At 63.6% G+C, this 53,557-nt stretch carries 60 protein-coding genes and 3 pseudogenes (2 of these 63 cut by a window edge); 28 read left to right on the forward strand and 35 right to left on the reverse strand.

Annotation, left to right across the window (positions count from 1 at the left end; genetic code table 11):
• The 3 genes from ACQKLX_RS01820 to ACQKLX_RS01830 form a co-directional block, all read left to right on the forward strand.
• Window positions 1-62, forward strand: the 3' portion of a protein-coding gene (locus ACQKLX_RS01820) for a DUF1028 domain-containing protein (RefSeq protein ID WP_427358953.1). The gene continues 640 nt to the left of window position 1, outside the view; 62 of the gene's 702 nt are visible here — the last part of the coding sequence; the start codon falls outside the window, past its left edge; its stop codon occupies window positions 60-62.
• A gap of 22 nt (window positions 63-84) precedes the next feature.
• Complete coding sequence (locus ACQKLX_RS01825; RefSeq protein WP_427358955.1) at window positions 85-819, forward strand: DUF1028 domain-containing protein; 735 nt, start codon at window positions 85-87, stop codon at window positions 817-819.
• Between the two features lie 61 nt (window positions 820-880).
• On the forward strand, window positions 881-2,575 hold the full coding sequence (locus ACQKLX_RS01830; RefSeq protein ID WP_427358957.1) for a dihydroxyacetone kinase family protein: 1,695 nt from the start codon (window positions 881-883) through the stop codon (window positions 2,573-2,575).
• A 233-nt stretch (window positions 2,576-2,808) separates the two neighbouring features.
• Here ACQKLX_RS01830 and ACQKLX_RS01835 read toward each other — a convergent pair whose 3' ends face one another.
• From ACQKLX_RS01835 to ACQKLX_RS01850, 4 genes are all read right to left on the reverse strand, one after another.
• Entirely contained in the window at window positions 2,809-3,498 is a 690-nt protein-coding gene (locus tag ACQKLX_RS01835) for a LysR substrate-binding domain-containing protein (RefSeq protein WP_427359269.1), read from the reverse strand.
• A gap of 8 nt (window positions 3,499-3,506) precedes the next feature.
• A complete protein-coding gene (locus ACQKLX_RS01840; protein WP_427359271.1) occupies window positions 3,507-4,022 on the reverse strand; it encodes a hypothetical protein in 516 nt (171 codons plus the stop codon).
• Window positions 4,023-4,164: 142 nt separating this feature from the next.
• Window positions 4,165-5,658 (reverse strand): MFS transporter, encoded by a 1,494-nt coding sequence (locus ACQKLX_RS01845; RefSeq protein WP_427358959.1) that lies wholly within the window; start codon window positions 5,656-5,658, stop codon window positions 4,165-4,167.
• On the reverse strand, window positions 5,655-6,539 hold the full coding sequence (locus ACQKLX_RS01850; RefSeq protein WP_427358960.1) for an oxidoreductase: 885 nt from the start codon (window positions 6,537-6,539) through the stop codon (window positions 5,655-5,657). Before ACQKLX_RS01850 ends, ACQKLX_RS01845 begins: the two co-directional genes overlap by 4 nt.
• A 161-nt stretch (window positions 6,540-6,700) precedes the next feature.
• On the opposite strand from ACQKLX_RS01850, the gene ACQKLX_RS01855 reads away from it, so the two are divergent.
• Entirely contained in the window at window positions 6,701-7,567 is an 867-nt protein-coding gene (locus tag ACQKLX_RS01855; RefSeq protein ID WP_427358961.1) for a LysR family transcriptional regulator, read from the forward strand.
• A 212-nt stretch (window positions 7,568-7,779) separates the two neighbouring features.
• On the opposite strand, the gene ACQKLX_RS01860 is transcribed toward ACQKLX_RS01855, so the two are convergent.
• Window positions 7,780-8,586 (reverse strand): IclR family transcriptional regulator, encoded by an 807-nt coding sequence (locus ACQKLX_RS01860; protein WP_427358962.1) that lies wholly within the window; start codon window positions 8,584-8,586, stop codon window positions 7,780-7,782.
• Window positions 8,587-8,793: 207 nt separating this feature from the next.
• On the opposite strand from ACQKLX_RS01860, the gene ACQKLX_RS01865 reads away from it, so the two are divergent.
• The 3 genes from ACQKLX_RS01865 (at window position 8,794) to ACQKLX_RS01875 (ending at window position 11,099) form a co-directional block, all read left to right on the forward strand.
• Window positions 8,794-9,084: a DUF1330 domain-containing protein gene (locus tag ACQKLX_RS01865; RefSeq protein WP_427358963.1), complete on the forward strand. Its 291-nt coding sequence runs from the start codon at window positions 8,794-8,796 to the stop codon at window positions 9,082-9,084.
• Between the two features lie 195 nt (window positions 9,085-9,279).
• Complete coding sequence (locus tag ACQKLX_RS01870) at window positions 9,280-9,825, forward strand: TRAP transporter small permease (protein WP_427358965.1); 546 nt, start codon at window positions 9,280-9,282, stop codon at window positions 9,823-9,825.
• A complete protein-coding gene (locus tag ACQKLX_RS01875) occupies window positions 9,822-11,099 on the forward strand; it encodes a TRAP transporter large permease (RefSeq protein WP_427358967.1) in 1,278 nt (425 codons plus the stop codon). The genes ACQKLX_RS01870 and ACQKLX_RS01875 overlap by 4 nt, the downstream gene beginning before the upstream one ends.
• A 212-nt stretch (window positions 11,100-11,311) precedes the next feature.
• Here ACQKLX_RS01875 and ACQKLX_RS01880 read toward each other — a convergent pair whose 3' ends face one another.
• Both ACQKLX_RS01880 and ACQKLX_RS01885 read right to left on the reverse strand, forming a co-directional pair.
• Window positions 11,312-12,058 carry an SDR family oxidoreductase gene (locus tag ACQKLX_RS01880; protein ID WP_427358969.1) on the reverse strand — a complete coding sequence of 249 codons (747 nt, stop codon included), beginning with the start codon at window positions 12,056-12,058 and terminating at the stop codon, window positions 11,312-11,314.
• A 40-nt stretch (window positions 12,059-12,098) separates the two neighbouring features.
• Window positions 12,099-13,226, reverse strand: coding sequence for an iron-containing alcohol dehydrogenase (locus tag ACQKLX_RS01885; protein WP_427359273.1), 1,128 nt, complete (start codon window positions 13,224-13,226; stop codon window positions 12,099-12,101).
• A 271-nt stretch (window positions 13,227-13,497) separates the two neighbouring features.
• Here ACQKLX_RS01885 and ACQKLX_RS01890 point away from each other — a divergent pair, with 271 nt between their 5' ends.
• From ACQKLX_RS01890 to ACQKLX_RS01900, 3 genes are all read left to right on the forward strand, one after another.
• The gene (locus ACQKLX_RS01890; RefSeq protein WP_427358970.1) at window positions 13,498-13,791 is read left to right on the forward strand and encodes a transposase; all 294 of its coding nucleotides are present in this window, start codon (window positions 13,498-13,500) and stop codon (window positions 13,789-13,791) included.
• A gap of 549 nt (window positions 13,792-14,340) precedes the next feature.
• Window positions 14,341-15,333, forward strand: a complete 993-nt coding sequence (locus ACQKLX_RS01895; protein ID WP_427358972.1) for a TRAP transporter substrate-binding protein — start codon at window positions 14,341-14,343, stop codon at window positions 15,331-15,333.
• Between the two features lie 171 nt (window positions 15,334-15,504).
• Window positions 15,505-16,494 (forward strand): Bug family tripartite tricarboxylate transporter substrate binding protein, encoded by a 990-nt coding sequence (locus tag ACQKLX_RS01900; protein WP_427359275.1) that lies wholly within the window; start codon window positions 15,505-15,507, stop codon window positions 16,492-16,494.
• Window positions 16,495-16,772: 278 nt separating this feature from the next.
• Here ACQKLX_RS01900 and ACQKLX_RS01905 read toward each other — a convergent pair whose 3' ends face one another.
• Entirely contained in the window at window positions 16,773-17,063 is a 291-nt protein-coding gene (locus tag ACQKLX_RS01905) for a hypothetical protein (RefSeq protein WP_427358974.1), read from the reverse strand.
• A gap of 546 nt (window positions 17,064-17,609) precedes the next feature.
• Between ACQKLX_RS01905 and ACQKLX_RS01910 the strand changes: the two are divergent.
• The 3 genes and pseudogenes from ACQKLX_RS01910 (at window position 17,610) to ACQKLX_RS01920 (ending at window position 21,235) form a co-directional block, all read left to right on the forward strand.
• Window positions 17,610-19,207, forward strand: a pseudogene (locus tag ACQKLX_RS01910) (ABC transporter substrate-binding protein).
• Window positions 19,208-19,341: 134 nt separating this feature from the next.
• Window positions 19,342-20,262: an N-carbamoyl-D-amino-acid hydrolase gene (locus tag ACQKLX_RS01915; protein ID WP_427358975.1), complete on the forward strand. Its 921-nt coding sequence runs from the start codon at window positions 19,342-19,344 to the stop codon at window positions 20,260-20,262.
• A 61-nt stretch (window positions 20,263-20,323) separates the two neighbouring features.
• Entirely contained in the window at window positions 20,324-21,235 is a 912-nt protein-coding gene (locus ACQKLX_RS01920) for a LysR substrate-binding domain-containing protein (protein WP_427358977.1), read from the forward strand.
• A 383-nt stretch (window positions 21,236-21,618) separates the two neighbouring features.
• On the opposite strand, the gene ACQKLX_RS01925 is transcribed toward ACQKLX_RS01920, so the two are convergent.
• The 3 genes from ACQKLX_RS01925 to xth all read right to left on the reverse strand — a co-directional run bounded on the left by ACQKLX_RS01925 (window position 21,619) and on the right by xth (window position 25,276).
• A complete protein-coding gene (locus ACQKLX_RS01925; RefSeq protein WP_427358979.1) occupies window positions 21,619-23,067 on the reverse strand; it encodes a UdgX family uracil-DNA binding protein in 1,449 nt (482 codons plus the stop codon).
• Window positions 23,067-24,314: a putative DNA modification/repair radical SAM protein gene (locus ACQKLX_RS01930; RefSeq protein ID WP_427359276.1), complete on the reverse strand. Its 1,248-nt coding sequence runs from the start codon at window positions 24,312-24,314 to the stop codon at window positions 23,067-23,069. Before ACQKLX_RS01930 ends, ACQKLX_RS01925 begins: the two co-directional genes overlap by 1 nt.
• 152 nt (window positions 24,315-24,466) lie before the next feature.
• On the reverse strand, window positions 24,467-25,276 hold the full coding sequence (xth, locus tag ACQKLX_RS01935; RefSeq protein WP_427358981.1) for an exodeoxyribonuclease III: 810 nt from the start codon (window positions 25,274-25,276) through the stop codon (window positions 24,467-24,469).
• 118 nt (window positions 25,277-25,394) lie between these two features.
• On the opposite strand from xth, the gene ACQKLX_RS01940 reads away from it, so the two are divergent.
• Complete coding sequence (locus ACQKLX_RS01940) at window positions 25,395-27,455, forward strand: ATP-dependent helicase (protein ID WP_427358983.1); 2,061 nt, start codon at window positions 25,395-25,397, stop codon at window positions 27,453-27,455.
• A 22-nt stretch (window positions 27,456-27,477) separates the two neighbouring features.
• Here ACQKLX_RS01940 and ACQKLX_RS01945 read toward each other — a convergent pair whose 3' ends face one another.
• The 3 genes from ACQKLX_RS01945 to ACQKLX_RS01955 form a co-directional block, all read right to left on the reverse strand.
• Window positions 27,478-27,762, reverse strand: coding sequence for a hypothetical protein (locus tag ACQKLX_RS01945; RefSeq protein WP_427358985.1), 285 nt, complete (start codon window positions 27,760-27,762; stop codon window positions 27,478-27,480).
• A gap of 164 nt (window positions 27,763-27,926) precedes the next feature.
• Entirely contained in the window at window positions 27,927-28,187 is a 261-nt protein-coding gene (locus ACQKLX_RS01950; protein WP_427358987.1) for a hypothetical protein, read from the reverse strand.
• Window positions 28,188-28,582: 395 nt separating this feature from the next.
• A complete protein-coding gene (locus ACQKLX_RS01955) occupies window positions 28,583-28,882 on the reverse strand; it encodes a PRC-barrel domain-containing protein (RefSeq protein WP_427358989.1) in 300 nt (99 codons plus the stop codon).
• Between the two features lie 134 nt (window positions 28,883-29,016).
• Here ACQKLX_RS01955 and ACQKLX_RS01960 point away from each other — a divergent pair, with 134 nt between their 5' ends.
• The gene (locus ACQKLX_RS01960; RefSeq protein WP_427358991.1) at window positions 29,017-30,126 is read left to right on the forward strand and encodes a flavodoxin family protein; all 1,110 of its coding nucleotides are present in this window, start codon (window positions 29,017-29,019) and stop codon (window positions 30,124-30,126) included.
• A gap of 13 nt (window positions 30,127-30,139) precedes the next feature.
• On the opposite strand, the gene ACQKLX_RS01965 is transcribed toward ACQKLX_RS01960, so the two are convergent.
• A complete protein-coding gene (locus ACQKLX_RS01965; RefSeq protein ID WP_427358993.1) occupies window positions 30,140-30,724 on the reverse strand; it encodes a phosphatase PAP2 family protein in 585 nt (194 codons plus the stop codon).
• The gene (locus tag ACQKLX_RS01970; RefSeq protein ID WP_427358995.1) at window positions 30,690-31,049 is read right to left on the reverse strand and encodes a hypothetical protein; all 360 of its coding nucleotides are present in this window, start codon (window positions 31,047-31,049) and stop codon (window positions 30,690-30,692) included. The genes ACQKLX_RS01965 and ACQKLX_RS01970 overlap by 35 nt, the downstream gene beginning before the upstream one ends.
• A 227-nt stretch (window positions 31,050-31,276) precedes the next feature.
• Here ACQKLX_RS01970 and ACQKLX_RS01975 point away from each other — a divergent pair, with 227 nt between their 5' ends.
• The gene (locus ACQKLX_RS01975) at window positions 31,277-32,170 is read left to right on the forward strand and encodes an NmrA family NAD(P)-binding protein (RefSeq protein WP_427358997.1); all 894 of its coding nucleotides are present in this window, start codon (window positions 31,277-31,279) and stop codon (window positions 32,168-32,170) included.
• Between the two features lie 21 nt (window positions 32,171-32,191).
• Window positions 32,192-32,332: pseudogene (locus ACQKLX_RS01980) on the forward strand (arginase family protein); the annotation flags it as partial.
• A gap of 303 nt (window positions 32,333-32,635) precedes the next feature.
• On the opposite strand, the gene ACQKLX_RS01985 reads toward ACQKLX_RS01980, so the two are convergent.
• The 8 genes from ACQKLX_RS01985 to ACQKLX_RS02020 all read right to left on the reverse strand — a co-directional run bounded on the left by ACQKLX_RS01985 (window position 32,636) and on the right by ACQKLX_RS02020 (window position 38,280).
• Window positions 32,636-33,169 (reverse strand): hypothetical protein, encoded by a 534-nt coding sequence (locus tag ACQKLX_RS01985; RefSeq protein WP_427359278.1) that lies wholly within the window; start codon window positions 33,167-33,169, stop codon window positions 32,636-32,638.
• A gap of 36 nt (window positions 33,170-33,205) precedes the next feature.
• On the reverse strand, window positions 33,206-33,505 hold the full coding sequence (locus tag ACQKLX_RS01990; RefSeq protein ID WP_427358999.1) for a PepSY domain-containing protein: 300 nt from the start codon (window positions 33,503-33,505) through the stop codon (window positions 33,206-33,208).
• Between the two features lie 152 nt (window positions 33,506-33,657).
• Complete coding sequence (locus ACQKLX_RS01995; protein WP_427359001.1) at window positions 33,658-33,921, reverse strand: DUF6894 family protein; 264 nt, start codon at window positions 33,919-33,921, stop codon at window positions 33,658-33,660.
• 7 nt (window positions 33,922-33,928) lie between these two features.
• Window positions 33,929-34,669 carry a Crp/Fnr family transcriptional regulator gene (locus ACQKLX_RS02000; protein WP_427359002.1) on the reverse strand — a complete coding sequence of 247 codons (741 nt, stop codon included), beginning with the start codon at window positions 34,667-34,669 and terminating at the stop codon, window positions 33,929-33,931.
• Between the two features lie 12 nt (window positions 34,670-34,681).
• Window positions 34,682-35,140 (reverse strand): SemiSWEET family sugar transporter, encoded by a 459-nt coding sequence (locus tag ACQKLX_RS02005; protein ID WP_427359004.1) that lies wholly within the window; start codon window positions 35,138-35,140, stop codon window positions 34,682-34,684.
• A 140-nt stretch (window positions 35,141-35,280) separates the two neighbouring features.
• Window positions 35,281-36,324 carry a sensor histidine kinase gene (locus tag ACQKLX_RS02010; protein ID WP_427359006.1) on the reverse strand — a complete coding sequence of 348 codons (1,044 nt, stop codon included), beginning with the start codon at window positions 36,322-36,324 and terminating at the stop codon, window positions 35,281-35,283.
• A gap of 22 nt (window positions 36,325-36,346) precedes the next feature.
• Window positions 36,347-36,760 carry a response regulator gene (locus ACQKLX_RS02015; protein ID WP_427359280.1) on the reverse strand — a complete coding sequence of 138 codons (414 nt, stop codon included), beginning with the start codon at window positions 36,758-36,760 and terminating at the stop codon, window positions 36,347-36,349.
• A 26-nt stretch (window positions 36,761-36,786) separates the two neighbouring features.
• Complete coding sequence (locus ACQKLX_RS02020; protein ID WP_427359008.1) at window positions 36,787-38,280, reverse strand: sensor histidine kinase; 1,494 nt, start codon at window positions 38,278-38,280, stop codon at window positions 36,787-36,789.
• Between the two features lie 150 nt (window positions 38,281-38,430).
• Between ACQKLX_RS02020 and ACQKLX_RS02025 the strand changes: the two genes are divergently transcribed.
• Window positions 38,431-38,640: a cold-shock protein gene (locus ACQKLX_RS02025; protein WP_427359010.1), complete on the forward strand. Its 210-nt coding sequence runs from the start codon at window positions 38,431-38,433 to the stop codon at window positions 38,638-38,640.
• A 111-nt stretch (window positions 38,641-38,751) separates the two neighbouring features.
• Window positions 38,752-38,988, forward strand: coding sequence for a hypothetical protein (locus ACQKLX_RS02030; RefSeq protein ID WP_427359012.1), 237 nt, complete (start codon window positions 38,752-38,754; stop codon window positions 38,986-38,988).
• 24 nt (window positions 38,989-39,012) lie between these two features.
• Here ACQKLX_RS02030 and ACQKLX_RS02035 read toward each other — a convergent pair whose 3' ends face one another.
• Window positions 39,013-39,297, reverse strand: coding sequence for a hypothetical protein (locus tag ACQKLX_RS02035; protein ID WP_427359014.1), 285 nt, complete (start codon window positions 39,295-39,297; stop codon window positions 39,013-39,015).
• 40 nt (window positions 39,298-39,337) lie between these two features.
• A complete protein-coding gene (locus ACQKLX_RS02040) occupies window positions 39,338-39,829 on the reverse strand; it encodes a pyridoxamine 5'-phosphate oxidase family protein (RefSeq protein ID WP_427359016.1) in 492 nt (163 codons plus the stop codon).
• A gap of 166 nt (window positions 39,830-39,995) precedes the next feature.
• On the opposite strand from ACQKLX_RS02040, the gene ACQKLX_RS02045 reads away from it, so the two are divergent.
• From ACQKLX_RS02045 to ACQKLX_RS02060, 4 genes and pseudogenes are all read left to right on the forward strand, one after another.
• The gene (locus tag ACQKLX_RS02045) at window positions 39,996-40,214 is read left to right on the forward strand and encodes a hypothetical protein (RefSeq protein WP_427359017.1); all 219 of its coding nucleotides are present in this window, start codon (window positions 39,996-39,998) and stop codon (window positions 40,212-40,214) included.
• 74 nt (window positions 40,215-40,288) lie between these two features.
• On the forward strand, window positions 40,289-40,474 hold the full coding sequence (locus ACQKLX_RS02050) for a hypothetical protein (RefSeq protein ID WP_427359019.1): 186 nt from the start codon (window positions 40,289-40,291) through the stop codon (window positions 40,472-40,474).
• A gap of 102 nt (window positions 40,475-40,576) precedes the next feature.
• A pseudogene (locus tag ACQKLX_RS02055) lies at window positions 40,577-41,256 on the forward strand (alpha/beta fold hydrolase).
• A 67-nt stretch (window positions 41,257-41,323) separates the two neighbouring features.
• Entirely contained in the window at window positions 41,324-41,629 is a 306-nt protein-coding gene (locus ACQKLX_RS02060; protein ID WP_427359021.1) for a hypothetical protein, read from the forward strand.
• A gap of 18 nt (window positions 41,630-41,647) precedes the next feature.
• On the opposite strand, the gene ACQKLX_RS02065 is transcribed toward ACQKLX_RS02060, so the two are convergent.
• The 5 genes from ACQKLX_RS02065 to ACQKLX_RS02085 form a co-directional block, all read right to left on the reverse strand.
• The gene (locus ACQKLX_RS02065; protein WP_427359022.1) at window positions 41,648-42,163 is read right to left on the reverse strand and encodes a cupin; all 516 of its coding nucleotides are present in this window, start codon (window positions 42,161-42,163) and stop codon (window positions 41,648-41,650) included.
• Between the two features lie 264 nt (window positions 42,164-42,427).
• On the reverse strand, window positions 42,428-43,309 hold the full coding sequence (locus tag ACQKLX_RS02070) for a hypothetical protein (RefSeq protein WP_427359023.1): 882 nt from the start codon (window positions 43,307-43,309) through the stop codon (window positions 42,428-42,430).
• Window positions 43,310-43,602: 293 nt separating this feature from the next.
• Window positions 43,603-44,115, reverse strand: coding sequence for a hypothetical protein (locus ACQKLX_RS02075; RefSeq protein WP_427359025.1), 513 nt, complete (start codon window positions 44,113-44,115; stop codon window positions 43,603-43,605).
• A gap of 11 nt (window positions 44,116-44,126) precedes the next feature.
• Window positions 44,127-44,447 carry a plasmid stabilization protein gene (locus ACQKLX_RS02080; protein ID WP_427359026.1) on the reverse strand — a complete coding sequence of 107 codons (321 nt, stop codon included), beginning with the start codon at window positions 44,445-44,447 and terminating at the stop codon, window positions 44,127-44,129.
• A gap of 167 nt (window positions 44,448-44,614) precedes the next feature.
• Window positions 44,615-45,940: a PQQ-dependent sugar dehydrogenase gene (locus ACQKLX_RS02085; protein ID WP_427359282.1), complete on the reverse strand. Its 1,326-nt coding sequence runs from the start codon at window positions 45,938-45,940 to the stop codon at window positions 44,615-44,617.
• Window positions 45,941-46,197: 257 nt separating this feature from the next.
• On the opposite strand from ACQKLX_RS02085, the gene ACQKLX_RS02090 reads away from it, so the two are divergent.
• The 5 genes from ACQKLX_RS02090 to ACQKLX_RS02110 are packed head-to-tail and all read left to right on the forward strand — an operon-like array spanning window position 46,198 to window position 51,706.
• Window positions 46,198-46,728 carry a cytochrome c oxidase assembly protein gene (locus tag ACQKLX_RS02090; RefSeq protein WP_427359028.1) on the forward strand — a complete coding sequence of 177 codons (531 nt, stop codon included), beginning with the start codon at window positions 46,198-46,200 and terminating at the stop codon, window positions 46,726-46,728.
• Window positions 46,706-47,854, forward strand: a complete 1,149-nt coding sequence (locus ACQKLX_RS02095) for a c-type cytochrome (protein WP_427359030.1) — start codon at window positions 46,706-46,708, stop codon at window positions 47,852-47,854. The genes ACQKLX_RS02090 and ACQKLX_RS02095 overlap by 23 nt, the downstream gene beginning before the upstream one ends.
• A complete protein-coding gene (gene coxB / locus ACQKLX_RS02100; RefSeq protein ID WP_427359032.1) occupies window positions 47,851-48,834 on the forward strand; it encodes a cytochrome c oxidase subunit II in 984 nt (327 codons plus the stop codon). Before ACQKLX_RS02095 ends, coxB begins: the two co-directional genes overlap by 4 nt.
• Entirely contained in the window at window positions 48,831-51,374 is a 2,544-nt protein-coding gene (gene ctaD, locus ACQKLX_RS02105) for a cytochrome c oxidase subunit I (RefSeq protein WP_427359033.1), read from the forward strand. Before coxB ends, ctaD begins: the two co-directional genes overlap by 4 nt.
• The gene (locus ACQKLX_RS02110; protein WP_427359034.1) at window positions 51,371-51,706 is read left to right on the forward strand and encodes a hypothetical protein; all 336 of its coding nucleotides are present in this window, start codon (window positions 51,371-51,373) and stop codon (window positions 51,704-51,706) included. Before ctaD ends, ACQKLX_RS02110 begins: the two co-directional genes overlap by 4 nt.
• A 58-nt stretch (window positions 51,707-51,764) precedes the next feature.
• On the opposite strand, the gene ACQKLX_RS02115 is transcribed toward ACQKLX_RS02110, so the two are convergent.
• From ACQKLX_RS02115 to ACQKLX_RS02130, 4 genes are all read right to left on the reverse strand, one after another.
• Entirely contained in the window at window positions 51,765-51,995 is a 231-nt protein-coding gene (locus ACQKLX_RS02115; protein ID WP_427359036.1) for a DUF2171 domain-containing protein, read from the reverse strand.
• 99 nt (window positions 51,996-52,094) lie between these two features.
• Window positions 52,095-52,505, reverse strand: coding sequence for a DUF6766 family protein (locus ACQKLX_RS02120; RefSeq protein WP_427359038.1), 411 nt, complete (start codon window positions 52,503-52,505; stop codon window positions 52,095-52,097).
• A 41-nt stretch (window positions 52,506-52,546) separates the two neighbouring features.
• Window positions 52,547-53,299 carry an alpha/beta hydrolase gene (locus tag ACQKLX_RS02125; protein WP_427359039.1) on the reverse strand — a complete coding sequence of 251 codons (753 nt, stop codon included), beginning with the start codon at window positions 53,297-53,299 and terminating at the stop codon, window positions 52,547-52,549.
• On the reverse strand, window positions 53,269-53,557 hold the 3' end of the coding sequence (locus ACQKLX_RS02130; RefSeq protein ID WP_427359041.1) for an AtzE family amidohydrolase. 1,106 nt of this gene lie beyond the right edge of the window; 289 of the gene's 1,395 nt are visible here — the last part of the coding sequence; its start codon lies off the right edge, out of view; its stop codon occupies window positions 53,269-53,271. The genes ACQKLX_RS02125 and ACQKLX_RS02130 overlap by 31 nt, the downstream gene beginning before the upstream one ends.

The following is a 53,557-nucleotide window of genomic DNA, read 5'->3' on the forward strand; positions in this document are numbered from 1 at the left end:
ACGAATATCTGCCGCTGGTCGACATCTACGCCGCCCGCTCGGTGGCACCGCGCGCCTTCTGACCTCAGCCGGGAGACTGACAGCATGACCTTCACCATCGTTGCCCGTTGCCCGCAGACCCAACTGCTCGGGGTCTGCCTCGCCACCAGCCCGCTCGGCGTCGCCTCGCGCTGCCCGCATGTGCGCGGCGGCGTCGCGGCGATCTCCTCGCAATGCCATTCGGACTGGCGTCACGGGCTCGTAGGCCTCGAGCTCGCCGCCAAGAGCTGGTCTCCCGAGGAGATCCTCGGCGCGCTGAAGCAGAAGGATCCCTTCTTCGACTATCGCCAGATCGGTATCGTCACGGCCGATGGCCGGGCCGCCGCGCACAGCCCATCGAAGGGAAAGGTCTATACCGGCCATCTCGTCGGGGAAGGTTTCGTCGCGATGGGCAACGGCCTTGCCGGATCCCAGGTGGTCGACGCGATCCACGATACCTTCATCGCGAACGCGACGGTACCGTTCTTCGAGCGGCTGGTGCGGGCGATCGAAGCCGGCGCGGCCGCAGGCGGCGAGTTGATCGGGCACAAATCCGCCGGCCTGATTGTCTGCGCGCCCGAGGTCGAGCGGCCGCTGATCGACCTGCGGATCGACATGGCCAACCCGCTACCCGAGGAGGGCCGCGATGCGGTGCGCGACCTGCGCCGCGTCTTCGACGCCTACCAGCCGCTCGTGCCGTACTACGCCGACTACTGGCTCGATCATCCCGATGTCTCCCACGCGCAGTATCTCGACATGACGGCTTCCCGCGGCGCGGAGGCCGCGGCAGGATCGCCGTGACATCCGGAATCGCTGCCGGCGACGGCAGCTGATGGCCGGGCCGGCCGCACGGGAGGACATCGTGAAGAAGCTGATCAACGATCCCTGCAAGGTCGTCAGGGAGATGCTCGAAGGGCTCGTCGCGCTGCATCCGGGGCTTGCCTTGCTGGCGAACCACGACGTCGTGCTGCGCAGCGACCTGCCCGAGCCCGCCAGCCGCCAGGTCGCGGTGATCTCCGGCGGCGGCGCCGGTCATGAGCCGGCCCATGCCGGCTATGTCGGGGCAGGCATGCTGCACGCCGCCGTCTCGGGCGACGTCTTCACCTCGCCGTCGGTCGATGCGGTGCTGGCCGCCATCCGCGCCGCCGCGGGGCCGGCGGGCGCGCTCCTCATCGTCAAGAACTATACGGGCGACCGGCTCAATTTCGGTCTGGCGGCGGAGATCGCGCGGGCCAGCGGCATCCCGACCGAGATCGCCGTCGTCGCGGACGATGTCGCGCTGCGCGACACCGTGCCGAGGGAACGGCGGCGCGGCATCGCCGGCACAGTGCTGGTCCACAAGATCGCCGGGGCGCTCGCGGAGCAAGGACAGTCGTTGGCGGCAGTCGCAGCGGCGGCGCGGGCCGCTGCCGCCGCCACGGGCACCATGGGCGTGGCGCTCGGGGCCTGCACCATCCCGGCGGTCGGCGTCCCCGGCTTCACGCTCGGCGAGGACGAGATCGAGTTCGGCCTCGGCATCCATGGCGAGGCCGGTGTCTCCAGGCAGCAGATCGCCTCAGCCGACGCGATCACCGACCGGATGCTGGAGATCATCCTGCGCGAAGGTGGCCATGGCGCCGGAACGCGCATCGCGCTGCTCGTCAACAATCTCGGCGGGACGACGCAGATGGAGCTCGCCGTCATCGCAGGGCGCGCCCTCGCCCGCCTGCGCGAACAGGGGCTGGTCGTCGAGCGCGCCTGGGCCGGCACCTTGCTGAGCGCGCTCGAAATGCCGGGCTTCTCGCTGTCGGTGACGGCGGTCGATGACGACAGGCTCGCCCTCCTCGACCGGGCGGCGGCGGCTCCGGCCTGGCCCGGCGCCGGCATCGTTCCGCACGCGCCGAGCCTTGTGGGCGCCGGGGAGGTCGAAGCTGCGGACGAGACGATGACCTCGGCCGACAGGCTGGGCGCCGCGGTGCGAAACGCCGCCCTCGCCTGCGCGACGGCGCTGGAAGCGGCAGAGCCCCATCTGACGGAGCTCGACAGCAGGGCCGGCGACGGCGATCTCGGCGTCAGCATGAGCCGTGCCGCAGCCGCCATCCGGGCCGGTTGCGCAGCGGACCGATCGGACAGCGCCGCTGCGGTCCTCGCTCTTCTCGCCGGGCAATTGCGGCGCGCCATCGGCGGCAGCTCGGGGCCGTTCTACGCGGTCGGCCTGCTGCGCGCCGCCCGCCGCCTCGCCCAGGGGCCGAGCGGCGGGCTCGCAGACTGGGCCGATGCGTTCGCAGCAGGTGCCGACGCCGTCTCCGAGCTGGGAGGCGCCCATGCCGGCGACCGGACGATGCTCGACGCCCTGCTGCCCGCGGCACGAGCCCTGGCGGAAGCGGCGCAATACGGCCTGCCTCCGGCCCAGGCCTGGAGCCTGGCGGCGGACGCCGCAAAGGCCGGCGCGGAAGCCACCGCCACGATGAAGCCGCGGCTCGGCCGGGCGAGCTATCTCGGCGAGCGTGTCATCGGTACGCCGGACGGTGGCGCCGTCGCGGTGTCGATTTGGCTGGGAACGCTCGCGCATCGCTAGCCTGATGGACGCGGACGGGCTCTCCCCTTGGCGGGCAGGATGCTGTGATTCAAGTCTGCTGGGCAGGCTTGCCGACGCTAATTTCCCTCTCACGTCAGCCGTAGAAGCCCAATAGCAGCCTCAAGGTAGCAGAGCGCCACAAGCCGACTCTAGCACATTGCCCGAAAGCGGACCCAACCGAGCTTGGGTCTTTCGCATGACGGAGTGTGGCGTCTCGCCGCCGAACGTCTGCCTCACATCGTCGCCTTTGTGGCTAACTCTTTCTGAAATCCAGCGGCGAGATGATCGATCAGGCCGCGGACCGCTGGAGGCAGCCCGCGCCGGGTCGTGAAGACCAAATGCACGATGCCTTTGAGCCCGTGCCACGCTGGCAGCACGCGGACGAGGCGCCCGTCTGAAAGCGCGTCACGGCAGACATGATCAGGCAGGATCGCGACGCCCAGTCCGTCGATAGCGGCCTGGCGAACGGCCATCATGTCGGCGCAGCCCATCCGTGGCACGACGCGCACGGAACGGCTGCGGCCATCCTCTGCCTCCAGCTGCCATTCGAGACCTTCGGCGTCATCGCTAGTCGAGAGGGTCGGAAGCCCTGCCAGTTGCTCGACATCTGCGACCTCGCTCGCAAGCCGGGGCGCGGCCAGGAGAATGCGCGTGGACAGCCCGAGCGTGCGCATCGTCAAGGCGGCATCGCTTGTCAGCGCCGCACGGACCCATAGCGCCAGATCGATCCGCTCCGCGATCAGATCGACCGGCCGGTCGGTCGCGACGAGTTGCAGGCGCACCTTGGGATATTTAGCCAGGAACGAAGCCGAAGCGAATATTGCTCTGCGATTGCCGCCAACGGTTATCGCAAAGTTAGAGGCTCTCCTAGCCCGCGCCAGCCAAGAGCAAGCGAAACGGCTACCGAAGCAATGATATCGAATAGGCCCCTTTACTCTGCGGCCATCCTGCTTTGTGGGGAGTCTGTCCCGAGTGAGCTCTGTCTGCGCAAATGGGCGATCTGAGCGGTCAGTCCGACGATTAGCATGACGAAAAGGCCGGCCAGGGCTGCCAGGAGGACCGGAGACTTCGGATCGGTGACCAGGGGATGGCCATCCGGGACGCGACGAAGCGTTTCGCTGACGCTCGGCACCATCAACAGAAATGCCGTCAGAGTGAGGCAAATCGTTTCGAAGTAGGTGCCGCCACGGCCGAAACGCGCGATGGGCCCGACGCCGTAGCCGGCGACCAGCAGCAGGATCGTCGCCGCGCCGATGCCGTAACTGATTGGCTCACGTGCAACGAGAAACACCGTTATCGCGCCGATCAGCATTGAAACAAAATAAAGGGCGCCAGGCACAGATCGCGGCACGATCCTGCCGTGTCGGGCAAACATGTAGATGGCGAGCGGAATGGCTGGCAGGCTGCCGAGCGTATGCACCCAGCCCAGTGGCGAAATTCCAAACATGAAGTTGTCCTGTTTTTCCGATCTGGTGCGATTGATGATCCCGATCGACCGGCATCGCGGCTGTGGAGGAGCGGCGGTTCTCGGCTCAAATGGAGCCTTCATCGTTGGCGACAGGCGCCTCTGGGTATGTCGTGGACGGTTCTCAAACCTGCCGCTGCGCCTCGTCATGCGAAGGAGGCGCCTGCCGGACGAGCGTGATGCTCAGGGCTACGCCTCCGACGAGACAGAAGGCGATGCAAAGGACGGCGACGATAAGCGCCTGCGTGATGGCGGCGGGATCGGTCCGGGTGCCCAGCACCCCATAGAAGATCCCACCGATCACGGCGACGCTGAGCGCGGTGCTGACCTGGAGAGTCGAACTGGCGATGCCGGCGATCATCCCGGACAAGGCCGGCGCGACCCGGCCTGTCACCATCCGCATCAGGGTCGGCAGTGCCAGCCCCTGCCCGAAGCCGATGACGAACAGGAGGGCGGCAAGCGGTATCGGTGCGGGATGCACGCCGGTGAATGTCGCCGCGATGAGGCCGGCGAGGCCCAGAAACCCGACAACCTCGAGTCCCATGCCGATTGGATTGACATAGGCACCGCAGAACCGCCGGAGAAAGGGTGTAGACAGCGGCCCGAGCAGGAACCCGGCACCGAACGGCAGGAAGACGAGGCCCGCCTGCAGCGCGGTCATATGCAGAGCGTCCTGCAGATAGACGGAGAGCAGCTGGAAAAAGCTGCCGATCGAATAGAACAACAGCGCGATCAAGAGCGCACGGCCCAGTCCCGGTGCCCGCAAGACGACCGGGTCGAGCAAGGGCGCACCGCCTGCTCGTGACAACCTGGTCTCGTAACGCCAGGAGAGCCGCGCCAGCAGCGGTACCCCGACGAGCGACAGCCAGGACCAGAGGGGCCACCCAGCTTCGCGCCCCTCGATCAGCGGAACAAGCAGCGCACCGAGCGTCAGCATCGAGAGCGCCATGCCGCCGAGATCCAGCCGGCGTGCGTCGCGGGCGCGCGTCTCCTTCAGCAGAGGAATGCCGAACAGCAGCACGAGCATCGCCACCGGCAGGTTGACCAGGAAGATCGCCCTCCACCCCAGTCCCATGATATCCAGCGAGATCAGGACGCCGCCCAAGGCCTGCCCGACCACCGCGGCCAAACCGAAGATCGCACCATAGATGCCAAGCGCGAGCGGCTTCTCCTTCTCCGGGAAAATCGCCTGCACCGAAGCGAGCGCCTGGGGCGCGATCAAGGCAGCCGTTACGCCCTGCAATGCGCGCCCGGTGACCAGCGCCCAGGGCGACCAGGCAAAGCCGCAAAGCGTGGAGGCGGCGGCAAAGCCAATCAGGCCGAGAAAGAACACACGGCCGCGACCGAACAGATCGCCGAGCCGCCCGCCGGTCGTCAGCGTCACGGCATAGAGCGCGGCATAGGACGAAATGACGAGCTGCTCGGCGGAGGAGGAGGCACCCAATTCCCCCCGGATCGAGGGAAGCGCCACATTGACGATGAAGAAGTCGAGCGGCGGCAGGAACGTCCCGACCAGCAGGATCACGAACATGGTCCAGCGCCGCGGTTCGAGCAGGGCGTCACCGTCCCGAGCCGCAGCGGCCGTTAGGGCCGCTGCTTCACACGTCGTCGCGCTCATGAACGCATGTCCTGAACTTCGCTGCCGCCGATCGATTCAGTCCGCCCTCGTTGGATATCGAAGTCGGTCGCGATGGAGATGTCGCGCCAGGCGGTGATGTCGGCGCGGAAGGCCGCCAGCTTTTGCTCCGCTATCGCGTGGGCGCGCGGCCCGATCGGGAGGTGCAGCGGCGGATGCTCGGCATCGACGGCCTGCAGCATCACGGCGACGGCTTTGGCCGGGTCGCCTGCCTGCCTGCCGTTATTGGTGTGACGGTAATGACGTCTCGCAGGCACCGTCTCGGCATAGGCGGCGATCTCCCGCGCCGCGGTGATCATCGAGCGACCGAGAAATTCGGTGCGGAAAGGGCCGGGCTCGACGATGATCACGTGTACGCCGAGCGGGCGAAGTTCCTGTGCGAGCGCTTCGGACAGGCCTTCGACGGCAAACTTGCTCGCATTGTAGAAGCCGAAACCCGCGGAGCCGGCGATCCCGGCACCGGAGGAGAGATTGACGATGCGGGCCCCGGCACGTTTGCGCAGCGCCGGCAGTGCGGCGCGGGTCATCTCGATCAGGCCGAAAAGATTGACCTCGAACATCGGCCGATATTCGTCAGGCTCTCCCTCTTCGATCGCGCCGATGAGACCGAAGCCGGCATTGTTGACGAGGACGTCGAGACCGCCAAACGCGCTTTCGGCCAACACCACGGCCCTTGCAGCGTCACCGTCGCGGGTGACGTCCAGCGAAATGCTACGCACAGTCTCGGGATAGCGTTCGCCCAGCGATTTCAGGCTATCCGTCGAACGGGCCGTCGCGACGAGGCGATCACCTCGCGCGGCTACGGCCTCGGCAAGCTGCCAGCCCAGGCCCGACGAGCATCCTGTGATCAGCCAGGTTTTCATCATGTTCTCCTTCAGCGCTCAGACCAAGCGCCACACAAACCTGCCGCGACAAGCGGCCGGCGCGCTTTTCGTCTTCAGTGGATGCGGAGAAGATAGGCGGTTGGATTTGTTCGATAACTGACAATACCGTTCGATCTCGGTTCAGTTTTGTGGGTGTGGCGATGGAGTGGAGCGACGTCAGGATCTTTCTGGCCATAGCCCGTACCGGCACGCTCGGTGCTGCCGCCCGCGTGCTCCATCTGAGCCATCCCACGGTCGGACGCCGCCTTCGGGCACTCGAACAGGCAACCGGCCACACGCTGTTTCAAAGAACGGCCGAGGGTTTCATTCCGACGGAAGAAGGCAATGCCGTCATCGCTTTGGCCGAGCAGATGGAGGAAGGCGCGCTGGCCATCGAGCGGCGGCTCGCCGGACAGGAGCAAGCCCTTCAGGGCACCTTGCGCATATCGTCTGCCGACTGGTTCGGCGCCTATGTCCTGCCGCCGATCATCGACGACTATGCGAAGGCCTATCCGGACGTTGATCTGGAAATCCTCACGGGTACCCGCCTGTTCAGCCTCGCGCAGCGGGAGGCCGACATCGCTTTCCGGATCGTCCCGTTCGACAACCCCGATGTCGTGCAGCGGCGACTGGTCAGTCTGCCCTACGGCGTCTACGTCGCTGCAGGCTCGCCCGAGCCTGTGTATGGTGATGGAGCCGGCTTCCGGCTGATCACCCACGACACGTCGACCGGCCAGTTCCCGGATATTGCCTGGCTCATCGAGAGCTTTCCGAACGCGAAGCCTCTCCTCCGATCGAATAATCGGAACGTGCAGGGGCGGATGAGCCGCCAAGGCATTGGCATCGCCGTCCTGCCCCAAGTGGTCGGAAGTCAGATCGTGGGTCTTCGCAAGCTCGATCTGCCGGCAGAGCCACCCTCACGGGAGATCTGGATGGGTTATCACCGGGACATCCGGCGCCTTCAGCGGCTGCGGGCCTTCATAACCGTCGTGACCGATCATATTGCGAAGGCACCACTCCAACTGTGAACGCTGCAGTCGACAACTTCAGCCAGAAGGTCCGGGCGGTTCCCTTCGTGTTGCGCCACAAACCGACCTTGGCAGTTCATAGGAAGCGGACGAGCAGACGGGAACCTGCTGAGCACGTGGGCAATTCGTTGCTGCAGGGTCAGCCATCTTTCTCGGTCGAATGGTCGTGATGTGGTAGATTGGTTGGTCAATCGTGGTAGCGCCTCCCGACGCTATAGCATCCTGGACAATTCTGCGCTGATCAGCTGGGCCGTTTCACGCACCAGCCTTCCGCAGAGTTCGTGGCGCCGCTCGTCGTGCCGGTACACCGGCATGCTGATGCTGACCGCTCCGATCGGCTCCCGCGAACGATTGAAGATCGGGCTGCCGAAACAGCGGATGTCCGGCTCGTTTTCCTCGTCGTCGAAAGCGAAGCCCTGCTCACGCGTCCGCTTCAGTTCATCTAACAGCGCTGCGGGTGTTGTGAACGTCTTGGCCGTGTAGCGCTTCAGATCCAAGCCCTTTATAACGTCCAAGAGTCGTTGGTCCGGCAGACCTGACAGCCACGCCTTCCCTACGGACGTGGAGTGAAGTTCGACCTGGCCGCCAATGCTGGTTTTCATCTGTACCCTGTTGGAGCCTACCAGCTTGTCTATGTAGACCATCCGGTTGTTGCTCGGCACTGCAAGATGAACGGTCTCGTCCGTTGCGTCGCGAAGCGACACCAGAAAATCCCTTGCGATCGTCCGCAGGTCGGAATCCTCCCAGGTCTTTGCGGCCAACTGGAGAAGGCGTGGCCCCAGCCGAAACGTTCCATTCTCTCCTGCCTGCGTGACAAGCCCCTCCGCCATGAGCGCCGAAACGAGGCGGTAGATCGTACCCCGGGGAAACGGTGCGCGCTTTGTCAGCTGGGCGATGTTTAGCGTTCCGGGAGTGTCGGCGATAATCTGCAGCACCGTCATGAACTTCGAGAACGAAGCCGCTCCTTGTACGTGATGAAGCGCTCCACCATCGCCCTCATCCTGCTCATTCTTGGTCACGGGCATACCTCGCAAGCTTGACAACGAAACACCCCGGCTCTACAAAATTTGGGCAGATTGTCCACATTGTAGTCAATTCTCTTCGCCGGTTCTAGCCGCGTGATCGAGGGGGATCAACGGCAAACTCTCGAACGCCGAATGTGAACGAATCGAATCCCCACGCCTTCCGCAAGAGAAGGCTCGGGAGGTCATGCTGGGAGGAAGCAGATGTCCAAAAAAGGCTACTGGGTTGCTTTGGTCGATATCGCAGACCATGAGGGATACAAAGACTACATCGCGTTGAACAAGGCGGCTTTCGATAAATACGGGGCCGCCTTTGTCGTTCGCGCTGGACAAAGCCAGGTTATGGAAGGCCCCGCCGCGAACCGACTGGCCGTCATCGAGTTCAAGGATTACGAGACCGCGCTCGCCTGCTACAACTCTCCTGAGTATCAGCTTGCTATCAAGGCTCGCGAGAAGCACGCCAAAGTGCATCTGGCCGTGGTGGAAGGTGTCTGACACCGGACGAATTGCCTGAGGCCTCCCGTCATTCCGACGGGAGGAATCGTCGCCTTTATCTTGCGTGCAGTTCGATCGGATACGTAGACAGGGCCACCAGCCCAGCTCGCTGGCAGGGCCCACCTCAAAGTCTCCGGAGCTTCGTCAGAATGCGGCGAAAGCCGCTGCATGCGCGCACAACCTTCGTGAGCGGTCATGTCCTCAGCGTTGCAGTGGCTATTCAAGGCGTTCGACGTCTTCGTCGTCATCGGAATGGCCGTCATCAGCCTCCTCATCTTTACGAATGTCGTGCTGCGCTATGGCTTCAGCTCAGGCATTCCGTTTGCCGTCGAAGTCTCCCGCGTCGTCCTCGTCTGGGTCATCTTCATGGGATCCGTGGTGGCCCTCGCCAAGGGCGCGCATCTTGGCGTCGAGTCTCTGGTCGTCCGGCTGCCCCCAAGGGCGCGCCTGGTCTGCTTTCTCGTTTCATATGGTTTGATGCTGTGGTGCTGCTGGCTCCTGGGAGAAGGCAGCTGGGCGCTCACCGTCATCGAGTGGAGCAACGTCCAGGCACTTTCGGGAATTCCCGTCGGCGCCATCTACGCCGCAGGGCTCGTCGCTGCGGTCCTGATGGCCGTCGTTCTCCTTCTCGATCTGTGGCGCTCGCTGCGCGGCATCCTGCCTGCCCCGTGGTCGGGAGTGGAACATGTCGAGCCGCTGCCGGTCGTGCCCTCCGCGCTGACTTCGGAGAAAACACCGTGAGCGGCCTGGTATTTATCGGTTCTCTCCTCGGTGCCATGGCCATCGGGGTTCCCATCGCCTTCGCCCTGATGCTGTCGGGGATTGCGATGATGCTGCTGATGGGAAATCTGGATGCCAACATCTTGGCCCAGCGCTTGGTCAATGGCGCGGACAGCTATCCGCTGATGGCGATCCCCTTCTTTCTCATCGCGGGCGAGCTCATGAACGCCGGCGGCCTATCCCGTCGCATCGTGAACGTGGCCTTGGCACTCGTCGGTCACATCAGGGGCGGCCTCGGTTATGTGGTCATCGGCACGGGGCTGATCCTTGCCAGCGTTTCCGGCTCCGCCATCGCGGACACGGCGACGCTCGCGGTCATGCTGGTCCCATTGATGCGGGATGCCGGCTACCATATGGGCCGCGCCTCGGGCTTGATGGCGGCAACGGGCATTATCGCACCGGTCATCCCGCCATCCGTCGGCTTCATCATTCTGGGCGTCACCGCGAATATTTCCATCGTCGGCCTGTTCTTCGCCGGAATCGTGCCCGGCATCATGATGGGGGTGAGCCTCATGATTGCCTGGTGGTTCCTGTCCAAGAAGGAGATGGCGACGGTCCGGCTCAAGACGCCGCGCAAGGATCTCCCGAAAACCATCGTGGCCGCCGGTTGGGCGCTGATGATGCCGGTGATCATCCTCGCAGGACTGCGGTTCGGCATCTTCACGCCGACCGAGGCCGGCGTCGTGGCTGCCGCCTATGCGCTGTTTGTGGGATTGTTTGTCTATCGCGAGCTTACACCGCGCTTGCTCTATGACGCGCTGCTCTCGGCCGGTCGTTTGACGGCCGTGATCATGTTGCTGGTGGCAGCCTCCATGATCTCAGGCTTCATGCTGACGATCTCCAATATGCCCGCCCAGCTCGTCAGCCTCCTCGGCCCATTCATCAAATCTCCGATCCTGCTGATGGGCATGATCGTTCTGGTGGTGTTCATCGTCGGCACGGCGCTCGACTTCGCACCCTGCATCACCATTCTGGTGCCCATTCTCATGCCGGTCGTCAAAGCGGCCGGTATCGACCCGGTTTATTTCGGGGTCGTCTTCATGATGGTCAACGCGGTCGGCCTGATCACACCTCCTGTCGGGACGGTCCTCAACACGGTATCCGGAATCAGCGGCGTTTCATTGGAGACGGCGACGAAGGGAGCCATGCCCTATCTCGTGGCCCAGATGCTCCTCATTATGCTGCTGGTCCTGTTCCCGGCATTGGTGACCGTGCCCGCGCGCTGGCTCCATTGAAGCTCGGACTGTCGAGGAGCTGACCTGGACAGGGCCGACGGCTTTTCCAGGGATACGACAAAAGGCCCGCCAGGGCGCTGGCGGGCCCTGACGCGTGACCAGGCATTGCGGCGATCGAGCGAGACTGAAAGTCGGTGACGGGACGCGACACGGTCTTGGCAGCAGTACCGGGACCAGCCCGGCACTGCTTTACGAATTGCCCGACCGGACGATCAAAGCCCTCCCGCGACCGTGATTAGCGTGCCTGTCATGAATCCGGAGCCGGGAGAGGCAAGCATCAGGGCAGCGCGCGCGATATCGTCGGGCTCCGCGATGCGCCCCATCGGCGTCGCCGCGGCAATCCTGGCGGGGCGCTCGGGATTTCCGCCTTGCGTATGTATGCGCGTGTTGGTGGTCCCGACACGGATGGCATTCACGCGGATGCCCTCCGGTGCCAGCTCCTTGCCCGCGCCAAAGGTGATGGATTCAACCGCTCCTTTGGTTGCGGCGTAGTGGACATATTCGTTGGGGCTGCCGAGGAAGGCGGCCAGCGACGACATGTTGACGATGGTCCCGCCTCGGCCGCCCTTGCGGGTCGACATGCGTTTCGCGGCCTCCTGGATGCAGTACATGACGCCGAAGACGTTTATCCTGAAGGCGGTTTCCAGCACCGCAGGCTGCAACTCCTCTATCCTACCTGCTTTCCCGATGATCCCGGCATTGTTGACCAGGCAGGTCAGTCTCCCCAGTTCATCGTCGCAGGCGCTGAACAGAGCCTGTATGTCCTCCCTCTTGCCCACATCTCCCTGGACCGCGATGGCCCGTGCGCCCGTGGCCCTGCAAGCCTCGACGACCTCGGACGCTGCGGCGCTGTCCGAGAGATAGTTGATGCAAACATCGTAGCCTTCAGCGGCGAACAGCCTGGCTGTTGCTGCACCGATGCCGTGGCTTGCGCCCGTCACGATCACGATCGGCCTCACGGAACGTCCTCCTCGGTCCTTGTCTGGGAGTGTTCGGAGCTTAAAAGACGGCCTCGAGGATGGCGGCGTAGTCTTCCTTGCTCAAGGGACGTGGATTGGTCGGGTGACTGTGGTCCGCAATGGCTCTTTCACACACCCAATCGATGGCGTGGCGGGGCACTCCAAGTTCTGACAATTTCGGTGTGATGCCCAATCGACCGTTCAACGCGTCCAGTGCGTCTGCGAGGGTTGTTCCATCAAGTCCCGCCAGGCTTTCGAGGTGGCTGACCTTCTTGGCAACTGCTGCAACTTCCACGTTCCACCGAAGGACGGTCGGCATCAGGATGGCGTTGAGCGTTCCATGATGAAGCTTTGCCTCCTTGAGCCCGCCCAGCGCATGGCTCAGCGCATGGACGGCTCCGAGGCCCTTCTGGAATGTCAAACCGCCTTCCAGGGCGCCCATCATGAGTTCGGTCCGCGCCTCGGCGTTCGCGCCATCCGCGTGCGCAACAGGCAAAGCCTTCCAGATGCGCTTGAAGCCGTCGGTAGCGATCGCCTCTGCGGGCGGGTTGAAGCGGGGAGACAGGTACGTTTCGATACAATGCGACAGGGCGTCGAGACCTGTCGAGGCCGTCAGACCCGGAGGAAGCCCCATTGTCAGGGACGGGTCACAGACCGCTCTGCGCGGGATCAGGAACGGGCTGATGAAGCCGAGCTTTCGGCCGTCATCCAGCGTGATCAGTGCCGCGCGTCCGACTTCGGATCCCGTGCCAGCCGTCGTCGGGATGGCCACGAGCGGCGCCACGGCGTTCGTGATGCGAGCCACGCCGCCCAGGATCGCCGCGTACCGCTCCAGTTCGCCATCGTGCGTGGCAAGCAGCGCCACGCCCTTGGCCAGGTCGATCGGAGATCCCCCGCCAATTGCCACCACGCCGTCGCAGCCACCTTGCCTGTACAGTGCGAGACCAGCAGCGACCGCGCTTTCCGTGGGGTTGGTGGGAACGTCCAGGAAGACCGGAGCCGACTTCAGGAACACGAAGCCCGGGCGGTCGAGCAGACCAGCAGCTTTGATGCCATGATCGCTGATCACCAAGGGGCGCGACACGCCGAGTTCGCGGAGAGTTTCCGCCAGCGAATCGGACGCTCCGAGCCCGAAGCTAATGTTTGTCAGATAGGTTATCGTATGCACCTGCCGTCCTCCCTTGACGTTGCGCACCTTTATCGCTGCAGCGGCGCGGCATACGGCATGTCATTGTTTAGCCGGCGCATACACACGCATGACGACAAGCGCCGACTGTCCATTATATGGACATAGTGTCCATCTAGGTGTAGGCGGAAGTCTCGCCTTGTCAAGCACCTCTCTGGGTTGCGGCGATACCGCCGCCGCTCGGCGCCTTGGGTCGCGCCCTTCGCCTGCGCCACAAACGGGAACGTATTCCTGGCTTGAGTTGAGCAAATCCTTGGCTCTCACCCTTGCTCAAGGCGTCGTCGTCATGCACAACGTGCAGGCCGCGAAGGCTGCCGGCGTTCAAGCAGCGATCGAGGCGACCGGCGCGAGCTTGCTCTACCAGCCGCCCTACAGTCTCGACTTCAAGCCCACCGAGAAAGCATTCTCAAAATTCAAGGCTTCGCTGCGCGCAGAGGCCGAAGGAACAATCGATCACCTCCGAGGCAACGTCGGCTCTCTCATCGACATCCCTAACCCGATCGAACGCACAAACCAGTTCAAAGCCCCGGGATACGATCCAGAATAAACGGGACGTCTTCAAGACTCCTTCCGATCGGAGCCGCGGCCCGCCGATAACTATCAGCAGCCACGATCTTAATCCAACTGACAAGCAGCCGATCGCGTGCCCCAGAGAGCGGTGATGAAGCGTTGACAATTGGTTTTTTGTCTGCCCATCATAACTTATTGGACATATAGTCCATATTATGGACATTCCCTCAGGTTGAAGGTTTGGGTCGGATCCGGGGGCTACGTGGAGAGTGATCTTGCCAGTGGCCCGCTCCCTGCGGTCGGGCCATGGATCTTGTCTACCTTGGCGGCGGAGGGAGGGCGTCGGCCAATTTGTTCTGGGATTGCGCCCATCGCAAATCCAGCAATTTGAGGGTTACACTGCCATCGGCACCGAATTCAACGTGGAGGGCACTAAAGATAGGGCACTCTTCGCTTCACGGCAGAAGGCGGGACGCAGTTCTTCTTGGCTGAACTGGCCATATTCGAGTGCCAACCCCGCTCCCTTCTTGACGACAGTTTCTGCAGTCTTGGTTCCAATAACAAAATTCTAGTGGGAGGTTAAACCATGAAAATGAGGTTTCTGACTGCTGCACTTCTGGGAGTTCTTCTGGCCGCTCCGGCCATGGCCCAGAATCCGCGCTTGGGATATGTGCCTGTAGATGATCATCCGGTTGGACAAGCTTCGCGTCATTTTGCGAAGCTGGTTGGAGAGAAGACCGGTGGCCGCATCAAGATCGAAACATTCGGCAACGGCGTGCTCGGAAGCGAGCCCGAGATGCAGGCGTCGGTTCAGGCGGGCTTCATCGACATCATGGTTGGCCCTACGCCGAACCTGGTCGGCGTAGTCCCGCAATTCATGATCTTCGACCTTCCGTTCTTCTATAAGGACTTCGCGGCGGTCGATGCCGTCATGGACGGTCCGGTCGGCGAAAAGCTCTTTGCACAGCTCAGAGAAAAGACCGGCATTGTGGGGTTGGCCTGGTGGGACAACGGCTTCCGTCACATGACCAACGCAAAACGCCCCGTCAACACGGTGCAGGATATGGCCGGACTCAATATTCGGGTCATACCGAACCCGCTGTTCATCGCGACGTGGACAGCCCTGGGAACCAATCCGACGCCTCTTCCTTGGCCCGAGCTTTACAGCGCACTCGAAAATCGTGCCGTGGACGCTCAGGAGACGCCGTACGCTCTGATCTATACCGCAAGATTCTATGAGGTGCAGAGCCATCTGGCCAAGACGGGGCACGTCTATACGCCGTTCGTTCTCCTTGCCAGCCGCAAATGGTTCGGCAGCCTTTCGGACAAGGACAAGGCTGTGGTCATGGAGGCGGCGAAGGAATCGGCAGCCTTCCAGCGGGATCTTTCCCGCAAGGCGGCTGAGCAGCTGGAAGGCGAGCTGCAGGCGAAGGGCTTCAAGATTACCCAACCGACGCCTGAAGCGATGGCAGCCATGAACGCACGCGTTGCGCCTGTCGTAGCAGAATACAGCAAGAAGATCGGCGTCGACCTCGTTGAGGAGGCGCGCGCCGCCATGGCAGCGAGTGCCAAGCCGTAAGGGGCGCTAATGGCGCCGGAGCCTGCTCCGGAGCCATTTGGCAGGCGGAAGCTCGAACTTTGGCCCGCGCCGCCTGTCCGCCCACCGCGGCTTCTACGCTTGAAGGCGCCCAAGCTCGTCGCGCACGAGGAGCGCCCGGACACCAAAATCGATTTTGCGGAGGACACCCGAATGACTTTCATCGACAGACGCAGTGTGCTCAAAGGCACGGCTGCCGGCGCGGTCGGCCTCATCGCCGCGCCTGCCATGGCCCAGGCCAAGTTCCCGTCCCGGCCCGTCACGCTGGTTTGCCCCTGGGGCGCCGGCGGTGGCACGGACGCGGTCGTCCGCATCATCGGCGCGCTGCTGGAAAAGAGCCTCGGCCAGCCCTTTAATGTGGTAAACCGCACCGGCGGCTCCGGCGTGGTCGGCCATTCGGCGATCGCGACGGCTGCGCCCGACGGCTATACGCTCGGCATCATCACCTCCGAGATCGCGATGATGCACCATCAGGGGCTGACGCAGCTGACCTATGCCAGCTACACGCCGCTGGCGCTGATGAACGATGACCCGCCGGGCGTGCAGGTGCGGTCGGATTCGCCCTACAAGGACGTCAAGCAGTTGGCGGACGCGATCAAGGCCGCTCCTCCAGGCAAGTTCAAGGCGTCCGGCACCGGCCAGGGCGGCATCTGGCATCTGGCTCTGGTCGGCTGGATGCAGGCGATGGGGCTGAAGCCCGACCATGTCGCGTGGGTTCCGTCCAACGGCGCGGCCCCCGCGATGCAGGATCTGGCCGCCGGCGGTATCGACCTCGTGACGTGCTCGGTGCCGGAAGCACGCGCTATGATCGACGCCGGAAAGGCGAGATCGCTCGCGATCATGGCAGCGCAGCGCAACCCGCAGTTCAAGGACGTACCGACCCTCAAGGAGGCCATGGGGTTGGAAGTGCCGCTCGGCTCCTGGCGAGGCATTGGCGGGCCGAAGAACCTGCCGCCGGATGTCTCCAAGCTGCTCTCGGCCGAGCTCAAGAAGATTTACGACTCGCAGGAGTACAAGGACTTCATGAATTCGCGCGGCCTGACAATGAAGTACGCCGATGCGGACGCCTTCGGCTCCTTTATGGCCGACAGCGACAAGGCGATGGGCGCCTTCATGAAGGCCGGCGGGCTCGCCAAGGGCTGATCCGCCAGAGCCTCAAGGCAACTGGGCGCGGCCGCGGAGGCCACGCCCGGCCTCTTCCCGTCACCGAAAGCCGCTGTCCGTGCTCCTGTCCGACAAGGTCACCGGAGGTGTTGTCGCGACGCTCGGCGCCGCCGCTTTCTTCTACGGCTCGAAATTGCCGCCGGTGCCGGGCCAGCAGGTCGGGCCCTCCGCTTTCCCGATGGTCGTTGGCGCCGGGCTGGTGCTCTGCGGCGTGATGATCGAGATCGACACTGCGCATCGCCTCGCGGATGTCGCGCTTATTTTTCGGTCAACCGCTCGTGGAGGCGGACACTGCGGGTTCCGAAGTGAGCCAGCGGCCGTAGGCCGGTCAAGGTCGACACCGCCTGCGAGAGGTTCGTCTTGTTATCGAAGTGGGTCGCCGTGGCGATCTCAGGCATCAAAGTGCCGATCTGCAACACCAGTTCCGACAATCGGAGTTTCTCGAGCCCGATACCGGTCGTCTTGAAAGTCTTTTTCCCATCTCGCTCAAGGCGGCGTTCGACCTCGACCTCGCTTCCATCGACCAATGACCTGAACTTCAGACGCACCCAGGTGTCGATCTGCAGCCGCCCGTCTGATTGGAGAGCGCTAACACTGTACGGCTGTCTTGCAGCGGAAGTGAGAAATCGGTTCCGCTTGAAACTTGCAGGGCGTTTCCGGCCGCCAAATGCAGGACAACCTCATCCAGAGTCAGGTCTGCAATACTGATCGCCATAGGCCCCAGTAGCCGTGCGAGCATGGCCACCGGCCCGCCGATTCTGCTGCAATTCTGATCATACGATGGAAAGACGCAAGACTCGTCGCTTGAGGCGACCAGCCGCTAAGCGGAACTTGAATGTCCACCATGAACCGGACTTTCGCGGAAGCCACACGCTGTCCGTGATCCCAAGTGGCGAAACATTGGTCATACATCGATACGGCGCAGCGAACCCGCCCAATTCCCGAGCTCTCTCTAGCAGCCAAGGCTACTGATTAGGCTGAGATTTGCTTTTGCTACGCGGGACTTAAACTCGTTTGCCAAAGCGGCGCCGCATCGGAATCCTTCATCGAAGCAATCGGTTACCCGATCGCCGTTGATGGATGAGGAAATGCACATGCGCCGCCGCACACTCCTGGCCGGAAGCGCCGCTCTCGGCGCGGCATCGCTTCTGCCGCGCTTCACAGATTCCGCCAAAGCTGCGGATTCGGCCGTCCTGCGTTTCGTCCCGAATGGCGACATCGCCAATTTCGACCCTATCTGGGGCACCGCCTACAGCGTCCGCAACGCTGCCCTGCTGGTCTGGGACACGCTCTACGGCATCGACGAGAATCTCGTTCCGCGTCGGCAGATGATCGAGAGCGAGGACGTCTCCGCCGACGGATTGAGCTGGACCTTCAAGCTGCGCAGCGGCCTGAGCTTCCACGACGGCGCGCCGGTGACCGCGCGCGACGCCGTCGCCAGCATCCGCCGCTGGGCCGGACGCGACTCGATCGGCCAGTTGATCGTCGCCATTCAGGACAGCCTAGAGCCGCTCGACGAACGTAGCTTCCGTTGGACGCTCAAGAAGCCCTTCCCGAAGATGATGCTGGCGCTGGGCAAGGCCAACGCGCCCTGCTGCTTCATCATGCCGGAGCGGATTGCCGCGACCGACCCGACCAAGATGATCTCGGAGTATGTCGGCAGCGGCCCGATGCGGTTCGTCGCGAACGAATGGGTCGTCGGCGCCAAGGCTGTCTTCGAGCGTTTCGACGGGTATCGCCCGCGCGAGCAGGCCGCGTCCTGGATGGCCGGCGGCAAGCGCATCGGCGTCCAGCGCATCGAATGGATCATCATGCCCGATCCGGCGACAGCCGCGAGCGCCCTTCAGCGCGGCGAGGTCGACTGGATCGAGCGCCCGCTGAACGATCTGATGCCGCTGCTCGGCGCCGACAAGGGCATCCGCACCGGCATCGCGAACAAGCACGGCAATGTCAGCGGAATCCGCTTCAACCATCTCCAGCCGCCCTTCGACGACGTCCGGATCCGCCAGGCGGTTCTCATGACGCTCGACCAGAGCGAATACATGCAGGCGATCTTCGGCGAACAGAAGGATCTCTGGCAACCGATGTATTCCTTCTTCACGCCGGGGACGCCGCTTTACACCGAGGCCGGCGCGGAACTGCTGAAAAAGCCGCGCGACTTCGCCGCCGCGAAGGCCCTGGTCGCAGCCAGCAGCTACAAGGGGCAGCCGATCGTGATGATGGTCGCGCAGGACAACCCGACCGACAAGGCCGTCGGCGATGTCACCGCCGAACTGCTGAAGAATCTCGGCATGACCGTCGACTACGTCGCGACCGATTTCGGCACGATCCAGCAGCGGCGCCAAAACAGGAAGCCGGCAGCGGAAGGCGGCTGGCATATCTTCTTCGTCAGCCATGCCGGAACGGACTGCGTCAATCCGGCAGCCTATATCGGGCTGCGCGCGCGCGGGGAGCAATCCTGGTTCGGCTGGCCGAAGAGCCCCGCCGTCGAGGCCGGCATCGCCGACTGGTACGCCGCCGGCACGCCGATGCCGAGAAGGCCGCCGCCGACAAGATCAACGCCGCGGCCTTCGAAGAGGTGGTGTTCGCGCCGACCGGCTTCTTTCTCGCCAAGCAGGCCTGGCGTGCCAATCTTTCCGGCGTCGTCGCCGCTCCCTATCCACAGTTCTGGGGGGTGACGAAGGGCGCCTGACCCGAAGCGCTTCTCCGCTTCTTTGGCGCACGGAAATGCTTCGGGCCTGAGCCTGATCGCCTTATCTTTTCCCCGAGCCGCCCGCTTCGCTCATCCCTGTTCCCCCCGTCAGCAGACTTCGAAAAGAGATGCCCATGACTACCAAGCTCCAGCTCGCCGTCGCCCAGATGGGGCCGGTGGCGCGTAGCGATCCGCGCGAGCGCCCGGTCGAGCGAATGATCGTCCTGCTCCGCCAGGCCGCCGCTCGCGGTGCCGGCTTCGTGGTCTTCCCGGAGCTGGCGCTGACGACCTTCTTCCCGCGCTGGTTCATGACCGACGACGCCGAGATCGACGCCTTCTATGAGGAGCAGATGCCCGGTCCGGCGACCGCGCCGCTGTTCGCGGAGGCGCGCCGGCTCAAGCTCGGTTTCATGCTCGGCTATGGCGAGCTCGTTCGCGGTGCCGGGGGCACGACGCGCTTCAACACCACGATCATGGTCGGGGCCGACGGCGGGATTATCGGCAAGTACCGCAAGATCCATGTCCCGGGCCATCGCGAGCACGAGCCGAAGCGCGCCTTCCAGCATCTGGAGAAGCGCTACTTCGCCACCGGCAATCTCGGCTTCCCCGTCTATCCGCTGGGCGGCACTCCCACGGGGATGCTGATCTGCAACGACCGACGCTGGCCGGAAGCGTGGCGCATGCTCGCGCTCGGCGGCGCCCAATTGGTCTGCGTCGGCTACAACACGACGCTGCACAATCCGGAGATCCCGCAGCACGACCATCTCGTCTCCTTCCACCACCTTCTGTCGATGCAGGCCGGTGCCTACCAGAGCGGCGTTTGGGCGGCGGCGGCGGCCAAGGCCGGCCATGAAGAGGGTTCCCACCTGCTCGGCCATTCCTGCATCGTGGCGCCAACCGGCGAGATCGTCGCGCTGGCTTCGACCCTGGGCGACGAGGTGATCACCACGGAGTGCGATTTCGGCCGTTGCCGGGAAATCCGCGACAACATCTTCAACTTCGAGCGTCACCGCCAGCCGGAGCACTATCAGCTCGTCACCCGCCTCTCCGCCTGAGACGAAGTCGCTGTTGCCGCGCGGGAGCCGCCGCCATATCCCTGTCGAGAAGGGGATCTGAATGGCGAAGCGAGACGGCAACCTGCGGCTTCCGCTCAATGCGGTTCGCGCCTTTGAGGTCGCCGCGCGCCATGAGAGTTTCGCTGCCGCCGCCGAGGAACTCCACGTCACGCCGGCCGCCGTCAGCCGGCATGTCAGGCTTCTGGAGAGTTTGCTCGAACGGCAGCTCTTCGAGAGACGCCCGCAATCCCTCGTCCTGACCAGGTTCGGGCGCGAATGGCTCCCTGCCTTGACCGACGCCTTCAACGTCATCGAAAGCAGCGCGTCGAGGGCCTTTCAGCCGCGCGAGGCCGCAACGGTCACGCTCTCAGTGCAGGCGGCCTTCGCAGTCGGCTGGCTGTTGCCGCGCCTAGCCGACTTCTACCGCCTTTTCCCGCAGATTGAGCTGAAGATCTACACGCATACGGAGACGCCGATGCTCTCCTCCGATGGCCGGCATGACGCGATGATCATCTCCGGTCGCGGAGAATGGCCGGACTGCGAGGCGACGTTCCTGTTGCCGAACCAAATGCTGCCTGTCTGCAGTCCTGCTTATCTCGGCGACAGGCCTCCGCCGCGGCAGCCGAGCGACCTGCTTGCCGAGGCCCTGATCGTGTCGGAGGCGAACTCCGAAGACTGGCGCGACTGGTTCGCAAGCTTCGGCTTGAAGCATGTCACGATGCCGCGTCGCATCGCCTTCCCGACCGGCTTTCTTCCGGTGCAGGCGGCGATACACGGGCTCGGCATTTCGCTCGCCGATCGTTCTCTCATCGGCGACGACCTCGCCTCGGGTCGGCTCGTCATGCCCTTGGACGCGCCGATGCTCAATCGCGGCACGGGCTGGTATCTTGTGGGCGTACCCGGGCGGCGCACTGACCGCCCGTATCATCAGGTCGTCACATGGCTTCGCGCCCAAGCGGAGCCGTCGGGCTAAGTGCATCAAAAGCGGGCAGGTAGCCAATATACCAACTCGGCGCGAGCTTGAAGTGACCTCCGTCTCGGAACCGTCACCAGACTTGCTCTGTCGATGAAAAGCAGATCGGGCCGAGGAGATGGCAAATGATTGCTGATCAGCCTTCACAATAGGAGCCCCCAACAAGCGGGACATCGATGCCATGTTCGCCAGAGGTGGAACTCCGCTCAAATGCGGACAAAAAAGAGCTGGGCTAAGCGCAGCCTGAAGTCTAGGAAAGAAAAACTCAAAAGAGCAGCGCAGCATCTCTGCTGCGATGCGATAAAATTCGAAAGCAAATGCTATTTCAGCAAGGATAATAGGAGGCTGGAGCTGCGACAGCGGACACTGCGCGTCGGCCACGGTCAAGCAGCCCTCGGCAGGCGCAGGCCTGGCGCGAGGCTGCCGACATGCTTGAGATCGGCGATGAAGCGCCTGGTCTCGCTCTCCTTCGCCTCTTCGTCCGGCAGCCGCAGCAGATAGGAAGGATGGACAGTCGCCAACAGCGGCGTGCCATCCGGCAGCACCAGCTCGCGCCCGCGCGCCGCAGTCAGCGAGCCGGCATGACCGGTCAGCGCCTTGAGCGCGGTCGCGCCCAGCGCCACGACCAATTGCGGTTTGACGAAGCCGAGCTCGAGATCGAGCCAGAAGCGGCAGGCCTTGACCTCGCCCGCATTCGGCTTCTCGTGGATGCGCCTTTTGCCACGCAGCTGGAATTTGAAGTGCTTCACTGCATTGGTGACATAGGCCTGGGCGCGGTCCAGCCCGGCATCGGCCATCGCCCGGTCAAAAACCTTGCCCGCCGGGCCGACAAAAGGCTTGCCGGCGAGGTCTTCCTGGTCGCCGGGTTGCTCGCCAACGAAGACGACCGGCGCGCTGTGCGGTCCTTCGCCGAAGACCGTCTGCGTTGCATCGCACCAGAGCTCGCAGCGCCGGCAGGAACGCGCGGCAGCAGCCGCCTCCTCCCAGCTTTCGATCGCGGAAATATCGGAGACGGCCGGTTCGGAAGCCACCGCAGGCCGTCGCTTCTGCGGTGAGGTCGGAGCGCTCATGATCATCTCCTGCGTTCGCCGGGCGGCGTCGGCGATCAAGGGAGAAATCAGTTCGGCCTCCGGCAGGTTCCGCCAGTATTTCACCGGCATCTCCGCCTTCATCGCCTTGGGCTTCAACCGGGCCGGGTTGAAGATGCTGGCGTAATAGGTCCGCCACCACTCCTCCATCGCGTCGCTGGTCGGCGCCTGCGCCCGCGTCGCCCCCTCGCCGAGCTTGAGTTCGCGCCCGTCCCAGAGCAGCGTCCCGCGCGGCGTCAGGATCGTCCAGCGCATCGTCGTGAAACGCTCGACGAAGAAGGGCGCGACCTTCTCCAGGATGTGGTGCTCGGGCTCGAACCAGGCGACGAAGGCCTCGCCGCCTTCCCCGTCATCCACTTCCCGGAAGCGCACGAAGGCGGTCATCTTGTGCATGTCGCGCCGGACCGAGCGCGCCAGCGCCTCGGCGCGGTGAACGTCGTGGTCGGAGGCGATCTGGAGCAGTTCCCGTTCCTCCTGCAAGCGCCAGAGCAGGCGATAGAGCAGGTCGAAGCGAGCGGGATCGCTATGGCAGATCACCTCCTGCGCCAGCGCAATGAAGGCGCGTGGCACACTCAAGCCTCTGCCCTCGCCGCCCTCGACGACATCCTCGCCGAACAGGCCAGAATCGCTGTCGCCGACACGCCAGTCGATCGCCGATGGCGCGACCAGCGCTTGCGCGAAGCGCCGGGCAAAGCCGCGCCAGCCCTCGAAATCGGCGGGGTGGTTGAGGCGCGCGACGAACATCAGAGCAGCGCCAGTTGCTGCGGCTTCGGCGCCAGCTGCGCCTTCAATCGCTCGCCGTCGAGCGCCGCGCCCGGCTTCCAGTCGGCGGTGACGATGAACTGCCGGAGCACGCGCAGGGAGCGCACCAGCCGCCCGACATCCTCCAGCCGCAAGCGCCGGAACCGCCGCATGGCGAGGATGCGGTCGACGCTGCGTGTGCCGAGCCCGGGAATGCGCAGCAGCAATTCGCGCTCGGCGCGGTTGACGTCGACCGGAAAGCGGCCGCGATGGCGCAAGGCCCAGGCGAGCTTGGGATCGACGGAAAGATCGAGCATGCCGCCCGGCGCCGCATCCATGATCTCGTCGACCTCGAAACCGTAGAAGCGCGTCAGCCAGTCGGCCTGGTAGAGCCGGTGCTCGCGCAGCAAGGGCGGCTCCGACAGCGGCAATTGCTTCGACGAGTCGGGGATCGGGCTGAAGGCGGAGTAGTAAACCCGGCGCAGGCCATAGGCGCCGTAGAGCTGGGCGCTGCGCTGCAGGATGGTCGCGTCGCTGGCATCGTCGGCGCCAATGATCATCTGCGTGCTCTGCCCGGCCGGGGAGAAGGCCGGCGCCCGCTTCGAGCGCTCGCGCTCGGCTGCAGCCTCGTCGATCCTCAGTTTGAGGCCGCCCATGGCGCTGCGGATGTCGAGCGGCTGCTTTTCCGGCGCAAAGCGCTTCAGCGAGGTCTCGCTCGGCAATTCGACATTGATCGAGACCCGGTCGGCGAACAGGGCGGCGCGGTCGATCAGTTCCTGGCTCGCGCTCGGGATCAGCTTAAGATGGATGTAGCCGCGAAAATCATGTTCCAGCCGCAGGCTCTCGGCGACGCGGACCAGCTCGCCCATGGTGTAATCCGGCGAGCGGATGATGCCGGAAGAGAGGAACAGGCCCTCGATATAGTTGCGCTTGTAGAAATTCAGCGTCAGCGCCACGACCTCCTCGACCGAAAAGCGCGCCCGCCGGACATTGCTTGAACTGCGGTTGATGCAAAAGACGCAGTCGTAGGAGCAGAAATTGGTCAGCAGGATCTTCAGCAGCGAGATGCAGCGCCCATCCGGCGCATAGGAATGGCAGATGCCCGAACCCGTGGTCGAGCCGACGCCCTTGCCGCCGACCGAATTGCGCTCTGCCGTGCCTGAGGAGGCGCAGGAGGCATCATACTTCGCAGCGTCGCTGAGAATCTCCAGCTTCTGAAGCGTGGTGAGCTGTGCCAAGCTCGCCTCCATGTTCATGATATGTTCTATCTTGAACCAAACGCTCTCTCACCGCCAGAGGTTCCAGCTCGCATGATCGTCGCACTTGCCGATGGCAGTCACCCTTCCAGCGCATCGGCTGCCAGTAATCGGCGTTCGACCCATTCGATTGCGGAATACACACATCAACCCCCAGCAAGGAGCACCCATGCCGGGGCGTGGTCGCTTGCATGTTCGCGCCCTCGCTCCTCCCGATCGACGCCGGCTTCGATCAGGCGCTCAGCGAGATCTGGAGATAGCAGGATGTGATCGAGGCGCAGGCCTGCGTCACGCGGCCAGCGCTGTCGCTTGTAATCCCAGAACGTGTACAGGCGCTCGGTGGGGTGCGCCTCGCGTAATGCGTCGACCCAGCCCTGTTTCACGATCTGGGCGAAGGCCGCACGGCTCTCAGGCTGGATCAGCGCATCATCGTCCCAGGACTTTGTCGGATAGATATCGAGGTCGGTTGGCGCGACGTTGTAGTCGCCTGCAAGAACGACCGGCACGCCTGCGGCCTTGAGGGTCGCAGCGTGGCGAGTCAGGCGCTTGAACCAAGCGAGCTTATAGTCGAAACGTGGCCCGGGTTGCGGATTGCCATTGGGAAGGTAGAGACATGCAATCACGACGCCCCGCACCGCTGCTTCGATGTAGCGGCTTTGGCGATCTGACGGTTTCCCGGGAAGCTCGTCGCGGATCAAAATCGGAGCGGCGTTCCTGGCGAGGATCGCGACGCCGTTCCAACTCTTCTCGCCGCGCCAGACCGCCTGATACCCGACCTTGTTGATTGCCTCTTCGGGAAACTCGTTATCCCGACACTTGAGCTCCTGCAGGCAGACGATGTCGGGCCCGGCATGGGCAAGCCAATTCAGAAGGTTGTCGAGGCGGCGCCGGACATTATTGACGTTGTAGGTCGCAATAACGAGGCGCTTTTCTCGGTCTGGGCTGCTCTTGGCCATGGCGGCACAACCGCCTCGAGCGGCCAGTGTTCCCCGCAGGACACTCTGCCGCCGTCATTCGACGTTGCCCTGAACGTCCATGTTATGTTCTCGTTCGCGCGCACAGGTCGAATCACGCATGAACGCGCACGTTTATCTCGACAGCCTCAACCCGGCGCAGCGGCGGGCGGTATCGCATGGCGGTGGCGCCGCCCCTGCCCCGCCCGTGCTGATCATCGCCGGAGCCGGCTCTGGCAAGACCAATACGCTGGCGCATCGCGTCGCCCATCTCCTGGTCTGCGGCGCCGATCCGCGGCGCATCCTCCTGATGACCTTCTCCCGCCGGGCCGCTTCCGAGATGATCCGCCGCGTCGAACGCATCGCGCGCAAGGTGATGGGCGACGGCGCCGGCGTCGCGGTCGATGCGCTGAACTGGGCCGGCACGTTCCATGGCGTCGGCGCCCGGCTGCTGCGCGACCTCGCCGAGCAGATCGGGCTCGATCCGGCCTTCACCATCCATGATCGCGAGGACGCTGCCGATCTGATGAACCTCGTCCGGCACGAGCTCGGCTTCTCGAAGACCGAGACGCGCTTTCCGACCAAGGGAACCTGCCTCTCGATCTATTCGCGCTGCGTCAATGCCGAGCAGCCGATCGAGGATGTCCTGCGGCTGTCCTATCCCTGGTGTATCGCCTGGGCGGAGGAGCTGAAGCAGCTCTTCGGAGCTTACGTCGAGGCCAAGCAGCAGCAGAACGTGCTCGATTACGACGACCTGCTGCTCTACTGGGCGCAGGCGATGAGCGATGGCGATCTTGCGGCCGATGTCGGCGCGCGCTTCGACCATGTCATGGTCGACGAGTATCAGGACACCAACCGGCTGCAATCGTCGATCCTGCTGGCGCTCAAGCCCGATGGCCGCGGGCTGACCGTGGTCGGCGACGACGCGCAATCGATCTATTCCTTCCGCGCCGCGACCGTCCGCAACATCCTCGACTTTCCGCTCGCCTTCTCGCCGCCGGCCGAAGTGATCACGCTCGACCAGAACTATCGCTCGACGCAGGCGATCCTCGGCGCAGCGAATGCGGTGATCGACCTCGCCGCCGAGCGCTTCACCAAGAACCTCTGGACTGATCGCGCTTCCGGCGCCGCGCCCGAGCTGGTCAATGTCCGGGATGAGGCTGACCAGGCGCGCTTCATCGCCGAGACGGTGCTGGAGAACCGCGAAGCTGGCGCGCCCCTCAAGCAACAGGCCGTGCTCTTCCGCGCCTCGCACCATAGCGGCCCGCTCGAAATCGAGCTGACGCGTCGGAACATCCCGTTCGTGAAGTTCGGCGGGCTGAAATTCCTCGACGCCGCCCACGTCAAGGATTTGCTCGCCCTGCTGCGCTTCGTCGAGAATCCCCGCGATCGGGTCTCCGCCTTCCGCGTGATGCAGCTCCTGCCCGGCGTCGGGCCGACCTCGGCCCAGCGCGTCATAGAGCATCTGGCGCAAGCGTCCGACGGTGCGGAAGCCCTACGTGACGCCCCCGCTCCTGCCCGCGCCGGAGAGGACTGGACCGCCTTCATCGAGGCGATCGAGGCGTTGCGCTCTGGCCGGTCAGGCTGGCCTGCTGAGATCGAGCGCGCCCGGCTCTGGTATGAGCCGCATCTGGAGCGCATCCATGAGGACGCAACGACTCGCCAGGCCGATCTCCTCCAGCTCGAGCAGATCGCCGGCGGCTATCCCTCGCGTGAGCGTTTCCTGACCGAATTGACGCTCGACCCGCCCGACGCCACCAGCGACCAAGCCGGCATGCCGCATCTCGACGAGGACTATCTGATCCTTTCGACCATCCACTCGGCCAAGGGGCAGGAGTGGAAATCGGTCTTCGTCATGAATGTCGTCGACGGCTGCATCCCGATCGATCTGGGCGCCGGCGCCAAGGACGAGATCGAGGAGGAGCGCCGGCTGCTTTATGTCGCGATGACACGCGCAAAGGACGATCTGCACCTGATGGTGCCGCAGCGCTTCTTCACGCACGGCCAGTCATCGACCGGCGACCGGCATGTCTATGCGGCGCGCACGCGCTTCATCCCAAATACCCTGCTGAAGCACTTCTCGCGGCGCGCCTGGCCGCTGGCAGCGCCGGCCGACGCGCGAGCGGCCTCCACCGGCCCAACAATCGACATACGCGCCAAAATGCGCGGTATGTGGCGGTGACGGCCACCAAGCGTCTTCTCACTCAGGCTGCCTCGGCAGCAAGTTGCTCGGCATATTTGCGGCGCATTTCCAGGCAGTTTTCCTCTCCGTCCAGCCAGGCCGAGTAAGCTGCCGGTCGGATCGTGACGAATTCGATCGTCTTGCCCTCTCTGAGGAGGTCGTCGACCGTTTGCATGACGCTTCGGTACCAGCGCTCGTAGCTCTCCTGAGAAAGGCCGCCATGGCCGCCTATCGCCAATAACTCGGCGAAATCGGCCTCTTCGTACCAGGGCAGAATCGCCGTGTACGACCTTGTCTGGCCCAACATTCGATTGCCGATCTACCGCATCCCATTTGCGGCTCAAGAGGTCTGAGAACGACCCAAGCAGGGGGCGTCGGCGTATTTCAGTGGGCGCTCAAGACGCCCCGCAGTCAATTTCGAAGTTCCGAATTTCCCATCATCGGCCGCGCGGCGCCGGCCTTTTCACCGCCCTATGCCGCTTCGACAGAAGGCGCGAGGACGCGCCCATGAACCGCCAGATGCTTGTCGCTGCGGTTCATGACTACGAGCACGACCGACGTCCTATCCTCGCAATCAACGACCAGCCGATAGCAAAGCAACGCGTCGTCGAGCGCTGTCGTATCCAACAGGAGATAGCCGACGCGGCGATCGTCGTAATCACTCGCGAATTGGTACACGACCTCGACACCGCGCCCATCGCGCAGGTTCAGATAGCCCTTCCCAGTAAGCATAGCCTGTCTCCGCCTTGGCAGCGTCAACATGCGCCGCGCGCGGTCATGTCCAAAAGCGGTATGGAGACAACGGCCCGCCAATAGGGCGCCACTTTCTAAGCCGTGTCCATGTCAAATGACAGGAACTCGCACTGTGCAGGCCGAGCCGAAGAAGCCTTCGCTTTGTCTACCGTGTCGCGCAGGCCCTTGAATGAGGCGTGGCGCTTGCGTCCTGTGTTCTGCCCCGTACATACGAAAACCCCGCCGGGATCGCCGACGGGGTTTCTAGGCCTCCAGCCCTTTGCTCTGCCAGGGCGGCGAGCACTACCGCGAATTCTGCCGTCTTAACGCCGGATTTCGCGGGCTGTTCCAAACGAGAGTGTAGCGAGCGCGCCTATGCGGCAGCGGCAGCGCCCTTACGGGTCGATGTGCTCAGGCATCGCTTTCAGCTGATCCTTGGTCCAGCTGGTAAGCGCATGAACTTCACCATCGTCGTCCCGCATGAAATCGAGCTCGCTGGCCGGAACGGCTACCGGCTTAGCGCCGATGCCGAGGAACCCGCCCACATCGATCACAACCTGAGCGGTCGGCCCTGCGCCATGGATATGAGAGACGGAGCCGATCTTGTCATCGCCCGGACCATAGATCGTCGCACCCTCAAGAGTGTCGGCGTTGAACTCGGTAGCGGACAATCGCACGTGCTTGGAATGGTCCATGGTTTCCTCCTCGTTCCCCAGAACCAGATGAACCATTGGCGACATCGGGTGTTCCCCTTCGGCGATCAGCGCATCGGCTCGTCAGGGAACAGAAGCTGCCTTTCGCCACTTGATTATCCCGACGAGGGATACCTATGGCGCATTCCAAAGCTCGCATCGCTCAAGCTGCAGTGCCTGCGCCTCGCAAGGGCATGCCGAGTCCGCGTCTCGATGAAGCCGAGTTCAAGCATCGCTTTCTGCGGCAGTTCATCGATCCCAGCTACGACCGTGTTCGCACCGAACTGTCGGATATCGCCGATATCGCCTGGCGGGCCTACGCGGCTTCGCGCAAGAGCCCGATCACTCGCAAGGCTGGCGCGGGATACGCGGACCCTGAGTACGACCTGTCGGTCGATTGGCTTGCCGCCAAGGCTGCAATCGAAGGCGCGGAAGCTCGCTACTGCCGCCGCGATGGCCCCAGGCATATTCTGATCATCAACGCCTCTTCGCGCAGCGAGCACAGCTGCCCAGGCGAAATGTCGAAGAGCTATCGTCTGGCTGAACTGGCACAGGCGGTCTTCAACGAGGAGGGCGGGCTGACCAGCGAGCTTCTCGATCTCTCACGGCTGGCATCGGAGTATGGCCGGCATATCCACCCCTGTAAGGCCTGCTTCTCGACGGCTGCCCCACTCTGCCACTGGCCGTGCTCCTGTTATCCGAACCATTCGCTCGGTCAAAGCCAGGACTGGATGAACGACATCTATCCACTCTGGGTCGAAGCCCATGGTGTCATGATTATCAGCCCGGTGAACTGGTATCAGGTTTCGAGCCCACTCAAGCTCATGATGGATCGGCTCGTTTGTGCCGACGGCGGCAATCCCGACCCCACGACCACACATGGCAAGGACGCCGCGACGGCAAAGGCGATAGAGCTCGCGGGCTGGGACTATCCGCGCCATTTGGCCGGGCGGCTGTTTTCGGTCGTCGTGCACGGCGATGTCGAAGGCGCTGAAAATGTCCGGCGGTCGATCTCGGATTGGTTGCGGTTCATGCAGTTGGAGCCGGCCGGACCGCTCGCCGAACTCGATCGCTATATCGGGTACTGGGAGCCCTATGCGACCAATCACGACGCGCTCGACGCCGACATCGCGATACAGGACGAAGTGCGTAATGCGGCACGGGCGCTGGCCGAAGCGGTGACGAAGCGCCGCGACGGCCAACTCGAGTCAGTCGGGACGCAACTCAGACAGCCGCGCCAGAAATAAAGTGGACCATGCTTCAACGCATGCTGCGTGCAACGCGAGAACACCGCTCGACGGGCACACCGAGCACAAACCCGGCGACGACTCCAGACGGCCAGTGCGCAAGCGTGAGCATGCGCGTCCCAGCCAAGGCGCCCGAGATGAGCCATATGGCTGCTGCTTGAGGCCCGCTTTCAAAGAATGATGCGATCGCGCCCGCATGCATTGCGTGCCCCGATGGCATTGCGTCGAAGGCGCGCCCGGTATTCTCATCCAGCCCGTTCGGAATGGTGCGGTCGGGCCGCTTCTGGGCGATGACGCGCTTCATCGCATGATGCAGCATCGTCGTTGCGCCTATTGTCGCGATGAACCGCGTAGCGGCCGCCCGACTGCTGCTTCGTGCGGGTGCGCAAAGAATTCCAAGGCCACCCAGCGCCAGCAATACTCTCGCGTCGCAAAGCCATCCAAGAGTGTCTGCGGTTCGAGCAATCGATGGTGGAACTGAGCGTGCAAGGCTGCGCGCGATCCGGAAATCCAATGCGGCGATCCGCAGATGGATGGGTCTCAATGCCAAGCTCCCGTGGCCGTCAGCCCCGCGGCTTCGGGCCTGGGTGACCCGCATCCCACGCCTGGATGTCGGCCATCAGCCGGTTCAACTCGCCTGCTCGAGCGGTGTTCTCACCATATTTGGAGAGCTCCGCGACACGCCGTCTCGCCTGCTCGTATTGCTCAAGGGACTTGATCGGGTTCTCCATGCCTTCCGTCGGAGGACAATCCTGCTTCGGACGATAGGCATTCACCGCATCGATCAGGCCTGCCTTCTCAGCCTCCTCAGCCGTTCCTGGCGGGGCGACCGCAAGTTCGGCGACGCGCTGCTCCGCGGCCAGGCAATCTCCGGAATTCTGAACTGAAGAGGCATTGGGGCCGAGAACAATCTCTTTGCGCATGGAATACCTCTGGAACTTGGGTCTCCATCGCAACCCTCTCGCCACCCGAGAGTTCCGCACCGCGCCTCAGATGAGCAGCTCGGGTGCATCAATCTCTGGTGCCTGCAACCCAAGCGACGTCATCTCCGGATCATTCACGTCGATCGTGCGTTTTCCCCAGGCGGCCTCATCGGCGCCATATGCGCTTCCGTCACCAGAATTCGAACGAGAGAGCAGAGGAGCACTCCATGTTCGTCATCATGGGTGGGACTGGGCATGTCGGCTCGGCGACAGCCGCTGAATTGCTGAGACGAGGCGAAGCGGTGACCATTGTCACGCGTGATCCTGATCGGGCAGCCGGATGGCGGGCGAAAGGCGCCAAGCTCGCGCAGGCCGACGTCGACGACATGTCGTCTCTGCGAGCTGCATTTCAGCAGGGACGACGAGCCCTCCTGCTCAATCCTCCTGCGGACACCTCCACGGACACGGATGTTGTCGAACGGCGGACTGTCGCCAACATCCTGCAGGCGCTTGAGGGCTCGGGGCTAGAGAAAGTCGTTGCGGAATCGACGGGGGGCGCTCAGCCCGGCGAGCGCATCGGTGATCTCAATGTCCTTTGGGAACTCGAGGAAGGCCTCCGCGCACAATCGATCCCTTCGGCGATCAACCGCGCCGGTTACTACATGAGCAATTGGGATGGAATGCTTGAACCCGTCTGCAGCACAGGCACGCTACCAACCACGTTTCCAGCGGATGTCTCGATCCCGATGGTCGCACCAGATGATCTCGGCAGAGTTGCCGCGGCGAGGCTCTTGTCGCCGCTCGGTGATATCGGTGTGCGCTACGTCGAAGGTCCGAGGCGCTATTCAAGTGAAGATGTCGCCAAGGCATTCTCGGCTGCCCTAGGCAAACCCGTCGAGCTCTCGGTCACCCCACGAGCCCAGTGGAAGGAAGCGTTCCTGCAGCTCGGCTTTTCAGATGCGGCCGCGGATTCATATGCACGGATGACCGCAGTCAGTCTCGATGGGGGCTTCGATCTGTCCGACGATCCGATTCGAGGCACCACAACTCTCAAAATGTATGTGCATGAGCAGGCAAGAGGACGCTCTTACGAAGCTCGTGAGTGGCCGCCCGTGCGGTGATCCGCGACCATGCTTTGATGTGCCGCGACTGTAGCCATGGCGAGCGAAAAGGCGATCGGCATCGAGGTCACGATCTACAATCCTACTCTCGACGCCGATGGGAGCGCCGGGCGCCTGCTCGTCGACATCCTGGTGAAGGCCCTCTCAGATTTGGCAGCTTAAGTAGGCCAATCAACATTGCGAGGGCCTGAGGCTTTTGCGTCAAAGCGCAAATTAGCCCGGCCTTCATCAGAAGGCCGGGCCTTGGATTGCCGAGAGGCAACCGCGCTTCTTTTGCTGTTCCCCCGACCGCCGACCAGAGCCATCGAGCAGCCGGTACATCCGCGGCGAGCTCGAAATTTGGCAACTTGGTTATTCGGTCTTCGCAGAGCGTAGCCGAATCCGCTGGCGTCACTACTTGCGATTTCGGAGATGCTTGGCACTCTTGTGAGCGCCAAGCAGCAACTCTGGGTGAGTTGAATGCCCTTAGATGATGGGGCCGCGATAGCGCTCGGCATTCGCGTCGAACCGGCTCCATCCTTCGTTCCGATATTCGGTGAGGCGCTCATCGCGATCGATCGGTACAGCGCTGTCCATGATCGCTTCGGCCGCCGGTGCTTGGTCTTCATGCGCCTTGACCGACACCACGGTGCCGCCGCGCCGCACCGTCTCGGCGTAGTAGTTCGCGCTCTCCTCATCCTCGCCTGCGCTGGTGAACGCACCGATGATGCCGCCGGTCACGCCGCCTGCTGCGGCGCCGGCCGCGGTTGATGCGAGCCAGCCAGCCGCGACGACCGGGCCGATGCCGGGGATAGCAAGCAGACCGAGGCCTGCGAGCAGCCCGGCAGTCCCGCCAAGAGCCGCACCGATACCAGCGCCTTCGCCGGCATTGCTGTTGTCGGTGCTCTCATGGCGACCGACCAGACTGATGTTCGCTGCCGGGAAGCCAGCGGACTGAAGCTCTTCGACCACACGACGGGCGACATCGTAGGTCTCATAGGAACGTGTGACGGTACGCATGAGAATTCTCCTCCTCTTGTGATCAAGAACCGGCAATCAGTTCCGGGTGATGTTGCCGCGATAGTCGATCGAGACGCTCACCTGCGCGCCGGAATGAGTAGCCCTGCCCTTCCAAACGCCGTTGTCGTCCTTCTTGAGCTCGCTCACATTGGAATAGCCATTCGCCTCAAGACGGCTCTTTGCCTGCCCCTCGGTGAAGCTGTTGGCGCCGGGCAGCGGCGCGTTCGCATCCGCTGGAGCATTGGGGGATGGGGTCGGGGATGTGGTCGACGTTTGAGCGACAGCGACCGTCGACATCAAGGCGCAGAAAAGGGACGTGAGAACCACGTTGCGCATCGGAATCTCCTTATGTGGCAGATAGTTAGCCAGGTGCTAGAGATAACGGCAGCAGCGAGGAGAAGTTCCGTCTCAGCGTCCGAAGAATGGCTCGGTCAGATGCATCCGGGGCGCGGCAGCTCACTGCAACGACTGCGCTGGAATACGACGCACTAATGGCCATCGAGATTCAGGATCACCGTGTAGATTTCTGCGCCAGTGGCATCCTTCACGGTGACCGCCAGCTCCATGTGATCGCCATTGGGCAGCTTTTCGCGGTTCAGCCCGGAAACGAGTTCTTTGGCGGCGTTCTTGGCGGCTTGGTCATTGGGCAGATCGGTGCCCTCGTCGTCCATTTCGACCTGCTCGCCATCGCGCGTGTGAAAGAAGTACCGAGGCATGCCTGTCAAATGCGGCTCGCCGTCCGGTGTTCCCAACTCCATCTCACTTTTTGGAGCCGGTTTCCCGCAGATGCAGGTAGTCGGGATCAAACTCAGCCAGTTTGCACAGGCCTGCCCAGTCAAGAATGGTCAGTTTGTTTGACCGCACGCGCACGAGTCCAGCCTGCCTGATCTCTCGCAGCTTCTTGTTCATGTGCACTGTGGAGAGCCCGAGCGCGTCGGCGATTTCCGGCTGCGTCAGCGGCAGCTCGCAGGTCTTGCCGTCGGACAGGCCTATCGCCGTCATCTTGGTGATGAACTCGCAGAACAGGTGGGCGATCCGGCTTGGCGCCGAGCGCCGGCCAATTCCAACCATCCATTCCCGGTAGATCGCGGCCTCCACCAGCGTCTCGCGCCAGAATGCTTCGGCAATCCGGTAGTAAGCGCGGGTCAGCGATCGAACAGCCTCGTGAGGGATGAAGCCGACCACCGCGGGTGTGAGCGTTCCAAGATTATGATCCATCTTCTCGATGAGAAGCGAATGGATGTCGGGGATGTCGCCAGGCAGATGCAGTGAGAGGATCTGGCGCTGTCCGTCACCGACAAGCTTGTAGCGGCACACCAGCCCTTCCGCGACGAGGCAGCATTGCTTGGTGCGGTCCCCTTCGCTGACGATGTCGTGGCCGCTCTCGAACTGCTTGAGAACAAGCGGGAGGCGAAGCAGCTCATCGCGCTCCTCGGGGCGCAAGGGCGAGTTCGTCTCGAGCTTCCGAACGAGCCGTTCGAGATAATGGTCCTTATCCATCAGCCCTCGATTTCACGCGTCTGGATCCATCGTATCAGCCATCGCATTCTTTTTCGCCTGCGGCAGCAGCGTCATCAAAAGGATGAAGGATGCGAGCAACAGGCAAACGCTGTTGGTCACGATCAGCGGCCACTCGCCGAGCCCGATCCCGTAGAGCGTCCAAAGCGCGAAACCGGCAACCGTGAAGCTATACATCACCGGCGAGATCGAGCTGGTGTCGCGGCTTTTGACGATACGCCAAGCCTGCGGCACGAAGCTGATCATCGAGCACAGCGCAGCAACCGAACCCGCGATCGTTATCCAGTTCATGGCCCGCCCGCCGATCGAGCGGTAGGAAACGGAAGCCAAGGCGTGCTCCGAGATTCCGGGGTAGCCGATGGCAACCAATCGTTCACCAACATCTCTGGCATTTGCCTTAAATGCCTCAGGGCCGGGAACGATCCACCCGACGCGGAACTTCTTCGCCTGCAACGAGGATTCATTCGATGCGGAGCTATGTCCCCTTGGAATTCTGGATCTACCTGGCCCTGGTGCTCAATCTGGCGCTGGCGCTCGCGATCAACCTCTAGTCCAATACTGCCGGCCGCGCGATCGCTGTGCATATGCGGGCCCTATCCCAAATTTTCATCGAAGGTGATGAACGCAAGCGTGCCGATCGGCTGGCTGCGGTATTCAAGGGTCGAGCCCAGGCTTTTCGACATCGCCGCGATGATCTTGCCGCCAAGCCCGCTGCCCTTCGCCGCCCCTTCGCCCGTCCAGCCAACGCCGTCATCGGCGACGCTGAGCGTGATCTGATTGGACGGAGTCCTGGAAACGCTGACGCGAACCTCCCCCTCACCGACCGGGTAAGCATATTTCAAAGCGTTCGTGACGAGTTCCGTCGCGATCATGCCGACTGAGACAGCCCGATCCGTCTTGATCGAGACGGGCTCGGCGTTGAGCTTGACGATGGGTGTCCTGCCCGACGCTGTGATCGAGTTGCCCAATTCGCCGACGAGCGTTTCCAGATAGGCTGAGAGATCGACCTGCTGGACATCCGTCGAGGTGTAGAGACTGCGATGCAGGTTCGCGATCGCCGTGATGCGCGCCTGCGTCTCCGCCAGCGCAGCCTTGGCTCCCGAGTCCTTCACTGCGCCCGCCTGCATCCGCACCAGGGAGCCGACGAGCGCCAGGCTGTTGGCGACGCGGTGGTTGACCTCGGCCAGAAGCATCTCGGCGCGGTCCCTGGCCTGCCGCACCTCTTGCTCGGCCGCTTCCTTCGCCCGCATCAGCCGGGCCCGTTCGACGGCCTGTTCGAGCGCAGCCACCAGCAGCACCTCGAAATCATCGCCGATCGCCTTCACGACATAGTCGACAGCGCCGGCCTTGAGCGCCTGGACCGCGATGGAAAGCTCGGTCGAGGCCGTCACGTAGACGACAGGCGGCGCGTGCTCACGTGCTCTCAGATCCTCGAGGACAGCGAGTCCCGAGGTCGTGCCGAGGTCGTGGTCGAGAATGATCACGTCGATATCGCCATCGGCCAGACGAGCCAGCCCAGCCTCGGCTGTCGCGACGTGGTCGACCTGGTAGCCGCGGCGACCGAGAATGCGTTGGACGAGCCGCCCTAGCGCGGCGTCGTCGTCGATATAGAGCGCTTTGATGATGCGGTTGGGCATTACCGCGTCGCCGCCGATTGCATCATTCGGTTTCCGGGACCTGCATGACCGAGAAGAACAGTCCCAACTGTTTGATGGCGTTGGCGAAACCTTCGTAGTCGACCGGCTTGGTGATGTAGACATTCGCGCCGAGATCGTAGCAGCGCTGGATCTCGCGGCTGTCATCGGTCGTGGTGAGGACGATGACCGGCGAGCGACGCGTAAACGAATTCGCCTTGACCTTCTCCAGGATGTCTACGCCCGCCATGTCCGGCAGGTTGAGGTCGAGCAGGATGAGCAGCTGCCGGCGCGAGCTGGCTTCGCCTGTCCCGTCCGCACCGAACAGGAACGCCAAGGCGTCCGTACCGTTCTGAAAAGGGATGATCTCATTGTTCACGCCGGCGCGGCGGATGTTCTTTTCGATGAGACGAGCATGACCTTCGTCATCCTCGATCATCACGATTGAAACCGGCTTTGCATTGCTCACGTGGCGGCACTCCGCTGGACCGCGCCGAGATCGGGCGGCAACAAGATCGAGAAGGTCGTGCCAGCGTCCAGTTGGGAGCTGACGGTGATGTCGCCGCCGAGGTTGCGGACGATCGTCCGGACATGCGCCAGGCCGATGCCTTCGCCCGGCTTGTCCTGCGTTCCCGATCGACGAAACAGCTCAAAAATCCGTTCGTGGTCGGTCGATGCAATGCCGCGGCCATTGTCCTCGACGTCGATGACGACCCAACCTGACTTCTCCCGCTTCGCGCGCATGACCACTTTGAGCTCGCGCTTGGGAGACCGGTACTTGATCGCATTGTCGAGAAGGTTGCCGAGGACCTGCTCCATCGACAGGCGGTCGCTGCGAATCTTGACCGGCGGACAGTCGACGGTGATGCCATCACCATTCTCACTCGCCTGATGGTGCACGGCCGCCGCCGCGGCCTCGAGTGTCGCGGGAAGGTCGATCGCTTCAGCGCGCAGGACGCGCTTGCCCTCCCGCGAGATCTTCAGGATGGCGTTGATCAGCCCGTCCATCTTGCGCGTCGAGGAGCGTATGAAGCTGATCGCTTCCGGCAGGTCCACATCGACCGCGTTGCGGGCTTCTTCCAGTGTTGCCGGGGTAGCCGCTTCGCCGGCATCGAAATAGGCCTTGATCGGCGCCGCCGTCGCTTCGAGTTCGCTCGTGAATCCCATGATGTTCACGAGCGGGGCTCGCAGATCATGGGTCACGATATAGGCGAAGCGCTGGATTTCTTCATTGGCCCGGGTGAGCGCTTCTGTGCGCTGCTGCACGCGGTCTTCCAGCCCTCTGTTGAGAGCGGCGACCTCGGTTCTGGCCAGGATGATCTCTCGCGTATATCGCGCGATCGTCCAGAAGGCCGCGGCCGCGAAGAGGAGGATGACGAGCGCACCGAGCACGATCGTCCAGCGCAGCCGCGTCGCGGCGGTTTCCTGGCCGGCAATCGCCTGCCGCAGCCGTTGCTCGGATTGTGCGATGATATTGCCCAGGCCGACGCGAACATCGTCCATCAGATTGCGGCCCGCACCCTGGCGGACCGTGGCGATGGCATCGTCCCAGGCGCCGCGCTCAGCCAAGGCAATTGTCTGCGCCAGTTCTGCCAGCTTGCTCCGCAGCGCTCTCTCCAGCCGCCCGACCTCGGCCTGCGCCAGCTCGGCTGCCCCGGCCGAAGCCTTCAGGCGCTGCAGTGTCGCCTCGAACTTGCCGACAGCATCGGTGTAGGGGCCGAGATAAGCAGTGTCGCGCGACAGCAGATAACCGCGCTGGCCGGTTTCCGCGTCCTGCGCGAGCGACAGAAGGTCGGCCGTCGCGCTGCGCGTCTCCCGGACGGCGACGACCTCGTCGAATTGCCGTTCCGAGGCCCAGGTCAGCCAGAAGGCCGCGATGACGATGATCAAAAGGGCAATGGCCCCGCCCGCGAGCAGCAGGAGATTCGAGCGAAGGAATTGCGCGGGAGAAATAGGCATCAACAGGTCTCTGCGGGCGGGCCTGCATGGCGGGAGCCCCACAGCGACGCAATAGCAAATGACAGGGTTCCAAAAATTTAAATCCGGGGCCGGACGATTGCCCTGCGAGACCACGGCGGTCATGCTCGCGACACCGAGAAGGAGGCAGGAATGGCGACCGGAACAGTCAAGTGGTTCAACACGACGAAAGGCTTCGGCTTCATCCAGCCGGATGGCGGCGGGCAGGACGTGTTCGTCCATATCAGCGCAGTCCAGCGCGCCGGGCTTCGCGAGCTGCAGGACGGTCAGAAGATCTCCTATGAGGTCGTTGCTGATAAGCGGTCGGGTAAGTCGTCGGCGGAAAATCTCAAGGCCGAGTAGACGCCGTCCACGACTTGCCGGCTACGCCGCCAGCCGACCGGGTGGTGGCCACCCCGAAGTGGGGAACAACCAGCTTCCACTCCGGTTGCAACGCAATCGGAGGAAAATGTCATGGCCAAGCAACCGGAAGCCCTCGCCACCTTTGCCGCCAGCGCCAAGAACGCTGGCAAGAAGCCAAAGGATATCGGCCTCGAAGCGACACCGAAGACCAAGGCCATCCCAACCGACCCCAAGAAGAAGAATGAGGCCGCTCGCAAGGTGCTGCGGGAAGGCGTGCTTCATAAGGATCAGGGTGCGGACAAGGCCGTCGACGCCCTGCCTGATCGGACGCGAACGAAGAAGGCCTGAGGCCGAAACGCTCGCGGGGCCCAGTCAGCTCCGAGCCTTGCTGCGGCTGCCTCGGCGAGCCGAGGTTGAAGATGCTTTCCGCGGTGCTGGACCGCGGCGTTTTGGGGTAACGTCCTTGGCGCGGCGCGCTCGCGTTTCGATGTTGAGGCGATAAAGGCCGTAGCCGATTGCTCCGACGACGAGGATCGGCGCGGGCAACCTCGCCGCCAGGAGCGTCAATGGAACGGACATCCCCTCGGGGATGTCGCCGCGCTCGGTATCGCGCGCAATCCACGCGGTCGCGACGCTGTTGAGTATGGTTTTGATCATCTTTTGCGCTCGGCGTTACGGCGATGATGGAGGTCGCTGGTCAATCGAGCCGCACATTGGCTGTCTTGTCCGCATAGTCTTCCTTGGGGTCGGAGCCAAACAACAACTTGATGCCTGCGATCAGGCTCCACTCGTTCTCCCAGATCTCGGCCTGATGCGGATCGAAGCGTAGCAGCGCGAGCTTGGGATCATCCTTGCCTTGCTCATACCAGGCCGCCACGAAGCGGTTCCAAAGCCGGTCGATGACCGCGCGATCATTGTCGAGCGCCAAGGTGCCGTTGATCCTGGCGAAGAGGTCATGCCCTTTGTCGGCAAATGACATGAAAGCGTTCTGGCTTCCTGCCAGTGCCTTCACCAGTTCGGTGTCCTTCGCGGAGAAGATCCACAGCGGTCCGTGATCGGCATCACCGTCGATCTGCACGGTCATCGGCCGCATCAGATTGTCACCGGATCTTTCGAGCCCGAGCATGACGGTCATGTCGGAGCGGAGCGCCTTCCAGAGTTTGGCTTCAAGCTCGTTCGGTGTCGGCATCTCGGGCTCCCGTTGTGACGTTTGTCGGACAACCCTGGAGCTACGCGCGAAGTTCCGCGTGAGCGGACGCTGCTCCGCTCCGCTGATTGCATCCGAAAGCGACGATCGGGAACGGCGGGGCCGCGCCCAAGTTCTTCTCGAAAGGTCGCTTTCGGGAGGGAGCACGATGGCTGGCAATTCTCTTCCGCCTAGACGGGCGGGAAACGCCGCTGCGATTGCTGTGGTGATATTAGCGACAATGGCGGTGGCGCTCTTTGTCGGCTTCAATCTCTATCACGCTGATACGCAGAAGGAGCGCCAGTCGGGACAGGTCGATCCGAGAGACGCCCCCAAGAGCCCGACCGATCTTCAGGTCGCGCCCGTCAAGCCCAGCCAGCCCAATTGAATTCGGCATAGCCGCAAAGCGACTGGGAACCCTCCTCGCAGTTGCTCGTTGGCCTTGAAGGTAAGGAGGTCACCATGAGCAAGCAGCCCCCGATCCCGCAGGCCAACCGAAGCGACAAGGGCCCCGGCGAGCCAGGTCATCAGACAAGGGATCCGCACAAGGCCGAGCCGAACGAACGGCCGTCAAACGCCGCGTCACAAGGCCAGCAGGGAAACACCAAGATCAACACGACCCATCAAGGGCATCAGCAGGATCGCTAGTCCGTCTGCGCGCTGCCGATCAGTTCGAGGAGCAACAACGTTTGATTGATTGAGAACCTTCGGGCGCGCACCCGGGCGAATGATTGGTGAGAAGCGTGCGAAATGTTTCAAGGCTTTACTCTAGATCTGATGGAGTTGAGCGAGGCCACATTACGCGTGCGGCATGGCGGCAAGGGCGAACCCTTGCTGCTCTTGCACGGCCACCCGCGTACCCATGCGACCTGGCATCGGGTCGCGCCAATGCTGGCGACTGATTTCCATGTCGTCTGTCCGGACCTGCGAGGCTTTGGGCAGTCCTCACATCCTCCTCGAATATCCCATCATGCCGGCTCGTCGAAGCGCGCGAAGGCGCAGGACTGCCTGGAGTTGATGGCGCGGCTCGGCTTCGACCGCTTCCACGTCGCTGGCCATGATCGCGGTTCGTACACGGCTTTTCGACTGGCGATGAGACGATGGGCTCTGAGAACTACGCGGACTTTCTCGCGGCCATTCAGGATCCCGATACGGTCCGTGGGATGCTGGAGGACTATCGCGCCGGGCCAGCGCTCGATCGCTTTCACGACGAAGCCGACCGCGAGCACGGGCGAACCTTGCAGTGTCCCCTGCTCTGCCTGTGGTCCGAGGGCGATGATCTGCCAGAACTCTATGGAGATGTGCTCGACGTCTGGAGGCCCTGGGCGCCGGACCGCCGCGGGCACGCTATAGCCAGCGGCCACCACATGGCGGAAGAGGCGCCGGAGGCTGTCGCGCGGGCGCTTCGGAGTTTTTTTATCGAGCGGTGAAGCGCGACGGCTGAGCATGAACCGATCGCCGCCTGCTGCGTTGTTGACCTGCGGCTTGGAGGGCGCGATGAGCCATCATTCTCCGGAACTGGTCAGCCACGTCCTTCCGCTCAGCCACCGGGCGCCGCCGAGCGGCAAAATATTGAGGGAGCGCTTTCTACTCCAGATGAGCGAAGGCGACATGCTGGACGCACTCTCCTGTTTCTCCGGCCGCAGCGTCAGCTCAGTGGCCTGGCTACTCCAGCAGGACATGATTGTACCTGGTGGCCTATTGCGGGCTGCTATTGAACTGGATCGAAGAAACATGGAACTCCGTCGGAAGCGGACGATCTCGCTTGCGACTGATCAGCTTTTCGGTCCTCGCCGAAATTGAGAAACACCGCCAGCGTTCCTAGAGCCCATCGCTCCAATGCTCGAGCAATGGCCCCTCGCGGCCAAACACGGGATCTTTTGCAGGCCTCGCCAACCGGCTGATAGCAGTCCGTATATCGACGGTCGGCGCATCGCGCAGGATGTCCCCGCTCTGCCCCGGAGGATAGGCGCCGACGACCAAGAAATCGCTGCTGGCACTGAGCCGGCGATGGCCTGTGCCGGCTGGTAGCAGAACAACATCTCCCGAGCGGACGCCAAGTTCTCGGCCGCCTTCACCGCCTAGGAGCAGTTCGGCCGAGCCCTTGGCAATGCCCAGGACCTCATGCCCTTTCGAGTGGTAGTGATGGAAGTCGTAGATTCCATTCCGCCAAGCCGGTGGCCAACCATTTTCGTCAAAGCGCTGCTCGATTGCGCTGGCGAGGTCGGCCAGCTCCGGCGGGAAGGCATGCCGATAGACCAGAGCCGGGAAGCGCGGATTGTTCGGGATTGGTCCGCGCTCCTCGAAGGGTAGGACGAGTATCGTCGGCGATGCCATCGATGACGCTCCGATCAACCCGAGCGAGGCCCGCTCGGATCCCGATCCCGCCCATGACCGTTTCCGGGAGTGGCATCGCCATCCCCGGACAGGACGACAGGGTTGGCGCTCGTCATGCCTCCAGGGTTGGGCTTGGCCTGAGAGGGCGCAAACTGGCCTTTTGCATCCTGCTTCGCCGGCTCACGGGATTTCACCTCCTCCTCCCGCTCAGGGCTCAATGGATTGCCGTGTCCGTCACGCATGATGAACTCCGTTGACTATGGTTCAGCGCGGCCCCCAAAGGCGTGTCAGGTCGAGCTCCTCGTCACGATGCTTGCCGCCCAGTTGCGCCGCCATCCATGATGCGGCTGCGCCAACCAGCAGGGCGGCAGCCGTCAGGAAGGCGGTGAGCACGCCGATCCGGCGGGCGCGCTCGGCGGCCTGCTTGGCGGTTTCCTTCGCCTGATTGAGCCGGGCAAAAGCCTCGTCGATCCGCTTTTCTGCTTCCGGTTGGGCGAGGTTCATCCGAGCCGCCATGCGGCTGGCGATGTGAGAGCGATCGGCTTGGTCGAGCTGGCCGCTGGCGAGACTACGAACCAGAATGCGCGAAGCCTCGTCACGTTCGGCTTGCGTCACCGGTTCGGTCCCGGTCGAGCGGGTCAGTGTGTCGGTTGCGGTCGCTAGCGGATCGGCTTGCTGGCTCAGCACGGCGCTTGCCGCCGATGTCGCAGCTGCAGCTCCAGTCCCTGCGGCTCGGGCGAGGCCGGCGGCAGATGAGGCCGCCAGTGCGGCGATGAGCAGAGCGCCGACGGCCCAGACCACGAGCCCATGTGCACCGTCCCGGACGTGCCGCTCATGCAAGGTCGCATCGGCTACCGGACGCCGCATCCGGCCGGCGAGATAGCCGCCGGCAGCGGACGCGGTGACGGTGACCCACAGCGCCCAGAGCGCGCCCGCGATAGCCAGCGCCGTGAGGCCAGTCGAGCGCGAGGGCTCAAACGAGACGAGGCTCAGCCCGATTGCCGAGCCGAATGTAGTGAGAAGCGTTGTGATGGCGGCCGAAAGGGCAGCGCCTCCGAAGATGGCGCTCCATTCAAGATAGGAGCCGGAGCGGGGGGCAGATTGGGTTGGAGCAACAACTACGACATCTGTGGTTTCGCTTGCCATGGCACGCTCCTATCGCAGACCGAAGAAGGAGAGGATCGCCATGACCACGACCACGAGGCCGACCAGATAGATGATGTCGTCCATGGAAGTTCTCCGAGTGGCGCGCTTGGCGGGACTGCCGGGAGAACTGCTGAAAAGTTAGTGAGTTCCGTAATTTGCTTAGAGGGGCTGGCTGGCGGCGCCCAATCGAAGTCGCCGAGCAGATTCAGCGCGCGCTTCCGGACCCCGCCGGTTCTAACAGACATCCAGGCTTGCCGCAGACCGCAGCCATGAGCCCCACGCTGCCGCCGATCTTACGAAACGACTTTTGAGAGATCTGGGGGGTTGCGCTTTTCGTCCGTGATGCCTGAGGGTGCGCTCGCTGGTTCGGACAGCGGTAGTGCCGAGTCCATGATCGCCTCGATGCGGCCAATCTCCTCAGGCTCAACTGCTACCGTGACGAGAGCAGACCCGCTGTTGACCGCCTCGGCATGCCGCTCGGCGTCCGTATGTGGAACCCCGGCATCGATCAGCGCTCCGGCGAGACCGCCTGCGAGCGCTCCAACTAGGGCTCCGCCCAGGAACCAGCCCGCGGCGATGACTGCCCCGACGCCCGGCAGAGTGAGCGCGCCAAGGCTCAAGACTGCGCCGGTTGCCGCACCGGCCGCGCCACCGACACCCGCCGCAGCGCCGGTATTGTCATCGCCACCCTCCTGGCGCCCGACCAATCCGACGCGTTCGGCCGGAATGCCGTCTCGCGAAAGACGGACGACGACGTTCCGCGCATCCTCGAAGCTGCGATAGTGGCGGGTGATCATCTGAGTCATGACGTGATCCCTCATTGGCTCGCGCGGCGTTCGGCGTTGCGCTTTCGCGTCGCGGCGGCCTTTTTCGCAGATGCCGATCGCTCTTCGGCCGAACGCGAAGCTGCAGCCTTTCCACCCTTCCGTCCGCCCTTATGTGCGGCCGGATTGCCTGTCTCCTTGCCACGCCCGGATCCGCCGGGCTTCTTGCCACCGCCATCATCCTTGTTGACGGTCGCCCAGGCCCTGCGCTCGGCTTCTGTTTCGGAGACACCGCGCTTCTCATAACCCTCAGCGATGTGCTCGGCCTTGCGTTCCTGCTTGTCAGTGTATTTCGACTTGTCTCCACGGGGCATCGCGCGCTCCCTTCAAATGAAGCGTGTCCGGCAGCTCACAGAGCTGTGCCTTTCCTGAACAACGTCCCACGCCTGATGAAAGTTTCTCAGTGCACGCAGGCCGGGGTCGGCGTGGCCTCGCGTTCCGCGGCGAAAGCGGCGATCGGATCGGCGGGGCCACTCACCGCTCAGCTCGACGGAACCGTCACACGCCAGATGGCATTGCCGACGTCATCCGCGACCAGCAGGCCATTGCGCTGGTCGACCAGCACCCCGACGGGACGGCCGCGCGCTTCGCCTTTCTCATTCAGGAAACCGGTGAGGATCGGCCTCGGCATGCCCGCCGGCTTGCCTTCGGTGAAAGGCACAAAGATGACGCGATAACCCACCGGTCGCTCGCGGTTCCACGAGCCGTGCTGTCCGACGAATGCGCCACCGGCATAGGCCTGACCCATTCGTCCATCCTTGACGAAGGTGAAGCCGAGCGAGGCGCTGTGGGAACCGAGCGCGTAGTCGGGCTTGATCGCCTTGGCGACGAGGTCCGGACGCGACGGCTCGATGCGTTTGTCGACATGCTGACCGAAATAGCTGTAGGGCCAGCCATAAAAGCCGTCACGCTTCACTGAGGTCATGTAATCGGGGACGAGATCATCACCGATCTCGTCGCGTTCGTTGACGGCGACCCAGAGCTCCTTGGTTGTTGGATTCCAGTCGATGCCGACGGGATTGCGCAGGCCGGAAGCGAAGACCTGCGTGGCGCCGGAGCGCGCATCGATCTCGAGCACAGCGGCCCGCTGCTCCTCCTCGGCCATGCCGTTCTCGCCAACATTCGAGTTCGAGCCGACGCCGACATAGAGCTTGCTCCCGTCAGGGTCGGCGAGGAGGCTCTTGGTCCAATGATGATTGCGACCTGCCGGCAGGTCAGCGACCTTGACGGGCCTTGCCGCGCTCCTGGTCTCGCCGGTGACATAAGGCACGCGCACGATCGCATCCGCATTGGCGATGAAGAGCTGATCGCCAATGAGCGCCATGCCGAAGGGCGAGGTCAGGTTCTCGAGGAAGACGCTCTTCGTCTCGGCGATGCCGTCGCCATTGCCGTCGCGTAGCAGGGTGATGCGATTGGCGCTTGGCGTCTTGGAGCCTGCCTTCTTCATGAACAGACCCTGGACCCAAGCGCGCACACCGTCCTGCTTGTCGTCAGGCTTCGGCGGTGCGTCACTCTCGGCGACAAGAACATCGCCATTGGGCAGTTCGTAGAGCCAGCGGGGATGCTGCAGCCCTGTGGCAAAGGCAGTGACCTGCGCGCCATTGGCGGCCACTGGCTTCTCGCCCGGTTTCCAACCGATGGCATCGGCGACCTTGATCGTGGGCAGCCATGAACTCGTTGGCTCCGGCAGGATCGGGTTGGGTCCGTATCCCGCTTCCTCCGGCAAGGAAGGTTCACTGCAGGCCGCCAGGGCCAGGAGGGACGTCGCGACTCCGCTCGTCAGGAGTGCAGTTCGGAACTGTGCCATGGCATCAACCTCGGGATCCGGCCCCCGCAGATCTGAACGCCATCCGCCATGCTTTGTTCGCGCATGCCTCGATCGGTGCGGAACCGTGGTCCCGATCGAAGGTTGTCGCCAGAGGGGGAAATCGCTTGCAGTGCTCGCGCGGGTCCACGACGCAACGTCCTGACGCATCCGGACCGGTCCTGGTCGGGGCCGCGGTACTCGCCGTATCCGGCCTGATCACAGGGTCGCTCGTCGAACTCGGCCCGCTATCCCTGCAGATGTTGCAGCACTTGGCGCTGATGAACGTGGTTGCACCGCTGGTGGCGCTCAGCCTGAGCGGGCGCGGTCCCTTCGCCCCAGCCTCGCTACTGCTCGCAGGCTTCGTGCAACTCGTCGCGCTCTGGGTCTGGCATGCCCCGACTGTGCAGCATCTCGCTGCATCGTCCTCGGCAGCCCAGGCTGCGCTCATGAGCGTGCTCGCTGGCGCCGCGATCTGGTTCTGGTGCGCGCTCATCGCCGCATCGCAGTGGAGGGGATTGATCGCGCTCCTCCTGACCGGAAAGCTGGCCTGCCTGCTCGGCGCCCTGCTGATCTTCGCGCCGCGCGATCTCTACAATCTCGACGGCCTCGTCCTCGCGCTCTGCACGACAGGACCGTCCAGCCTTGCCGATCAGCAACTGGCGGGCCTGCTGATGATCACCGCCTGCCCGCTTAGCTACCTCGTCACCAGTGTCGCGCTCGCCGCCAGGATGCTGGCCCGGCTCGACAGCGACCGGCGCCTTACCGATGCCAGCGCTCGCGCACGCTAGACGAGCGGCGGCCTGGCTGCTCGCGACGCCACATCGCGCGCTCGGCGTGGTCCTGGCGATTGGCGTGATGGTGATGGCGAGCGCCGTGCTGTTCGCATGGTCAGGCGCCTACAATGTTGCAGCGAGTACCGGCCATTTCCGGATCGTCGATTATTTCCTGCGCTTCGGCATGGAGAATTCTGTCAGGAGACGGGCCCCCGTAGCCACACTGCCGGAAGGCGACGATGACGATCGGGTGCGCCTCGGCGCCGGCCATTTCCACGCAGGCTGCGCCTATTGCCACGGCTCGCCGGGGACACCGATCAGCCCGGTTGCCGCCAGTATGCTGCCGCCGCCACCCGATCTCAACGACAAGGTCGGCCTCTGGCGCGATGGCGAGCTGTTCTGGCTCGTCAAGCACGGCTTGAAATATGCCGGCATGCCCGGCTTTCCGTCGTTGCATCGCGATGACGAGATCTGGGCCGTGGTCGCCTTCCTGCGGCGCTTGCCGAGCCTGGATCGGCGTGGCTATCGCGAATTGGCGCTGGGAGAGATCGAGCCGGAACCGCAGAGCGGCGCGGAAATCGCGACAGGTCAGACCGAGGCAGACGCGATCGGCGCCTGCGCCCGATGCCATGGCGCAAGACAGGCCCCGCCGAGCCGCCTCGTTCCGATCCTGCATGGCCAGCCGACGGCCATGATCGAGAACGCGTTGCGCGCCTACGCTGCCGGCGAGCGCGACAGCGGCGTGATGCAGACTGCCGCCGCCGATCTCTCGAACGGCGCCATCGGTAGGCTCGCGCGCTACTACGCCTCGCTGCCGCGGCCTGTCACGCAGGAGGAGAGTTCCGATCCCGCTGCTGTTGCGCGGGGCGAAGCGATCGCCCGCGATGGCGTGCCCTCGCGCAGCATTCCGTCCTGTCTCGGTTGCCATGGCGCCGAGGCCGCCCCCGAATATCCCCGCTTGGCTGGGCAATCCGTGCGCTATCTCGAAGGCCAGCTCGCAGTCTGGCGCGCCGGACTCAACGATCGCAGCGTGACCGGAAAGATCATGGCGCCGATCGCGCGCCGGCTGAGCGAGGCGGATGCGCAGGACGTCGCCGCCTATTTCACGAGCCTCGCTGCCGCGCACGAGGCAGGTCGATGAGACGCTACCCTGCCAACCCTGCAGTCATCGTCGGCTTCGGAGCGCTTTCCGCCTGCTCGCCGCAATCGGCTTTGTCTCCCGCCGGCGATGAAGCGGAAAAGATCACTCTGTTGAGCTGGATCCTTTTTGCCGGCGGCGCCGCGATCTTCTTGCTCGTGCTCGCAGCCCTTGGCGCAGCGATCTGGGGGCCTGGACGCATACGGCGAGCGCTCAGCGGCGATGGGCTGATCAGATGGGGCGGTATCGTTTTCCCGGTGGTCACGCTGAGCCTTCTGCTCGGCTATGGGCTTTGGCTGATGCGCGAGACGATCGCGGCGCCGACACCGCCCGAGCTGCGGATCGACGTGACCGGTGAACAATGGTGGTGGCGGATCGCCTATCAACGTGAGGGCGCATCGCCGGTTTCGGAGGCCAACGAAATCAGGATCCCAGTCGAGCGCGACATCGAGTTCACCCTGCGCTCCAACGACGTCATCCATTCGTTCTGGGTGCCGAGCCTTGGCGGCAAGCTCGATATGATCCCCGGCCGGACCAATCGGCTCCGCCTCAGGGCAGATCGGCCGGGCGTCTATCGCGGCCAGTGCGCCGAGTATTGCGGCGGCCCCCATGCGCTGATGGCGCTCGAAATCGTTGCGGTGCCACAGGCCGAATTCGACGCCTGGCTGGCTGCGGCAGATCAGCAGGGCCGAACTGTCGACGAACGTCTTGCCCGCGGCGAGCAACTGTTCCTGTCGGCCGGTTGCGGCGCCTGTCATGCCGTGCGTGGCACGCAGGCGGCGGGGGTAATCGGCCCCGATCTCAGCCGCGTCGGTGGCAGGCGCTTTCTCGGTGCGGCGACCCTGCGAACGACGCCTGAGAACCTCGCCGGCTTCATCAGCGATCCACAAGCCAGCAAGCCCGGTGTCCTGATGCCGCCCTTCGCGATCTTTTCAGGCGAGGACATGGAGGCGCTGACGGCCTATTTGGGGAGCCTGACATGAGCGCTCCAAGACCCGCAAGCGCTACCGAACTGCCCTCCCCTCTGCCGAGGCCCGAAGGCGAGCTGGAACAGCTGGCGACCGTCTGGAAGGGCCCGAAAGGCTGGCGGGTCATCGGTGAAGTCAACAACACCATCATCGGCTACTTCTACATCGCGGCGGCGTTCCTGTTCTTCCTGCTCGCCGGCATCCTCGGCCTGCTGATCCGTCTGCAGCTCGCCGTTCCTGGCAACGATTTCCTCTCGCAGGACACCTACAACCAGATCTTCACCATGCACGGCACGGTGATGATGTTCCTGTTCGCCGTGCCGGCCGTCGAGGCGGTCGGCATCCTGCTGCTGCCGCAGATGCTAGGCGCCCGCGATCTGCCCTTTCCGCGGCTCGGCGCCTTCGCTTTCTGGGCCTATTTCATCGGCGGATCGGTCTTCTTCTGCACGCTGTTCTTCGGCGTCGCGCCGTCGGGCGGCTGGTTCATGTATCCGCCGCTGACCGGCACGCGCTTCTCGCCCGGCATCGGCGCCGACTGGTGGCTGCTCGGCATTGGCTTTATCGAGATCTCCGCTATCGCGGGCGCGATCGAGATCATCGTCGGCGTGCTGCGCACCCGTGCCCCCGGAATGACGCTGGCGCGGATGCCTATCTTCGCCTGGACGATGCTGATCTTCGCCGGGATGATTGTCTTCGCCTTTCCGGCGGTGATCCTGGCCACCATCCTGCTCGAGCTCGAGCGGGCATTCGACTGGCCCTTCTTCATCGCCGAGCGTGGCGGCGATCCGCTGCTCTGGCAGCACCTCTTCTGGTTCTTCGGCCATCCGGAAGTCTACATCATCTTCCTGCCGGCAGCCGGCATGGTCTCGATGATCGTGCCGACCATGGCCGGGACGCCGCTCGTCGGCTATCGCCTGATCGTGGTGGCGCTGATCGCGGTCGGCTTCTTCTCCTTCGGCCTCTGGGTCCACCACATGTTCACCACGGGCATTCCCGCCCGCTCGCTCGGCTTCTTCTCGGCGGCAAGCATGGCGGTGGCGATCCCGAGCGGCATCCAGGTTTTCGCTTGGATCGCAACGATCGCGGCAGGACGGCTCAAGCTGCCGGTGGCCTCGCTCTTCGTGATTGGCTTTCTCGTGATCTTCACGCTGGGCGGGCTGACCGGTGTGATGGTGGCGATGGTGCCGTTCGATCGCCAGGCTCACGACAGCTATTTCGTCGTCGCTCACCTGCATTATGTGCTGTTCGGCGGCATGGTCTTTCCGCTCTTCGCGGCGGTCTACTACTGGACCCCGGCCTTCAGCACCCGCCCACTCTCGGAGCGGCTCGGCCGCTGGGCCTTCGGGCTGATCTTCGCCGGCTTCAACATCGCCTTCTTGCCGATGCATGTGACCGGGCTGATCGGCATGCCGCGCCGGGTCTACACCTACCCGGCCGGCATCGGCTGGGACGGGCTCAACATGGTCTCGACCATCGGCGCCTTCATCCTTGCCGCCGGCATTCTCGTCTTCCTCATCGACGTGGCGCGCAATATGCGGCTAACGGGATCGCACCCCGCGGGCGATGTCTGGGGCGCCAATAGCCTCGAATGGCTGCCCAACCATGAGTATGCCACGCGCAGCATTCCGCGTGTGATTGAACGCGATCCGCTCTGGCAGCAACCAAATCTCGCCCGCGATGTCGAAGCTGGCGGCTATTATCTGCCGGGAACGTTGACCGGCGCACGAGAGACGATCGTGACCTCACCGATCGAAGCCGAGCCGCAATATTTAATGCGCCTCAGCGGACCCGGCTATGCGCATGTCAGCGCTGCCTTGTTCACCGCCAGCTTTTTCCTGCTTCTCACCGTCAAGGCCGTGACGCTCGCCGCAATCTGCGGTGTCCTGGCGGTAATTTCGATCCTGGTCTGGATGTGGGACAGCGATCCGCCATCGGCCGGCAAGGTCGACATCGGCGGCGGCATCGTTCTGCCGACCTATGCGTCGGGGCCGGCCTCGCACAGCTGGTGGGCCGTCGTCATCCTGCTGCTGGTCGCGGCTGCGCTCTACCTCTCCTATCTGTTCGGCTTCCTCTATCTCTGGACGATAGCGCCCGAGGGATGGCCGCGACGGTCGGACCTGCCGTCGCCAGCGAGTGCATGGCTGTCGTTCGCAGCCTTCGGCTTCAGCAGCGTTTTACTCGCAGGAGCCCATCACCTTCTCGGTCGCGGCGCGCGGCACACCGGGCTGCTGACGCTGGTTCTCCTCGCCGGGATCACAGCCCTTGCCGGAGGGCTCGCGCTCGACCTCATCGGCCACTGGCGAAGCGGCTTGCGCCCGCAAGCGAGTGGCTATGCGGCCATGGTGTACGCCAATGCCGCCCTACAGGCTCAGATTATCGCCGCGGTCGTCATCATCGCCCTCTTCGCGGTTGCGCGCCTCCTGGTCGGACGACTCGACGGCAGCAGGCGCGTCGTCTTCGACGTCCTGATGCTGCTCTGGGCCTACGCGATCGGCCAGGCATCCTTCGGCCTGCTGCTCACTCATGGCTTTCCGCGACTGGTGGCCGAGCCGTGACCAGCGCCGCTCCTTTGCGCCAAGCGGGCGTCGCGCTCGTCGGCCCGACTGTCTGGGCTGCCCATTTCCTTACGGTCTACGCGTCGGAATCCCTGGCCTGCCGCTTCGGTCTCCCGGCAGTCCATGACGCGATCATCGTTGGCGTAACCATTCTCGCGATGGTGGCGCTCACCCTTCATACGTCCCGAACCGGTCGTCGCCGTCGTGCGATGGTCAACGATGACCGGTTCGAGCATTTCCTGCAAAGAAGCGCATGGGCGCTGAATGCGCTCAGCCTCGTCGGTATCGGCTGGGCCGCGCTGGCAGCGATGCTGCTCAGCGCCTGCCGGTAACCTAACCCATCGCAAACTCCTCTGCTCAAGGAGCGGAGTTCCGAGGGCGGAGCGCTCTTTATTCGCTCTCTTCCGACCAGCGCTGCTTCGCATCATCGGCGGTGACAAGCAGCTTGATGATATCGCCTTCGATCGCGCCGATCAGGCCGATGTCGAGATAGTGGTGAGTGCCGCCCGAGGCGGGATCGTTCTTTTTCAGCTTGAGCAACTGGCCGGCGAGGCCGTCGACGGTGCCGACATGGCCCTGGTCGGACCCGACGACTTCGAGCCCTTCGCGAATTTGATCCACATGCATCATCCGAGTGTCCTCGCTCCGGTGAGCGCCGCGCGGCTATCCGAAGGGGCAACAAGGTGCTGGCGTGGATGTTCCGCCCCGCGCGAGAACCATTCAGCCCTGATGCTCACGGACATAGCGATGGTCGGTATGGCGACCGGCATAGTCGCGATCGATCTCGTCGATCAGTCGGTCGGCGTCATCACGATCGACCGCCCGCAGGATCGCATCGAGCTTTGCCTCCAACCTGTCCTCACCCTCCTTGGATTGCGGAGAACCGACATGGAGCAGGATAGCCAGGCCCGCGACCTGCCAGAGCAGTTGCAGGAATTCCGACTGCCAGTTCTCGAAGGTCTCGCGCAGAATTTGCACGGCGAAGCCTGTGAACTCGATGGGCTGGCCGTGTGCACCTTGCTCGCTGACATAATCGAGCCAGCCAAAGAGCCAGTGGCCCGCAAGGCTGAACAGGAAAAACCCACCCGTCACCCAAGCGAAGCCGTAGCGGGTCCAGATCGAGCGGTACATGGCGATCCTCCGGAGTGGGACAACCATGGCAATCCCGAGGCCTACCAGCCGGTTCCCCAATCACGTTTATGGTCGGGCCTATGCATCCACGTTCCCTCGATAAATTCCAACATGAGGGCAAGAGCGGGCTCGGCGTGTGTTTCGAGCAAAAAATGACTGCCGTCCAGAATATGCGCTTCCATTCGCGGGAAATCTTCCAGCCAGGACACTGTCTCGGCGAGCGCGAAATAGGGTTCGTGCCGGCCCCACAGCATCAACGCCGGCGGCTGCCATCTCCAGAGATAGTCGGCGATGGCGTCGAAGCGGGCGACGACATTGGCATAATCGGCGATCAGCGCCCGCTGCATCTCCATGCGGCCGGGCAGATTCATGACCGTCCAGTCCTCGATCCAGGGCTCTCCCTTGATCCTGGCGGCGACCTCCTCCGGCAGCCCGCCGGTGTATTGCTCGCGGGTGAATTCGAAAGTCAGATGCGAGGTCGCCTTTGCTTCGTTTTCTGCGGTCGGGTTCGCCCAGAACTCGAAGGTCGCCTCCCATAGCGGCCCGAAGCCCGAGCGATGGGCGTTGGCATTCTGAATGATCAGGCCGGCAACCTGATCGGGAGAGCGCATGGCGCTATCGAGGCCGACGGGCGCGCCCCAGTCGTGCAGGTAGATGAAGCGCTGGCCGACTGATCGGTAACGGAAACTGAGGGTCAAGCAGGCCCGGGACGAGCCTCCGAGCCGGACTGCTCGATGGCCCAGCGGGCAATCATCTCGAAGAATCAGATTCCTTTCGGCGCCGCGGCGCTGCAAACCTTCGTCTCCTGCAAGACGTAAGCGGCTTTCAAGCAGATGTCTTCTCGCCAGGGCGCAGCGATCAACTGGACGCCGATCGGCAGTTCGCCGCCAGTGACGGGCACTGCCGCAACCGGCAAGCCGATGCAGGAGATCGGCTGGGTGAATATCCCGAGACTGGGGCGTAGCGGCAAGATCTCGCCTCTTAGTTCCAGCGTCTTCTGACCAATCGGTGGTGCCGTAAAGGGCGTCGCGGGGGCGATGATCAGGTCGACC

It is taken from the genome of Allobosea sp. NPDC003192, from assembly GCF_050275675.1.
Taxonomy (GTDB): domain Bacteria; phylum Pseudomonadota; class Alphaproteobacteria; order Rhizobiales; family Beijerinckiaceae; genus Allobosea.

What these genes read in the sequence shown, in the direction of transcription:
- ACQKLX_RS01930 (WP_427359276.1), bottom strand. Translation starts at nt 24,314, where the DNA reads ATGGAGGCGAGCTTGGCACAGCTCACCACGCTTCAGAAGCTGGAGATT.
- ACQKLX_RS01955 (WP_427358989.1), bottom strand. Translation starts at nt 28,882, where the DNA reads ATGGACCATTCCAAGCACGTGCGATTGTCCGCTACCGAGTTCAACGCC.
- ACQKLX_RS01945 (WP_427358985.1), bottom strand. Translation starts at nt 27,762, where the DNA reads ATGTTGGGCCAGACAAGGTCGTACACGGCGATTCTGCCCTGGTACGAA.
- ACQKLX_RS01975 (WP_427358997.1), top strand. Translation starts at nt 31,277, where the DNA reads ATGTTCGTCATCATGGGTGGGACTGGGCATGTCGGCTCGGCGACAGCC.
- ACQKLX_RS01990 (WP_427358999.1), bottom strand. Translation starts at nt 33,505, where the DNA reads ATGCGCAACGTGGTTCTCACGTCCCTTTTCTGCGCCTTGATGTCGACG.
- ACQKLX_RS01970 (WP_427358995.1), bottom strand. Translation starts at nt 31,049, where the DNA reads ATGCGCAAAGAGATTGTTCTCGGCCCCAATGCCTCTTCAGTTCAGAAT.
- ACQKLX_RS02040 (WP_427359016.1), bottom strand. Translation starts at nt 39,829, where the DNA reads ATGCCGACACCGAACGAGCTTGAAGCCAAACTCTGGAAGGCGCTCCGC.
- ACQKLX_RS01870 (WP_427358965.1), top strand. Translation starts at nt 9,280, where the DNA reads ATGTCCTCAGCGTTGCAGTGGCTATTCAAGGCGTTCGACGTCTTCGTC.
- ACQKLX_RS02035 (WP_427359014.1), bottom strand. Translation starts at nt 39,297, where the DNA reads ATGATCAAAACCATACTCAACAGCGTCGCGACCGCGTGGATTGCGCGC.
- ACQKLX_RS01960 (WP_427358991.1), top strand. Translation starts at nt 29,017, where the DNA reads ATGGCGCATTCCAAAGCTCGCATCGCTCAAGCTGCAGTGCCTGCGCCT.
- ACQKLX_RS01915 (WP_427358975.1), top strand. Translation starts at nt 19,342, where the DNA reads ATGACTACCAAGCTCCAGCTCGCCGTCGCCCAGATGGGGCCGGTGGCG.
- coxB (WP_427359032.1), top strand. Translation starts at nt 47,851, where the DNA reads ATGAGACGCTACCCTGCCAACCCTGCAGTCATCGTCGGCTTCGGAGCG.
- ACQKLX_RS02120 (WP_427359038.1), bottom strand. Translation starts at nt 52,505, where the DNA reads ATGTACCGCTCGATCTGGACCCGCTACGGCTTCGCTTGGGTGACGGGT.
- ACQKLX_RS02090 (WP_427359028.1), top strand. Translation starts at nt 46,198, where the DNA reads ATGTTGCAGCACTTGGCGCTGATGAACGTGGTTGCACCGCTGGTGGCG.
- ACQKLX_RS01950 (WP_427358987.1), bottom strand. Translation starts at nt 28,187, where the DNA reads ATGCTTACTGGGAAGGGCTATCTGAACCTGCGCGATGGGCGCGGTGTC.
- ACQKLX_RS01895 (WP_427358972.1), top strand. Translation starts at nt 14,341, where the DNA reads ATGAAAATGAGGTTTCTGACTGCTGCACTTCTGGGAGTTCTTCTGGCC.
- ACQKLX_RS01855 (WP_427358961.1), top strand. Translation starts at nt 6,701, where the DNA reads ATGGAGTGGAGCGACGTCAGGATCTTTCTGGCCATAGCCCGTACCGGC.
- ACQKLX_RS02070 (WP_427359023.1), bottom strand. Translation starts at nt 43,309, where the DNA reads ATGGCAAGCGAAACCACAGATGTCGTAGTTGTTGCTCCAACCCAATCT.
- ACQKLX_RS01840 (WP_427359271.1), bottom strand. Translation starts at nt 4,022, where the DNA reads ATGTTTGGAATTTCGCCACTGGGCTGGGTGCATACGCTCGGCAGCCTG.
- ACQKLX_RS02065 (WP_427359022.1), bottom strand. Translation starts at nt 42,163, where the DNA reads ATGGCATCGCCGACGATACTCGTCCTACCCTTCGAGGAGCGCGGACCA.
- ACQKLX_RS02045 (WP_427359017.1), top strand. Translation starts at nt 39,996, where the DNA reads ATGGCTGGCAATTCTCTTCCGCCTAGACGGGCGGGAAACGCCGCTGCG.
- ctaD (WP_427359033.1), top strand. Translation starts at nt 48,831, where the DNA reads ATGAGCGCTCCAAGACCCGCAAGCGCTACCGAACTGCCCTCCCCTCTG.
- ACQKLX_RS02020 (WP_427359008.1), bottom strand. Translation starts at nt 38,280, where the DNA reads ATGCCTATTTCTCCCGCGCAATTCCTTCGCTCGAATCTCCTGCTGCTC.
- ACQKLX_RS02075 (WP_427359025.1), bottom strand. Translation starts at nt 44,115, where the DNA reads ATGACTCAGATGATCACCCGCCACTATCGCAGCTTCGAGGATGCGCGG.
- ACQKLX_RS02015 (WP_427359280.1), bottom strand. Translation starts at nt 36,760, where the DNA reads ATGATCGAGGATGACGAAGGTCATGCTCGTCTCATCGAAAAGAACATC.
- ACQKLX_RS02085 (WP_427359282.1), bottom strand. Translation starts at nt 45,940, where the DNA reads ATGGCACAGTTCCGAACTGCACTCCTGACGAGCGGAGTCGCGACGTCC.
- ACQKLX_RS02080 (WP_427359026.1), bottom strand. Translation starts at nt 44,447, where the DNA reads ATGCCCCGTGGAGACAAGTCGAAATACACTGACAAGCAGGAACGCAAG.
- ACQKLX_RS02095 (WP_427359030.1), top strand. Translation starts at nt 46,706, where the DNA reads ATGCCAGCGCTCGCGCACGCTAGACGAGCGGCGGCCTGGCTGCTCGCG.
- xth (WP_427358981.1), bottom strand. Translation starts at nt 25,276, where the DNA reads ATGGCCAAGAGCAGCCCAGACCGAGAAAAGCGCCTCGTTATTGCGACC.
- ACQKLX_RS01900 (WP_427359275.1), top strand. Translation starts at nt 15,505, where the DNA reads ATGACTTTCATCGACAGACGCAGTGTGCTCAAAGGCACGGCTGCCGGC.
- ACQKLX_RS01920 (WP_427358977.1), top strand. Translation starts at nt 20,324, where the DNA reads ATGGCGAAGCGAGACGGCAACCTGCGGCTTCCGCTCAATGCGGTTCGC.
- ACQKLX_RS02060 (WP_427359021.1), top strand. Translation starts at nt 41,324, where the DNA reads ATGAGCCATCATTCTCCGGAACTGGTCAGCCACGTCCTTCCGCTCAGC.
- ACQKLX_RS01940 (WP_427358983.1), top strand. Translation starts at nt 25,395, where the DNA reads ATGAACGCGCACGTTTATCTCGACAGCCTCAACCCGGCGCAGCGGCGG.
- ACQKLX_RS02050 (WP_427359019.1), top strand. Translation starts at nt 40,289, where the DNA reads ATGAGCAAGCAGCCCCCGATCCCGCAGGCCAACCGAAGCGACAAGGGC.
- ACQKLX_RS01925 (WP_427358979.1), bottom strand. Translation starts at nt 23,067, where the DNA reads ATGTTCGTCGCGCGCCTCAACCACCCCGCCGATTTCGAGGGCTGGCGC.
- ACQKLX_RS01850 (WP_427358960.1), bottom strand. Translation starts at nt 6,539, where the DNA reads ATGAAAACCTGGCTGATCACAGGATGCTCGTCGGGCCTGGGCTGGCAG.
- ACQKLX_RS02030 (WP_427359012.1), top strand. Translation starts at nt 38,752, where the DNA reads ATGGCCAAGCAACCGGAAGCCCTCGCCACCTTTGCCGCCAGCGCCAAG.
- ACQKLX_RS01865 (WP_427358963.1), top strand. Translation starts at nt 8,794, where the DNA reads ATGTCCAAAAAAGGCTACTGGGTTGCTTTGGTCGATATCGCAGACCAT.
- ACQKLX_RS01825 (WP_427358955.1), top strand. Translation starts at nt 85, where the DNA reads ATGACCTTCACCATCGTTGCCCGTTGCCCGCAGACCCAACTGCTCGGG.
- ACQKLX_RS02025 (WP_427359010.1), top strand. Translation starts at nt 38,431, where the DNA reads ATGGCGACCGGAACAGTCAAGTGGTTCAACACGACGAAAGGCTTCGGC.
- ACQKLX_RS01985 (WP_427359278.1), bottom strand. Translation starts at nt 33,169, where the DNA reads ATGCGTACCGTCACACGTTCCTATGAGACCTACGATGTCGCCCGTCGT.
- ACQKLX_RS01845 (WP_427358959.1), bottom strand. Translation starts at nt 5,658, where the DNA reads ATGAGCGCGACGACGTGTGAAGCAGCGGCCCTAACGGCCGCTGCGGCT.
- ACQKLX_RS02000 (WP_427359002.1), bottom strand. Translation starts at nt 34,669, where the DNA reads ATGGATAAGGACCATTATCTCGAACGGCTCGTTCGGAAGCTCGAGACG.
- ACQKLX_RS01965 (WP_427358993.1), bottom strand. Translation starts at nt 30,724, where the DNA reads ATGCGGGTCACCCAGGCCCGAAGCCGCGGGGCTGACGGCCACGGGAGC.
- ACQKLX_RS02010 (WP_427359006.1), bottom strand. Translation starts at nt 36,324, where the DNA reads ATGCCCAACCGCATCATCAAAGCGCTCTATATCGACGACGACGCCGCG.